Source organism: Limnomicrobium aquaticum, from assembly GCF_040545545.1.
Taxonomy (GTDB): domain Bacteria; phylum Pseudomonadota; class Alphaproteobacteria; order Rhizobiales; family Rhizobiaceae; genus Ensifer_A; species Ensifer_A aquaticum.
On record NZ_JBEPMB010000005.1, the window covers coordinates 115,344 to 173,014 of the forward strand.

A 57,671-nucleotide genomic window follows, 5' to 3' on the forward strand; every position below is an offset into this window, starting at 1 on the left:
CAGGATCGGGACGCCCATACTAACCAGTGCCTCCACGAGCCCCGCGAGAGCCATGCGCGGGTCAAGATGCGCCTCATCCCGGAAAAAGAGCCCGCGGCGAAAGCGTCCCGCCAGCGCGGGTTCGAGCTCGGCGATTCCCGCTTCGTCCATCCATTCGTGTCGACGTGTGCGGCGGGCGAAGCGCTCCAGCTCGCTCTGATCGCGCGCCGGGGTAACGACCAGCGTTCCCTTTCGTTCGACCAGACCGGGCAGCGCATCCTCCCACCAGCTGGCCGCTCCGATCCCGGCCTCGACCACCACCTCCGGCGCGGTCTCGCCCTCGCACCACGGCGCGAGCATCCCCCCGGCATAGTGCGAAGCGCCGGTGCCGGGTTCTTTGGGGTCAAGGACGGTGACAGCGTGGCCCTTGCGGGCCAATGCGAAGGCCGCCGTGAGGCCGGCAACACCGGCCCCTCTGATAAGGATCGTCATCGCCGTTCACTCCGAAAGCGGCATATACAATTCCCCGCCCTCGCGGAATTTCGCCGCCATCGCCTCCATGCCCTCCTTCTGCGCCTCGGCGCGGATATCGTGGGAAATCCGCATGGAGCAGAATTTCGGGCCGCACATGGAGCAGAAATGGGCGACCTTGTGGGCCTCCTTGGGCAGCGTCTCGTCATGCATGGAACGCGCCGTTTCCGGGTCGAGCGAGAGGTTGAACTGGTCCTCCCAACGGAACTCGAATCGGGCGCGGGAGAGCGCGTCGTCGCGCAGCCGTGCACCGGGATGGCCCTTGGCGAGATCGGCGGCGTGGGCGGCAATCTTGTAGGTGATGACGCCGGTCTTCACGTCGTTGCGGTCGGGCAGGCCCAGATGCTCCTTCGGCGTGACGTAGCAAAGCATGGCTGTGCCGAACCAGCCGATCATCGCGGCGCCAATCGCCGAAGTGATGTGGTCATAGCCCGGCGCGATATCGGTCGTCAGCGGCCCGAGCGTGTAGAATGGGGCTTCGCCGCAATGCTCAAGCTGCTTGTCCATGTTCTCCTTGATCTTGTGCATCGGCACATGGCCGGGACCCTCGATCATCACCTGGCAATCCTTCGCCCAGGCGATCTGCGTGAGTTCGCCCAGCGTTTCCAGCTCGGCAAACTGCGCCGCGTCATTGGCATCGGCCAGCGAGCCGGGGCGCAGGCCATCGCCGAGCGAGAAGGAGACATCGTATGCGCGGCAGATGTCGCAGATTTCCTCGAAATGCTCGTAGAGGAAGCTCTCCTTGTGGTGATGCAGACACCACTTGGCCATGATCGAGCCGCCACGCGACACGATCCCGGTGACGCGGTCGACGGTGAGTGGAATATAGGCGAGGCGCACGCCGGCATGGATGGTAAAATAATCCACGCCCTGTTCGGCCTGCTCGATCAGCGTGTCGCGGAAAACCTCCCAGGAAAGGTCTTCGGCAATGCCGCCCACCTTTTCCAGCGCCTGATAGAGCGGCACGGTGCCGATCGGAACGGGCGAATTGCGGATGATCCATTCGCGGATATTGTGGATGTTGCGGCCGGTCGAAAGGTCCATGACCGTGTCGGCGCCCCAGCGCGTCGCCCAGACCATCTTCTCGACCTCTTCGGCCATGGAGGAGGTGACGGCGGAATTGCCGATATTGGCGTTGATCTTGACGAGGAAATTGCGGCCGATGATCATCGGCTCGGCTTCCGGGTGGTTGATGTTGGAGGGAATGATGGCGCGGCCGCGCGCGATCTCTTCGCGGACGAATTCGGGGGTTACGAAGTCGGGGATCGCCGCGCCGAAATTCTCGCCACCATGCGAGGCAATCGTGGCCTTGCGCCCCATATTCTCGCGGATGGCGACGAATTCCATTTCCGGCGTGATGATGCCGGCGCGCGCATAGGCCATCTGCGTGACGGCCTTGCCGTTCAATGCACGGCGCGGGCGGGGCAGGTTCGGGAATTCCGGCGTCAGGCGTTCGCCTTGGGCGAAGCCATTGTCCTCGGGCCTCACGATGCGGCCGTCATAGGCCTCGGTGTCGCCGCGGGCGGCAACCCACTGCTCGCGCAGGCGTGGCAGCCCCTTTTCGATGTCGATGACCTGAGCGGGATCGGTGTAGGGACCCGAGGCGTCGTAGACGGTGACGGGCGGTTCGCCGGCGGTCGGATGGACCGAGATTTCGCGCATCGGGACCATGACGCAGGGGTGGATTTCACCTGCATGGAAGACCTTTTGTGAGGCGGGAAGCGCCCCTTGCGTGACGACGGGGGTGATGTTGGTTGCGGCAATGTTCATTTTGAGGCTCCAAGGTTTGACATTGGAGACCCAGTTCGAAGCCGGAATGATGGAAAGACGCCAAACGGATTCCGGGATGGACTCCGTCTCTCGCAGCGCTCGCACCGTCCCTACGCCAGTATGAACTGGATCAGGTTCAACGGGTCACTGCGCTGCTTTCCCTCGATTGAGGGATTGCCCAGCAGAATCTCAGCCCCTTGCGGGACCCCCCTGGTGAATGCGCTTATGTTAGGGGGATTTGACAGAAGGCGTCAAGCGGTTTGCTTTGCTGCGGCCAGCGGCTGCTGACAGAGGCGCTTGCGTGGCCGGCGCCCGCGTCGTATTTTACGGGTCTTGAGGCCAATAACGGAGCCGTGCCATGAGCATCGTCGTGACAGCCAGCGGGCAGGTGACCATTCCCAAGGACGTTCTGGAGCAGCTTGGTATCGGGCCGGGCAGCAAGGTCGATTTTCGCCGTCATCCGGATGGAACGGTCGAGTTGGTGGGCGAAGAGGAGAAGGGAACTTCGAGTCGCTTTGAAAGATTTCGGGGCCATGCTGGGCCAGGGCCGACTACCGACGAAATCATGGATATGACGCGCGGTGAAGTGTGATCCTCGTCGACACCAATGTTCTGCTTGATATCGTGACCGACGATCCGGTTTGGTTTGGTTTGGATGGTCAAATCTAAAACTGGATGAGTACAGCCGAACAGGGCCGTTGATTATCAAAGATATTGTTTATGCTGAATTGGCCGTTCGTTTTCGAAACATCGAGCTGCTGGACGCCTTCGTTTTTGGTTCAAGGCTTCAGCTTCAACCCATCCCCAGGAGCGCCCTTTTTCTGGCCGCCAAGGCGTTCGGAGCCTATCGCAAGCGTGGCGGGACGCGGACCGGCGTCCTCTCGGACTTCTTCATTGGAGCCCATGCCGCAGCTGAAGGTTTGCAGTTGCTGACCCGCGATTCGCGGCGCTATCGAACCTATTTTCCTGATGTTTCGCTAGCAACGCCAGAGGGGTAGGGGAACTCAGGCTCTTGAGACTGTCCTTGTCCACGCCTGTGTAAAGACTGAAGCCCTTCAATCGCCGCAATGTCGTTTTTACTAAATTCGAGCCTTGATCGAGTTTGTGCACATACATCTGTTGCAATTTCGCTCAACTCTCGTAAACGCTTCGACATATAAGTTAATTCAGATACCCGAAACGCGATTCGATCCCACGCGCCGGAGACGCCTTGATGGATATGAAGTTACGAAGCCGGTCAGCTCGCGCGCTTGCCGCGGCGTTGATCCTTTCCCCCTGTTCCCCCTGTCTGGGCATCACGCCTGCGCTTTCGGCCGAAAAGCCGGAATACACGCTTCAGGTCGTCGTGGAAAAGGCGCATCAATCCGATGTCTCGAAGCCGCTCAACGTGACCGGCACGATCGCCGCGGCCAAAAGCAGCGACCTTGCCTTCCGCGTCGGCGGAACGGTGGTCGAGCGGCTGGTGCAGACCGGCGATGCGGTCAAGGCGGGGCAGTTGCTGGCGCGGCTCGGGACCGCGGAACTTCAGGCCAATATCACCGCGGCGCAGGCGGGTGTTGCCTCGGCCAAGGCGACCTTCGATCTCGCCACCTCCGATCTGGCCCGGCAGAAATCGCTGCTCGACAAGGGCTTTGCGACACGCTCGGCCTATGAACAGTCTACCAAGTCCGTCGATGTCGCGAAGGCGCAACTGGATATCGCGCAAAGCCAGTTGCAGATCGCTGAAGACAATCTCTCCTATGCCGAACTCAAGGCCGGTTCCGATGGTGTGGTCACGGCCGTCAATGTCGAGATCGGACAGGTCGTGCAGGCGGGGCAGGCCGTCATCACGATCGCCAACGGCAATGCCAAGCAGGCCGTCTTCGACGTTTCCGACGCGCTGATTGCGACGGGCGAGATCAGGAAGGCCGAAATCTTCCTCGTCGCCGATCCATCCGTGAAGGCAAAGGTGCAGCTGGCGGAAGTCTCGCCGACGGTGAACGTGCGTACGGGAACGGTGCGCATCAAGGCGGACATCATCGATCCGCCGGCCCGGATGACGCTGGGCGCTGCCGTTGCCGGCACCGGCAGCAGTCAGCCGATCTCCGGCTTCCCGCTGCCCTATAGCGCCCTCTCGCGGCAGGACGGCGCGCCGATCGTCTGGGTGGTGGACCCGGCTGCGAAGAAGGCGACGCCGCGGAAGGTCAAGCTTCTGCAGTATATCGGCCAGACCATGGTTGTCTCCGGCGACCTTAAGGAGGGCGATCTGGTGGTCACGAAGGGCAATGTCTTCCTGAGCCCCGATCTTGTCGTCAATTACACGGAGGCGGCGCGATGATGTCCATGAGATTGTCTGCAACGGCGGCGGCTGCGCTCGCCGCGGCATTCCTTCTCTCCTCCTGCGAGGAAAAGAAAGCCGAGACGCCGCAGGAGGATAGACCGATTCTGACAGCGGTGGTGCAGTCTAGACCGGAGGTCGTGCTGGATTTCCCCGGAACGGTCGAGCCACAGGTTTCGACCCAGAAGGCGTTCCGCGTGCCGGGCCAGATTGTTGCCCGCAACGTCACCGTCGGCGACACAGTGCGAAAGGGCGATGTGCTGGCAGTGCTCGATACCGCGCAGCTGAAGGAAGGCGTGCGTTCGTCCGAGGCGAGCGTCACCGCGGCCCAGTCGCAGCTTGCCAATGCGCAGTCGGTTGACGACCGCGCCAACGCGCTCGCCAAGGAAGGCTTCGCCTCGCCTGCGCAGATCGACAGCGCAAGCCAGAGCCTGGCGGCGGCCGATGCCAACCTCGAAAGCGCCCAGGCCCAGCTCGCCAAGGCGCGCGAACAGCTCGGCTATGCCCAGCTGATTGCCGATTACGACGGGATCGTCACGGCTTCAACGATCGAAGTCGGAGAAACGGTTGCCGCCGGTGCCCCGGCCATCACCATTGCACGTCCCGATCTGCGCGACGCCGTGATCGATGTCCCCGACGACGTCGTCGGCCGCATCGCTGCCGGTGATGTCTTTGAAATAGCGACGCTGCTGCAGCCGGACCGGAAGATCGAGGGCAAGGTGCGCGAGATCGCGCCGAGTGCCGACAAGCTCACGCATACGATCCGCGTCAGGATATCGATCGGCAACGCGCCGGACGTGTTCCGTATCGGCACGACGATCGAGGCATCCGCCCGAAAGACCGGCGGCGAAACCATTCTCGTTCCCTCCGACGCTATCATGTCCGATGACGGCAAGCTGACGGTCTGGAAGTTCGATCGCGCCGGCTCGAAGGTCGTCAGGACCGCGATCGAGGCGGCGGAAGGCCCTGGCACCAGCTATGTCGTCAAGTCCGGTCTGAAGGGCGGCGATCTCGTCGCCGTTGCCGGAATTCATGCTCTCAAGGATGGCCAGCAGGTCAAGCTCGTCGAGGAAGCCGCCCGATGAAAAAGTTCAATCTGTCCGACTGGGCGCTCGAGCATCGTTCGCTTGTCTGGTATTTCATGATCGTGTCGATCATCGCCGGCGCCTTCTCCTTCATCAATCTCGGCCGGGAGGAAGATCCCTCCTTCACCATCAAGACGATGGTCATTCAGGCCCAGTGGCCGGGTGCCACGGCGGCCGAGACGGCCGACCAGGTGACGGACCGCATCGAGAAGAAGCTGCAGGAACTGCCGGAGCTCCATTACACCAAGTCGATGACGGAGCCTGGCAAGGCGACGATTTTCGTTGATCTTCTGGCGACCACCAAGGCGCGTGACGTTCAAAGCGTCTGGTTCCGCGTCCGCAACATGATCAACGACATTGCCTACACCTTCCCGCAAGGCGTCCAGGGGCCGTTCTACCAGGACACTTTTGGCGATGTTTTCGGCAATATCTATGCCTTCACGGGCGATGGCCTGAGTTATCGGCAGTTGCGCGACTATGTCGAAAACGCCCGGTCGAATATCCTGTCGGTGCCTGATATCGGCAAGGTCGATGTCATCGGCGCGCAGGACGAAGTCGTCTATCTCGAATTCTCACCGCGCAAGCTTGCGGCCTTCGGCATCGACCAGCAGGCCATGCTGAATGCTCTGCAGGAGCAGAATGCGATCGCCCCCTCGGGCGTCATCAATAGCGGGCCGGAGCGCATCGCCTTGCGCGTCACGGGTCAGTTCACCTCTGAAGACAGCCTCCGCAACATCAACTTCCACATCAACGATCGTTTCTTCCGCCTTAGCGACGTGGCGAATGTGACGCGGACCTATATCGATCCGCCGTCATCCGTCTTCCGCTTCAACGGCAAGAACGCGATTGCCCTGGCCGTCGGCATGAAGCCGGGGGCGAACCTGCTGAACTTCGGCAAGGCGCTGGACGATCGGTTGGCGCAGATCCAGAAGACGCTTCCCGTGGGTGTCGACATCCATCTGGTCGCCGACCAGCCGAAGATCGTGAAGGAGGCCGTGGGCGGCTTCACCAAGGCGCTGTTCGAAGCCATCATCATTGTTCTGGCCGTCAGCTTCGTCAGCCTCGGCATGCGCGCCGGTGTGGTTGTCGCGATTGCCATCCCGCTGGTGCTCGCGATCACCTTCATGGCGATGGAATATTCCGGCATCACGCTGCAGCGTATTTCGCTCGGTGCCTTGATCATCGCGCTCGGCCTGCTGGTCGATGACGCCATGATCGCTGTGGAAATGATGATCGCGCGGCTGGAAGCGGGCGATCCGCTCAACAAGGCGGCAACGGCCGTCTACACCTCCACCGCATTCCCGATGCTGACCGGCACGCTGGTCACGGTCTCTGGCTTCATCCCGATCGGCCTGAACAGCAGCGCGGCCGGCGAATATACGTTCACGATGTTCGTTGTGATCGCCGTGTCGCTGATTGTCTCTTGGATCGTGGCCGTGCTCTTCACGCCCTTGATCGGCGTGACGATCCTGCCGGAAAAGTGGAAGAAGCATCATGAAGAGGGCCATGAGAGCCGTTCCATGCGTCTCTTCCGTGGAATCCTGACAACCTGCATGCGCAATCGCTGGCTGACGATCGTCGTCACCTTTGCGGCTTTCGGCGTCTCGGTCTACGGCATGAGTTTCGTGCAGCAGCAGTTCTTCCCGTCTTCGGACCGGACCGAACTCGTGATCGACATGTCCCTGCCGAAGAGCGCCTCCATGGCGGAGACGACGACGCAGGTCACCAAGTTCGAAAACGACATGCTGAAAGGCAATGAGGGCGTCGAACACTGGTCGACCTATATCGGCGCCGGTGCCCCGCGCTTCGTCCTTGCCTTCGACGTGAAGCAGCCGTCCTCCTATTTCGGACAGGTCGTCGTGATCACCAAGGACGTGGCGACGCGCGAGAAGCTGCAAAAGCAGTTCCAGGATTACCTGGACAAGACCTTCCCCGGCTCCGACAGCCTCGTGAAGCTGCTGGAACTCGGCCCGCCGGTTGGCCGTCCTGTTCAGTATCGCGTCAGCGGTCCGAATGTTGACCAGGTGCGCGACTATGCCATGAAGCTGAAGACGGAGCTCAGCAAGGATCCGTATCTGGCCAAGATCGTCTACGACTGGATGGAACCGACCCGCGTGGTGAAGGTGGATGTCCTGCAGGACCGTGCGCGCCAGCTCGGTGTCAGCTCGAAGGATATCGCAACTTCGCTGAACGGTATTGTCGGCGGCATGACGGTCACGCAGCTCCGCGACTCGATCTACCTGATCAACGTCATGGTCCGCGCCGACAAGACGGAACGTTCGTCCATCGACGCGCTCGAAAACCTGCAGTTGCCGAACGCGAGCGGCAATTCGATCCCGCTCTCGTCGATCGCCCGCTTCGAATATACCGAAGAGCAGCCGGTGATCTGGCGGCGTGACCGCCTGCCGACCATCACCGTTTCGGCCGCCATCCAGGGCGACCGCGAAGCGCTGAACATCGTAAAGGATCTGGAGCCGGCGGTGGCGAAGTTTGCAGCTTCCCTGCCGCCCGGCTACGAGATCAAGACCGGCGGCGTGGTGGAGAACAGCGAAGAGTCGCAGGCGCCAATCATTGCCGTCATTCCGGTGATGCTGCTTGTCATGTTCACCGTTCTCATGCTGCAGCTGCAAAGCTTCAGCCGGCTCTTCCTCGTCATTGCGGTGGCTCCACTCGGCCTCATCGGTGTAGTCGCAGCGCTTCTGCCCAGCGGCGCGCCGCTCGGCTTCGTGGCGATCCTCGGCGTGCTGGCACTGATCGGCATCCTGATCCGCAACTCGGTCATCTTGATCGTGCAGATCGAGGACTTGCGGAAAGGGGGGATGAATGCCTGGGACGCGGTGCTCGATGCTTCGATCCATCGTCTGCGGCCGATCATGCTCACTGCGCTCGCGGCCAGCCTTGGCCTCATCCCGATCGCCGAGGAAGTGTTCTGGGGGCCGATGGCCTATGCGATGATCGGCGGCATCGTGATCGGCACGGCGCTGACGCTGCTCTTCCTGCCGGCGCTCTATGTCGCGGCCTTCCGTATTCGCGAGCCGAAGCCGGAACAGGCTTGAGGCCGCAGGATCAACCAGCTTCATGCCGCGGCGTTCGAACGAGCGCCGCGGCTTTTCATACTCAATTCAGAATACTTTGAACTGCGTTCGAAAATCTGTAATCTGAAGCAAAACGAAAGGGGAGGCGTTTCGATGATATTCTCGGCACGGCAGGATGAGATTGTAGCGCTCGCCAAGTCGAAGGGCCGTGTTTTTGTCGAAGAGTTGGCCACACTCTTTTCGGTCACCCCCCAAACCATCCGCAAGGACCTGAACGATCTGTGCGATGCGCGGGTGCTGTCCCGCATCCATGGCGGGGCGCTGTTCCCAAGTGGCACCGAGAACCTGAAATATGAGCAGCGCCGCGCCATGGCGGCGACCGAGAAGCAGGATATCGGCCGGGCGGCGGCGGCGCTCATCCCCGACAACGCTTCGCTCTTCATCAATATCGGCACGACGACGGAGGCCGTTGGCGAGGCGCTGAGCGACCATCACGAATTGATGGTCATTACCAATAACATCAATGTCGCCAACCGCTTGAGGGTCTATCCTGCAATCGAGGTGGTGATCGCGGGCGGTGTCGTGCGCGGCTCGGACGGCGGGATCGTCGGCGAGGCGGCCGTGGATTTCATCCGCCAGTTCAAGGTGGATTTCGCCGTCATCGGCGTCTCGGCCATCGACGAGGATGGTGCGCTTCTCGACTTCGACTATCGCGAAGTGAAGGTCGCGCAGGCCATCATCGCCAATGCGCGGCATGTCATCCTTGTGAGCGATTCAGCCAAGTTCGAACGTACCGCGCCGGTCCGGATCGGGCATATCTCGCAGATTAACACGTTCATCACCGATCACTGTCCGATTGCCCGCGTTCGCGAAATCTGCGCGGAGAACGATGTCCGGCTGATCGAAACGCGCGCTGTGGACAACGAAGGTCGATAAAGTTTCGTTTGACATTCGTTTCAATTTCGTTTCCTATACAATGGATTTCGCAAATGCAATAATTTGTTGCGCTGCGAAAGACGAGGTTGAGATGGCAGGCGGTCAGGTTTACGACATCTTTGTTATCGGCGGCGGCATCAACGGCTGCGGCATCGCGCGTGACGCTGTCGGCCGTGGCTATTCCGTGGTGCTTGCCGAAAAGGGCGATTTCGCCTCCGGTACATCCTCCGGTTCGACCAAGCTGATCCATGGCGGCCTGCGCTATCTGGAGCATTATGAATTCCGTCTGGTGCGCGAAGCACTGATGGAGCGTGAAATTCTCTGGGCGATGGCGCCACATGTCATCTGGCCCATGCGCTTCGTGCTGCCGTTCCAGAAGGGCGGCATCCGCCCTGCCTGGCTCATTCGCCTTGGCCTTTTCATCTACGACCACCTCGGCGGCCGCAAATTGCTGCCCGCGACCAAGACGCTCGACCTGCGCCGCGATCCGGCGGGCAAGCCGCTGAAGCCGCTCTTCGCCAAGGCCTTCGAGTATTCCGACGGCTGGGTGGATGACGCGCGCATGGTCGTGCTCAACGCTCGTGACGCTGCGAACCGCGGTGCGCAGATTTTCAATCGCACCGAAGTGGTCAGCGCCCGCCGCGAGGCCGGTCTCTGGACCGTTGAGACACGCGACGTCGATACGGGCGAGCAGCAGACATTCCAGGCTCGCATGCTGGTCAACGCCGCCGGCCCGTGGGTCGACAAGGTGCTCGCTGGTGTCGTTGGACGCAACGACGTCAAGAATGTCCGCCTCGTGCAGGGCAGCCATATCGTGGTGCGCAAGAAGTTCTCCGATCCGCGCGCCTATTTCTTCCAGAACCCGGACAATCGCATCATCTTTGCAATCCCTTACGAGCAGGACTTCACGCTGATCGGCACCACGGATCGCGACTTCACCGGTGATCCGCGCGATGTTGCGATCAGCGAGCAGGAGACGGAATATCTCTGCAACGCGGCCAGCGAATATTTCGCCGAGCCGGTGCGCCGCGAGGATATCGTGTGGACCTATTCCGGCGTACGTCCGCTCTTTGACGATGGCGCCTCGAAGGCGCAGGAAGCCACGCGTGACTACGTCTTGAAGGTTGATGGCGGCGAAGGGACCGCGCCGCTTCTCAACGTGTTCGGCGGCAAGCTGACGACCTATCGCCGTCTGGCCGAACATGCGCTGGAGAAAATCAGCGAGGCCATCGGCGCGAAGGGCAAGCCGTGGACGGCTGGATCGTACCTGCCGGGCGGCAACTTCTCGGCGCAGGGTGCTGCCGCGCAGGCGGATGCCCTGCAGAACACCTATTCGTTCATTTCCCGCGGTCACGCCGAGCGCCTGGTGCGCTGCTACGGCACGCGCGCCGCGGACATTCTTGGCAAGGCCGGCAGCATTGCCGATCTGGGCCAGCACTTCGGAGGAACGCTTTACGAAGCGGAAGTGCGGTTCCTGATCGACCACGAATGGGCGCATACGGCGCAGGATATCCTGTGGCGGCGCACCAAGCAGGGCTTGCATCTGGGGACCGAAGCGGTCGCCGCACTTGAACACTATCTGGAGGGAATTGCGGGCAGCCGCGTTAAGGCTGCCAGCTGATCTTGTCCAGGGAGGGGACCGGATTCAATGCTGGAATTACGCAACGTATCGAAGCGCGTCGGAAAGGATATTCATATCCATCCGACAAGCCTGACGCTTCAGCGGGGGACGCTGAACGTGCTGCTTGGCCCGACGCTTTCGGGCAAGACATCGCTGATGCGGCTGATGGCCGGGCTCGATCGCCCGACTGAAGGCGAAATCCTGTTCGACGGCGCGGATGTCACGGGTGCGCCCGTGCAGAAGCGCAATGTCGCGATGGTCTACCAGCAGTTCATCAACTATCCGCTCCTGACGGTCTATGAGAACATCGCATCGCCGATGCGCATCTCCGGCGCGGATGCCGCAACGATTGACCGCGAAGTCCGCAAGGCTGCGGAAATCCTCAAGCTCACGCCCTATCTGGAGCGCACGCCGCTCAACCTGTCCGGCGGGCAGCAGCAGCGCACGGCGCTGGCCCGCGCCATTGTGAAGAAGGCAAGCCTCGTCCTGCTCGACGAGCCGCTCGCCAACCTGGACTACAAGCTGCGCGAGGAACTGCGCGACGAGTTGCCGAAAATCTTCGCCGAATCCGGCGCGATCTTCGTCTATGCGACGACCGAGCCATCCGAAGCGCTGCTTCTCGGCGGCAACACGGCGACGCTGAGCGAAGGCCGCATCACGCAATTCGGCAGGACGATCGATGTCTATCGCCGCCCGGCTGACCTCCTGACGGCGCGTACCTTTGCCGATCCGCCGCTCAATGTGGCCTCCGTGGTTCGCCGGGGCGGCCAGTTTATGGTGGGGGGCAAGGTGCTGGTGGATGTGCCGGCCCATCTGTCCGCCATCCCGGACGGTCCAGTGACCATCGGCTTCCAGCCGCATCATCTGTTTCCGGCGGCGACCGCACATGCCACGCAGCCTATCGCCGTGCAGACCGCTATCTCTGAGATCGCAGGCTCCGAAAGCTTCATTCATATCGATTTCGATGGCGAACGCTGGGTGATGCTGGCCCGCGGCGTGCACGAATTCGATCCCGGTCTTTCAATGCAGGTCTATCTCGATACACGCCATCTGATGGCGTTCGACGGGCAGGGCCGGGCGATCGGCGCGCCGGCGCCGGTGGAAGGGTGAGGGGGAGAGACGACATGGCACGCATCACGCTCGACCATATCCGCCACGCCTACAGCGCGGAAGCCGAAGCCCGCGGCGAATACGCGCTGAAGGAAGTGCATCACGAATGGGAAGACGGCGGCGCCTATGCGCTGCTCGGCCCTTCCGGCTGCGGCAAGACCACGCTGCTCAACATCATCTCGGGTCTAATCCGCCCCTCGGGTGGCCGCATTGCCTTCAATGGCGCAGACGTCACCGACCTGCCGACCGAGGCGCGCAACATCGCACAGGTCTTCCAGTTCCCCGTCGTCTACGACACGATGACCGTCTACGACAATCTGGCCTTCCCCTTGCGCAACCGGAATGTGCCTGAAGCGCAGGTGGACAAGAGGGTGCGCGAAATCCTCGCCATGACCGATCTTGAAAGCATGGCGAAGCAACGGGCGCGTGGCCTGACGGCCGACCAGAAGCAGAAGATCTCGCTGGCGCGCGGCCTCGTGCGCGCCGACGTCAACGCCATCCTCTTCGACGAACCGCTGACGGTGATCGACCCGCATCTGAAATGGATGCTGCGCTCGCAGCTGAAGCAGCTGCATCGCAGCTCCGGCTTCACCATGGTCTATGTGACGCATGACCAGACGGAGGCGCTGACCTTCGCCGACAAGGTCGTCGTCATGTACGAGGGCGAGATCGTGCAGATCGGCACGCCGACTGAACTCTTCGAGACGCCCAGCCACACATTCGTCGGCTATTTCATCGGCTCGCCGGGCATGAATGTCATGCCGGCTACGGTGCAGGGCGACAAGGCTGTCATTGGTGGGCAGGAGATTGCGCTGGCCGGTGCGCCGAAGGTGGCGGGCGAGGGGCGTATCGAACTTGGAATTCGTCCGGAATTCGTCAGGCTGGAGCGGGGCGGCATGCCGATTGCCATCGACAAGGTGGAAGATATCGGCCGCCAGAAGATCGTGCGGGCACGCTTTGCCGGTCATCCGCTCTCCATCGTTCTCGACGAGGATCAGGACATCCCGGCCGATGCCGGTGCCCGTTTCGAACCGGGTGCCATCGGCATCTATGCCAATTCCTGGCGCGTGGGCATGGAGGCTTGATCATGGAAAAGACCTGGAACAACAAGGCCTGGTTCATGGTGCTGCCGGTTCTGGTTCTGGTCGCCTTCTCGGCCGTGATCCCGCTGATGACGGTGGTCAACTATTCGGTTCAGGACACGTTCGGCAACAACGAGTTCTTCTGGAACGGCACGCAATGGTTCACCGAACTCCTGCGTTCGCAGCGCTTCTGGGACTCGCTCAGCCGAAACCTGATCTTCTCCGGCGTCATTCTGGCCATCGAAATTCCGCTCGGAATTTTCATTGCGCTCAACATGCCGAAGAAGGGCGCCTGGGTTTCCGTCTGCCTCGTGCTGATGGCGCTGCCGCTCCTCATCCCGTGGAACGTGGTCGGCACGATCTGGCAGATTTTCGGTCGCACCGATATCGGTCTCTTCGGTTACGTCGCCAATGCGCTCGGCTTCGACTACAACTATGTGCAGGACCCGGTGGACGCCTGGTTCACCGTCATCATCATGGATGTCTGGCACTGGACGAGCCTGGTCGTGCTGCTGTGCTATGCCAGCCTCGTGTCGATCCCAGATGCCTATTATCAGGCGGCCAAGATCGATGGCGCCTCGCGGCTCGCGGTCTTCCGCTACATCCAGCTGCCGAAGATGCGGCGCGTGCTGACGATCGCCATCCTGCTGCGCTTCATGGACAGTTTCATGATCTATACCGAGCCCTTCGTCGTCACCGGCGGCGGACCCGGCAACTCGACGACCTTCCTGTCCATCGATCTCGTGAAGATGGCGCTCGGTCAGTTCGACCTTGGTCCGGCGGCGGCGATGTCCATCGTCTACTTCCTGATCATCCTGCTGCTGTCATGGATCTTCTACACCGTCATGACAGCCAGCGACGCGCAGAATTGAGGGAGGGCAAGCGATGAGCAAATCCAATACATCCACCGCCGCACGCCTCTCGTGGCTCGTGCCGACGCTCTATATCGTCTTCCTGCTCCTGCCGATCTACTGGCTGGTCAACATGAGCTTCAAGACGAATGAGGAGATCATCTCGACGATGACGATCTATCCTCATGCGCCGACGCTGGCGAATTACAAGACGATCTTCACCGACAGTTCCTGGTATTCGGGTTATATCAACTCGATCATTTATGTGGTTCAGAACACGGCCATTTCCGTCGCGGTTGCTCTGCCTGCGGCCTACGCCTTCTCGCGCTACCGGTTCCTGGGCGACAAGCACCTGTTCTTCTGGCTGTTGACCAACCGCATGGCGCCTCCGGCCGTCTTCGCGCTGCCCTTCTTCCAGCTCTATTCGGCCTTCGGTCTGATCGACACGCATATTGCGGTGGCGCTGGCGCATTGCCTGTTCAACGTGCCGCTGGCAGTCTGGATTTTGGAAGGCTTCATGTCCGGCGTCCCGAAGGAGATCGACGAGACGGCCTATATCGACGGTTATTCGTTCCCGCGTTTCTTCTTCAAGATCTTCATGCCGCTGATCGCCTCCGGTGTCGGGGTGGCCGCCTTCTTCTGCTTCATGTTCTCGTGGGTGGAGCTGCTGATTGCCCGCACGCTGACGACGACGGATGCGAAGCCGATTGCAGCGACGATGACGCGAACGGTGTCTGCGGCGGGCATGGACTGGGGACTGCTGGCGGCGGCAGGGGTGCTCACCCTCGTTCCGGGCGCGCTCGTCATCTATTTCGTCCGCAACTACATCGCCAAGGGCTTCGCACTGGGGAGGGTGTAAGTCATGAATCTCAACTTCACATGGATGGCCTGGACATGGCCGACTGCCGGTTTCTTCCTGACGATCCTCTTCCTCATCGTGTGCATGGGGGTCTGGGAATATGTCTCGCCCGGCGGCAATCCGCGCGTCGGCGTCCTGCGCTTCGAAACCACGCGCGGCGACCGACTCTTCATTTCGCTGCTCGGTGCAGCCTTCATCCATATCGCATGGCTTGGTCTGATGGACGCAAGCCTGTGGTGGGCGCTACTCCTCTCCGCGGGCTACGCAATCTGCGTCTTCCTGTTTGTGTGAGGCCATGCGCTGCGGCGTGAATACGCCGAATACCAGAAAATGTGCCGGCGGCCAGGAGGGGTCGCCGTCGCGGATCATGAATGCAATCGCTGACCAATGGGAGGGTAATTATGCGAAAGCAACTTCTGACAACAACGGCTCTGGCGCTGATGGCGCTGGGCGGCCAGGCCTTCGCGGGCATGGACGACGCCAAGCAGTTCCTCGATAGCGAAATCAAGGACCTGTCGTCGCTGTCGCGCGCGGACCAGGAAAAGGAACTGCAATGGTTCATCGACGCCGCCAAGCCATTCGCCGGCATGGAAATCCGCGTCGTTTCGGAATCTCTGACCACGCATGCCTATGAGTCCAAGACGCTTGCGCCCTGGTTCACCAAGATCACCGGCATCAAGGTCACCCACGACATCATCCAGGAAGGTGACGTCGTCGAGAAGATCCAGACCCAGATGCAGACGGGTCAGAACCTTTACGACGGCTGGGTGAATGACTCGGATCTCATCGGTACGCACTGGCGCTACCAGCAGGTCCGCAACCTCACCGACTTCATGGCCGGCGAGGGCAAGGACGTCACCAATCCTGGTCTCGACCTGAAGGACTTCATCGGCACGTCGTTCACGACCGCTCCGGACAAGAAGCTCTACCAGCTTCCCGACCAGCAGTTCGCCAACCTCTACTGGTTCCGGTACGACTGGTTCAACGATGCCAAGAACAAGGCCGACTTCAAGGCCAAGTATGGCTACGAACTCGGCGTTCCGGTCAACTGGTCGGCCTATGAAGACATTGCCGCCTTCTTCACCGGTCGCGAGATCGACGGCAAGAAGGTCTATGGCCACATGGACTACGGCAAGAAGGACCCGTCGCTCGGCTGGCGCTTCACCGACGCCTGGCTCTCCATGGCCGGCAACGGCGACAAGGGCCTGCCGAACGGTCTGCCGGTTGACGAATGGGGCATCAAGGTCAACGAGAAGTCCCAGCCGGTCGGCTCCTGCGTGGCACGCGGTGGCGACACCAACGGCCCGGCAGGCGTCTACTCGATCCAGAAGTATCTCGACTGGCTGAAGGCCTACGCGCCGGCCGAAGCGCAGGGCATGACCTTCTCTGAATCGGGTCCTGTCCCGGCGCAGGGCGCGATTGCCCAGCAGATCTTCTGGTACACAGCCTTCACCGCCGACATGGTCAAAGACGGCCTGCCGGTTGTCGGAGCCGACGGTCTGCCGAAGTGGCGCATGGCCCCCAGCCCGCATGGCGTCTACTGGAAGGAAGGCATGAAGCTCGGCTATCAGGACGTGGGTTCCTGGACGTTGATGAAGTCGACCCCGCTCGACCGCGCCAAGGCCGCCTGGCTCTACGCGCAGTTCGTGACCTCGAAGACCGTGGACGTGAAGAAGAGCCATGTAGGCCTCACCTTCATCCGCGAGTCCACCATCCAGGACAAGTCCTTCACCGAGCGTGCTCCGAAGCTCGGCGGTCTGGTCGAGTTCTATCGTTCGCCGGCCCGCGTTCAGTGGTCGCCGACGGGCACGAACGTTCCGGACTATCCGAAGCTTGCCCAGCTGTGGTGGCAGGCAATCGGCGATGCGGCGTCGGGCGCCAAGACGGCTCAAGCGGCCATGGACTCGCTCTGCGCAGAGCAGGAAAAGGTCATGGCCCGTATCGAGAAGTCCGGGGTTCAGGGCGATATTGGCCCGAAGCTCGCCGAACAGCATGACATCGCCTACTGGAACAAGGATGCCGTCTCCAAGGGCAACCTCGCTCCGCAGCTGAAGGTCGCCAACGAGAAGGAAAAGCCGATCACCGTCAACTACGACGAACTGGTGAAGAGCTGGCAGAAGAAGTAATCGCGACCATGCGCGCTTGCCGTTCCGGTTCGCCGGTATGGCTTTGAGGCGGACCGGAGGCCGGGGTGTCTTAGGGCACCCCGGCATTTCTTTTGTCACATATCGCCATCTCGATTTGCGATCGTCATGAAAAAGTTTGAAGTCTTCGGTCCCGGCTGCCGGACAATCGCCCCATTGTCATTGTTTGACAAAAAGGACAGAGCAGGCGAATCGCAACGTGAAGGTTTTGTCACACAAGGCTTCGCGCCGATGATTTTGCTTGCATGCCCTTGAAATCGGCGTATTGCAACGCCGATTATCACAAGATTGACGACCGACATGCGCCGGGGCTCACGCTCGTGTGTGCAGAGGGTCCTTTGGCTTAGACATGCCCTTTGGAGTTATGCACCATGACGTCGGCAACCCGATCAAGCGCTGAAAAAAACGAGCGTGGGTGGCTGGGAGACCGGCAGGTTCTTCTCGGTGACAATTATGCCGACGAGGGTCGCCCCGGCGAGCGCCTGGACCGCGTCTTCTCTCAGCGGGCCGAAACGTCGCCTTCGCACCCGGCCGTCATCTCCACAGGCCGCGCCTGGACCTACGGCGAAATCGATCGCCGCGCCAACCAGCTGGCGAGACTGCTGATCGAAAAGGGTGTGCGCGCCGGTGACCGTGTCGCCTTGCTGCTGGACCGTTCTGCCGAAACCTACATTGCCGTTCTCGCCGTGATGAAGGCGGGCGCCGCCTTCGTGCCGCTGGCAACTGCATTTCCGCCGGAGCGCATGTCGCTGATCATCGAGGACGCCGGCATCCGCCTCGTCCTGACCATCGAGGGCTATCTCGAAAAGGCCAGCCAGCTTTCGATCGACAACCTGCTGATCGATCGCGCTGGCGAGGAGGTGGACGCCAAGGACGCCGCGCCGCTCTCGCCGTCGGAGGTTGCCGTATCGACCGACGACACCTGCTATATCCTGTACACCTCCGGCACGACGGGCAAGCCCAAGGGCGTCGTGATCCGTCACCAGAGCATCTGTAATTTCGTCCGCGTCGCGGCCCATTCCTATGGCTACAAGCCGTCGGATCGCGTCTATCAGGGCATGACGATCGCCTTTGACTTCTCGACCGAGGAAATCTGGGTTCCCTTCGCGGCCGGCGCCACCATTGTTCCCGCTGCAGGCCAGATGACGCTGGTTGGTGAGGAGCTGGCCGAGTTCCTGCGCGAGCATGAGATAACCTGCATGGCCTGCAGCCCCACGCTGCTGTCGTCCATGGAGAGCGACGTGCCGAGCCTGCGTCTGATCCTCGTAGGTGGCGAGGCCTGTCCGCAGAACCTCGTGGCGCGCTGGGCGACCGAGAAGCGCAAGATTCTCAACACATACGGTCCGACGGAAGCAACGGTTACCGCAACCATGGCTGTGCTGACGCCAGATAAGCCGGTCACGATCGGCAAGCCGCTGCCGACCTATTCTGCCGTCATCCTCAATCCGGAAAAGCCGGAACTTATGCCTGTCGGCGAAATGGGCGAACTGGGGCTCGCCGGGATCGGCGTCGCTGTCGGCTACCTCAACCGGCCAGATCTGACCGAGGAGAAGTTCATCAACGACTTCCTCTCTCTGCCGAACAATCCTTCGCATCGCATCTACCGCACGGGCGACCTTTGCGTCATCAATGCAGACGGCGATGTCGAGTATCACGGCCGTATCGACACCCAGGTGAAGATCCGCGGCTATCGCATCGAGACAGGCGAAATCGAGGCAATCCTTCTCGACCAGCCGCAGATCGCGCAGGCAGCAGTCACCACGTTTGAAGTCCAGCCTGGGCGCGTCGAACTGGTCGGCTATTATGCTCTCAAGTCTGGAACTGGCGAACTGGATCGGCTGACGCTGACGCGCGAGCTCAAGCGCCGCCTGCCGGACTACATGGTGCCGAAATTCCTGGAGCAGCTTGACGCGATGCCGATGACGGTGTCCGACAAGATCGACACGCGGCGGCTGCCGAAGCCGACGATGTCGCGTGTCTCGGACAATCGCTCGAAGTTCCTGCCGAGCACGGATGATGAGCGGTTCCTGGCTTCGGCGCTGGCCGATGTGCTCAAGGTCGAGGAAGTTTATGTCGAAGACAATTTCTTCGACGATCTGGGCGCAAACTCGCTGCTTCTGGCGCATTTCTGCTCGCGGGTTCGTACCCGCAAGGAATGGGCCGCGACCTCGATGCGCGACATCTATGCCAATCCGAGCATCGGGCAGCTGATCGAACATTTCGGCAGCGCTGCCGCCGACGAGCCGCTTGCGGAAGAAATCGTTCTGCAGCATCGCGCCTCGAATTTCGCCTATTGGGCAACCGGTGCGGCGCAGCTCGCCTTCTATGGTGTCTATGCCTATGTGGGTCTTTGGCTGTTCAACTACGGTCTGATGTGGCTTTACGAAAAGCTCGACGATCCCTTTGCGCTCTATATTCGCTGCGTCATCCTGTCGGGTGCCGTCTTCTTTGCCATGACCGGATTTTCCGTCATTGCCAAATGGGTTCTGGTCGGCCGCTGGAAGGAAGAGATCTTCCCGATCTGGAGCTGGCGCTATTACCGCTTCTGGGTCGTCAAGACGCTCATCCGCAGCGCGCCGGTCGTGCTGTTCCGCGGTAGCCCGCTCTATAGCCTCTATCTGAAGCTTCTGGGTGCCAAGCTTGGGTCGAGCACGGCCATCGAAAGCAAGTCGGTTCCGGTCTGCACCGACCTGATCTCCATTGGCGAAAACACAATTCTGCGCAAGGAAACGCTGATCCCCGGCTTCCGCGCCGAGGCCGGCTATATCCACACCGGCCGCATCACCATCGGCCGCGACGCCTTTGTCGGCGTCGGCAGTGCGCTGGATATCGACACGAAGATGGGTGACGGCGCGCAGCTCGGCCACGGCTCGTCGCTGCAGCGCGGCCAGGTGATCCCGGATGGCGAGCACTGGCATGGTTCTCCGGCGGTCAAGTCGAACGCAAACTATTCGAAAGTGCATGGCGTCAAGCTCTCGCGCGTTCGCCGCATCGTCTACGAAACGGTGCAGCTGATCTTCCTCTTCACGGTGATCACGCCGCTGCCGCTGATCATTCAGACCTATTGGGAAAATGTTGGCGACGGCTATCAGGAAACGATTGGCCTTGTGGCTATCGGAGCGCTTGTCGTGGAGGCGGGCGGTCTTACGCTTGCGCTGTTGCTGGCCGTCGGCGTACCGCGCCTCTTCCGCCGCTTTCTGGAGCCCGGCAAGACCTATTCGCTCTATGGCGTGCACTACTTCATGCAGTCCGTGACCGAAACGGTCAGCAATTCACGCCTGATGAACCTGCTCTTCGGCGACAGTTCGGCTATCGTGCACTACATCCGCGCCGTCGGCTGGAACCTTAACAGCGTGGTGCAGACCGGCTCGAATTTCGGTACGAACACGCAGCACGACAACCCCTTCATGTGCGACCTCGGCAGCAGGACCATGGTGTCCGACGGCCTCTACATGATCAACGTGCACAAGTCGGCCTCGTCCTTCAGCCTCTCGCCCACGCGGATCGGCGACGACAACTACTTCGGCAACAACATCTACTATCCGCCGGATGGCAAGACGGGGAACAACGTTCTTCTCGGCACGAAAGTCATGGTTCCTATCGAAGGGCCGGTTCGCGAAAATATCGGTCTGCTCGGCTCGCCGCCCTTCGAAATTCCGCGCATGGTCAAGCGCGACCTCGATCTGATCCAGGGGGTCAGCGACGAGGATCGCCGCGCCCGCCTGCCGCAGAAGAACCGCTACAATTTCTGGACAGGAGTCCTCTTCCTCGGCGCGCAGTTCCTGGCGCTGTTCATAGCGCTTGCCGTCTGGGACCGCGCCTTGAACTATTACACCGAATGGGGTGGCACGGGTCTCTTCATCGCGACCGTGATCGTGACGACGTTCGAGATCATCATGTATATCCTTATCGAGCGGGCGAGCCTCGGCTTCGGCAAGCTCAAGCCGATGACGACGACGATCTACGAGCGGCGGTTCTGGCGGCATGAACGGCACTGGAAATTGTCCGACTCGCCGATCATGTATCTCTTCGCCGGCACACCGTTCCGCCCGCTCATCCTGCGCGCCGTTGGCGTCAAGGTCGGCAAGCGGGTCTATGATGGCGGGTCCAACCTGACCGAACGCTCGCTGGTCGAGATTGGCGACGATGCGACGCTGAACGAAGGTTCCGTCATTCAGGCGCATTCGCTGGAAGAGGGCGCGTTCAAGTCGGACTATATCCGCATCGGCAAGGGCTGCACGCTCGGCCCTGCGGCCTTCGTCCACTATGGCGTCGTCATGGGCGAGGGTTCTATCGCCGACACAGACAGCTTCGTCATGAAGGGCGAGGCGCTGGAGCCTAATACGATCTGGCGCGGCAATCCGGCCAAGCTCCACAGCGTCATCACGCCGATCCGGGAGGGTGCCGCGCGCACCAAGAGCTGATCGTGATTGCGGGCGCGGATGGGCTTCGAGCAATGGTTCATCTCGCTCCGGTTAGGGCAGCGGACCGTGCCGCGGTTGCGGCGCTGAAGGTGGAGGCGGCGCAGGCGCATTTCGTCGCCGACAATGCCGCCTCGCTCGCCGAGGCGGATCATGATCCCGGCGCATCGCCCCGCGCCATCATGGCCGACGACACGCTCGTCGGCTTTCTGATGTATGACGCAACCGACCGGAATGATGTGCGTCTCTATCGCTTCATGATCGACGCCTCGCAGCAGGGGCGAGGCTACGGGCGCGCCGGGCTCAAGGCCTTTCTGAACGAAATCGCCGCGCTTGGCGATGTGACCCGCATTTCCATCTGCTACGAGCCAGAGAACGAAGCCGCTCGCAGCCTCTACGCCAAGGCCGGCTTTGTCGAGGAAGGGCTGGACGAGGACGACGAGATGATTGCCGCACTCGATCCGCGTGCTGTTCGTTCATGACGGGGCCGAACCGTCGGGCGGATCGGTCAGCCGAAGAGCGTGCTCTTGACGAAGTGCTCGCTGCGATCCTGCCTCCCGGTATTCACGCGGACTGCCGCGTCATCCGGGATGGCGATCAGGCGCTATTGCTCCCCGATGAGGCCGCTTCCATCACCTCGAAGAGAAATCCGATGCGCGATGCCAGTGGCGCGGCGCGGCACGTTGCGCGCGGATTGCTCAATCAGGCGGGGCTCGCTGTTGCGCCGCTCATGAAGTCGCCAGACGGTGCGCCGGTCTGGCCGCTCGGTGTAGTGGGGTCGATGGCGCATGACGATGACTTTGCTGTCGCCGCCGTGGCGTCTGCTGCCTCGTTCTCGGGACTGGGTATCGATGTCGAACCTGGCGAACCGCTGGCCGAAGACGTGGCCGCGATTGTCAGGATGCCGGGCGATGTCCTTGATGGCGTTGAGGAAAGATTGGCCAGCCGCCTCCTCTTCGCTGCCAAGGAGGCGGTGTACAAGGCGGTGTTTCCGCGCGACAACGTCATACTCGACTTTGAAGACGTCGTGATCGATTTCACGCGCGGCGAAGGGCGGACGAGGACGGGGCGAAACGTGAAGCTCGTCTACATCCTGAAGCCCCGCATCGTCGTTCTGGCTTTCGAGCCGGTGTGAGAGAGCCTAGCCCGCAATCGTCAAACTGGCATCCGCTGCTCGGACCGCCTCGGCAATCTCTGTCGGTGGCGCGGCATCTGTCACGAGTTCAGAGATGTCACCGAAACCGCAGACATGGATGAGGCCAGCGCGGGCAAACTTCGAACTGTCCGTCACGACCACCCTGCGCCGCCCGCGCGACAGCACGGTGCGGGCAAACTCCGCCTCGTCCAGCGCATAGTCGAGAATGCCGGACAGATCGACGGCACCCGCCGAGATGATGGCATGGTCGACCGAGAAACGGGCGATGAACTCGATGGCTGAAAGGCCGAAAACCGCGCCGCTGTCCGGCCGGATTTCGCCGCCCGCCATATAGACGCGGTTGCCGTTGACGCTCGCCAGAACGCGGGCGATGTCGGATGAGTTGGTGATCACCGTCAGCCGCCGGTGGCCCAGCAACTCGCGGGCGAGAAAGCTGGTCGTCGTGCCGGTATCCAGCATCAGGCTTTCGCCATCGGCAATGGTGCGGGCAACGCATTCGGCAATCTTCTTCTTGGCCGCGCTCATCTCGCGCATGCGCCTCTCGAACGGTGCTTCGCCGAGTGCCGAGGGCAGGGCGACCGCGCCATGCATGCGCAGCACGGCGCCGCTTTCGGCCAAGGGCTTGATGTCGCGGCGGATCGTTTCAAGCGACACGCCGAGGCGCTCGGCCAGATCCGATACGGCCATCGAGCCGTCTATCTCCAGCAGTTTCAGGATGTCGGCATGGCGTTTCGAAGCCAGCATGGGCCTGTCCGTTCAAATGTCACTTGCCGGAAAGCTAGACGAAATCGGGCTTTTTCGCAATCCATACACAATTCAAACGGTCATAATCGGGCATTAAAACGCACAAAGCCACAAATTCGGATTGACTCGCGCTAAGATCCTGGTTGAACTTATGGGCAGACGAGGCACGGAAAAGATCAAGGGAACCGGTCTCGTGAGAACTGGAGGCGCTGGTGCAGGAAGGCGTTGAGGACAGGATCGCGGCCTTAAGCTGCTGGGCCGGGCCGATCGAGATCGAGCCGCTGAAGGGCGGCATTTCCAATGAGAGCTATCTGGTCAGCGACGTGGCCGGACGGCATGTGGTGCGCTTCGGCAAGGACTATCCGTTTCATCATGTGCTGCGCGACCGCGAGGTGATGACGGCGCGGGCCGCTCACGCCGCCGGTTTCGGGCCGAAGGTGGAGCATTCCGCACCAGGCGTCATGGTCTCCGCTTTTCTCCTGGCCCGTACCTTTGCGGCCGACGACGTGCGCGCGAATGCGGCGCGCGTTGCGGCTCTTCTGCGCCGGTTCCACGAGACGATGTCCGCACACATTGTCGGACCCGGATTCATGTTCTGGCCCTTCCATGTCGTCCGCGACTATGCGCGTACGCTGGAAGCGGGTAGGAGCCGGATGACCGGCGAATTGCCCCGCTATCTCGAACTCTGCCGGACGCTGGAGGCGATCCAGACGCCGCTGCCGATCGTCTTCGGTCATAACGATCTTCTGCCGGCCAATATCCTCGATGATGGCGAACGGCTCTGGCTGATCGATTTCGAATATGCCGGTTTCTCGACCGCGATGTTCGATTTGGCCGGTGCGACTTCGAATGCGGGCTTCCCGGCGGAAGAGGCGGACGAATTTCTGGCCGCCTATTTCGGCGGAACGTTGCCCGTCGAAATCAGACGCTCCCATTCGGCCATGCAATGCGCCTCGCTTTTGCGCGAAGCCATGTGGAGCATGGTTTCGGAAATTCATCTCTCCGCGCCCGGTGCGGATTACGAGAGCTACACGAACGACAATCTGGCGCGTCTTGAGGCCGCGCTTCAACGACACCAGTCAACCTACGGAAAGCTTTGACCATGACGCTTCCTTCCCACGCCCAGATTGTCATCATCGGCGGCGGTATCATCGGCTGCTCGACGGCCTACCATCTGGCGAAAGACCACAAGGCCGATGTCGTGCTGCTGGAAATGGGCCAGCTGACGTCAGGGTCTACATGGCATGCCGCCGGCCTCGTCGGGCAGCTGCGCTCCTCGGCCTCGATCACCCGCGTCCTCAAATATTCCGTCGAGCTTTACAAGGGGCTGGAGGCCGAGACGGGGCTGGCAACGGGCTGGAAGATGACGGGCTGCCTGCGGCTTGCGACCAACGAGGACCGCTGGACGGAGTTCAAGCGCACCGCGACGACGGCGAAGAGCTTCGGCATGGACATGCATCTGATCTCGCCTGAAGAGGTGAAGAAGATGTGGCCGTTGATGGAGACGAGCGATCTCGTCGGCGCAAGCTGGCTGCCCACGGACGGACAGGCGAGCCCTTCCGACATCACGCAGTCGCTCGCCCGCGGCGCGCGCATGCATGGCGCGAAGCTCTTCGAAAATGTCCGCGTTACTGGCTTCGACATCAAGGATGGCATGATCACCGCCGTGAAGACGGATCAGGGCGATATCCAATGTGAAAAGGTCGTCAACTGCGCTGGCCAATGGGCGCGGCAGATCGGCGCGATGGCCGGCATCAACGTACCGCTCCAGCCGGTGAAGCATCAATATATCATCACCGAGAAGGTGCCGGGTCTGGCGCTCGACGCGCCGACCATCCGCGATCCGGATCGCCGAACCTATTTCAAGGAAGAGGTCGGCGGTCTTGTCATGGGCGGCTATGAGCCGAACCCGCAGGCATGGACGACCGGCGATGTGCCGAACGACTGGGGCTTCCGCCTGTTCGACGACGATTTCGATCATTTCGAACAGCACATGGTGCAGGCGATCGAGCGCGTGCCGGCGCTGGAAAATGTCGGCGTCAAGCAGATGATCAACGGGCCGGAAAGCTTCACGCCGGACGGCAATTTCATTCTGGGTGCGGCGCCGGAATGCAAGAACATGTTTGTCGGCGCGGGCTTTAATGCCTTCGGCATTGCGTCGGGCGGCGGGGCCGGCTGGGTGCTGGCGCAATGGGCGGTCGATGGCGAAGCGCCGCTCGACCTCTGGGTGGTGGATATCCGCCGCTTCTCCGGGCTGCATCGCGACCGCCAATGGGTCTGCGACCGGACGCTGGAGGCCTATGGCAAGCATTACACGGTGGCCTTCCCGCATGAGGAATACGAAAGCGGCCGCCCGCGCCTCGTCTCGCCGCTTTATGAGCGGCTGAAAAGTCACGGCGCCGTCTTCGGTTCCAAGCTCGGCTGGGAGCGGCCGAACTGGTTTGCGGGCGAGGGGCAGGTTGGCCATGACGTCTATTCCATGGGCCGGCAGAACTGGTTCGAGCCGGTGGGCGCGGAGCACAGGCATGTGCGCGAGGCGGTTGGCCTCTTCGACCAGTCGTCCTTCGCCAAGTTCGAGCTTTCCGGGCCGGATGCCGCCCGCGCGCTGGACTGGATCTGCGCCAACGATGTTTCCAAGCCCGCCGGGCGGCTGACCTATACGCAGTTTCTCAACACGCGCGGCGGCATAGAGGCTGATCTGACGGTGGCGCGGCTGGCGGAAGACAAATTCTATATCGTCACCGGCACGGGTTTCCGTACCCACGATCATGGGTGGATCGAGGATCACCTGCCCAAGGGCAGCCGCGTGACCTTCACCGATGTGACCGAGGATTTCGGCACGCTGTCGCTGATGGGGCCGAAGGCTCGCGAGGTGCTCGACAAGGTGACGGAAGCGGATGTCTCCAATGCTGCCTTCCCCTTCGGCCATGTGCGCGAACTGACAATTGCCGGGCATGTGGTCCGCGCATTGCGTGTCACCTATGTCGGCGAACTCGGTTGGGAGTTGCATGTGCCGATTGGCGCGACCGGCGATGTCTTCGATGCGCTGATGGCCGCTGGCAAGCCCTTTGGCATCCGCCCGACCGGCTATCGCGCCATCGAATCCCTGCGTCTGGAAAAGGGCTATCGCGCCTGGGGTTCTGACATCACGCCGAATGATACGCCCTTCGAAGCGGGGCTCGGCTGGGCGGTGAAGCTGAAGAAGGACGTCGATTTCGTCGGGCGTGCCGCGCTTCAGGCGAGGCAGGGGCAGGCGCTCGTGAAGTCACTCGCCGGCTTCACGGTGGACGATCCTTCGGTCGTGTTGCTGGGCCGTGAGACGATCCTGCGCAATGGCGAGCCGGTCGGCTATCTGACCAGCGGCGGCTATGGCTACACGGTCGGAAAGAATATAGGCTACGGCTATATCCGCAATGCTGCCGGCCTCGATGAGGCCTGGCTGAAGGCCGGGCGTTACGAGTTGGTCGTTGCCATGCAGACGGTCGCCGCGGACTTGCATCTCGGCCCGCTCTACGATCCTGGAATGCAGCGCATCAAGGCCTGATGATCTCGCCATGCTTCTCCTGGCAGGGTGGCGTGGCAAATTTGTCAGCTTTCCGAACGATCGTTCGTATGAAAGCCGATTGTTAACGTAATTTTACTTTTCACATTCGTCAGGCATGATTATCTGCAGGTTGTCTCTGGTTTCAGAAAGGGGCGGGCGCGGTTGCGATCTGGTAATCGTGTGTGGTTTTCCGCATTTTTATGCGGAGAAGCGCGAGTCCGCCGATTTTGGGGCTTTTCTGAACCGTAGACCATATAGTAAGTGAGCGTTATTAATTTTTCGGTAACCGTAACCCGAGTGTGCCCCATCCCATGAAACCAACTCTTTACACTGCCGCGCCGCTGGCGATGATGTTGATCCTGTCGGGCTGCATGGTCGGCCCGGACATGCAGGCGCCGGAAACGCCGCTGCCCACGAAATTCTCCGAGGGTGGGAAGGTCACGGACGGCGACGTCACCGCCGCCGCCTGGTGGAATGCCTTTTCCGATCCGCGGCTGAACCACCTCATCACCGAGGGCATGTCGAAGAACTTGACGGTTCTCCAGGCGCTGGAAGCCATAGAACAGGCACGCCAGGGCGTCGATATCGCCGGTGCCGGTTCCCTGCCCAGTATTACCGGGAGTGCTTCCGAAAATCTGAGCAAGTCGAACGGCGTCAACGCGACTGCCCAGAGATCAACGACCAACGGTGGCCTTTCCGCCGCCTGGATCCTCGATCTGTTTGGCCAGTATCGCCGGGCGAAGGAAAGCGCGAATGCAACGCTCGATGCCTCCTATGCCGGAGCCGATGTGGCACGTCTGACGGTGATCTCGAACGTTGCAACCTATTACGTCAACGCGCGCTACTATCAGCAGCTCCTGGCCATTGCCCGTGAAAACCTCAAGTCCCGCCGCGATACGCTGGCGCTGACCCAGGCGCAGCTCGATGCCGGTGCTGCGTCGCGTCTCAACGTCGTGCAGGCCGACGGTCTGGTCAATTCGACGCTGTCGACGATCCCTGGGCTGGAAACGAATTTTCGTCAGCAGGTCAATCATCTTTCAACGCTCCTCGGCGTGCCGGCTCCGACGCTCCTTGCCGACATGCAGCGTAGCGGACCCCAGCCGGTTGCGCGCGACCGGATCAAGGCCGGCATTCCTGCCGATCTTCTGCGTAACCGCCCGGATGTGCGCAAGGCGGAGCGCCAGCTTGCCGCTGCGGTGGCCAACATTGGGGTTGCCAAGGCGAAGCTCTATCCGAGCATTCAGCTGAGCGGTTCCGTGTCCGTGCTGCATCTCGCTTCGTCCCCGCTGACGGGCAACGGTGCCTCGTGGTCCTTCGGGCCGTCGCTGCAGCTTCCGATCTTCGATGGAGGCGCACTTCAGGCGAACGTCAAGAGCTCGGAAGCCGCCGCGCGCGCTGCGTATCTGGCCTGGAAGGCATCGGTCCTGCAGGCTGTCGAAGATACTGAAAACGCTCTCGTGGCCTATAATCGCGACCGTGCCACCGTTTCGGCGCTCCGTGCTTCGGTCAAGAATTATCAGGAGGCTCTGAACCTCTCGATGACCAACTACAAGAACGGCGCGTCGTCGCTGCTCGACGTTCTGGATGCTCAGCGCTCGGTCGATACGGCCCAGCAGAGCCTTGCTGCAGCGATCCGGCAGTCGGCGCTCGACTATATCGCCCTGAATGTCGCCGTTGGCGGCGGCTATGCTGTCGGTCAGGACAAGGCGGGCGAATAATCGTCATCGCCCGTTACGCTATAAAGCCCGCCAACGATGGGATCGTCGGCGGGCTTTCTGTTTGGTTGCCGTTGTTTCGGATTTATCCGAACCGCTTGAGCGCCCAGGCGCTGATCGTGCTTGCGGCGGCCGTGATGAACGCACCCCACGCAAGATCTGCCAGCGTGACCGAAAGTGGCCAGTCGCGCATCGTCGCCATGTTGGTGAGGTCATAGGTGGCATAGGCAACGAAGCCGAAGAGCGCGCCCTGTCTCGTTGCCTTCAGCACGCTTCCTTCTGCAACGGCCGGAAGCACCACGAAGTGCACCACGCCGCACAGATAGATGACATAGAAGAATGCCGCCGCGACGAAATCCGGCTTCGGCGCCAGAAGATGCCCGATCGTCGCCTTGTAGAATTCAACGGCGATGATCCCGAGCCAGATGGAGTCAATAACGAGAAAGGCGATCGCCAGAACGGCGAACGCAATCAATGGCTTGCGCATGGTCTTGGACCTTTTGATTCAGAGTTCGGTCAGATGCCCAGCAGCGGCTGGATCATTCTCACGATGCGGCTCTTGAACTTCAGCGGTGCGTCGGTGACGGCGAGACAGATGCAGTCCTCGCCCGGATCGGCGACCGGCTGATGGTCCACCGACTCGTCGGTCTCCTCGAAATCACCCGGACCGAAACGACCGCTGATATCGCTGAAACTACCCTTCAGCACCAGCGTCAGCTCGCGGCCCCCATGTGTGTGTTCCGGCACCGGCTTGCCGGCGGGAATGCGCAGCAGGCGCACGGAAATATCCTGATCAGACGTCTTGATCGGATAGTGATAGGCGCCAAGCCCGAGCGGTTTCCACTTCACCGCATCGACGTCGCCGCCAATATAGGACCTGAGCGGCTCTGGCAGCGATGCAGCCCTGCCGGTCGAATGTTTCGGCCGCGCGGGAACCGGAGCGGCAGGTGCCACATTATCGATACGGGCGCGCATGGCTTCCCAGGAAAACTCTTCCGTGGAAGCGTTAGCCGGTTCGATCTCAATCGCTTCGAGCGCCATGCCCCCGGCCGCTTCCATGGTGGCAAGCCGCTTGCGGCACGACGGGCAGAGCGCAAGGTGCGTCGCGACTGCGATGCTCCAGCCTTCTTCGAGCGCGCCGTTGGCATAGTCGAACAGCAGTTCGTCGCTGATGTGATGGGTGATGTTCATGCTGCATCTCCCAGGATTTCGCGGAGACGGGAGAAGGCAAGGCGGATGCGAGACTTGACTGTTCCAAGCGGCAGATTCATGCGCTCGGCGATCGCGCTATGAGAAATCTCTTCATAGAAAGAAAGTCGAAGAAGGTCAGCCTGTTCGGGCGGCAGCTTCACCAGCGCCCCACGAAGCCGGTCGGCTTCCTGACCCGCTTCATACACGTCGTCAGCCGCGGGTTCAGGATCAGGCACGAAGGCGGGATCGTTGGGATCGAATTCCGGACGGTTCGTCTTTCTGAACGCGTCGATGCGCACGTTGCGCGCCACTGTAAATATCCAGCTGGAGACCGATCCACGCGCCGGATCGAACAAAGCCGCCTTGTTCCAGATCATCATCATCGTTTCTTGCATCAATTCCTCGGCCTGCTGGCGATTGCCACCACGCTTCAGCATGAAAGCCCTGATCTTGGGCCCAAAATGCCGGAAGAGCACCTCGAACGCCTGAATATCTTTTCCGGCGCCCACGGCTAGCAGGCATGCTGAGAGTTCGTCCTTGTCCGGTTCTTTCACAGTCTTTTCCAACTTGCGGACGCGACTTTTATTAGAAATCACGCCAGTCTTATCCGCCGGCCAGGATGGCTGAGGGCGGAATTCTCTCGAAGCAATGGTCGAAGCAACTGTGTCCATGCCGATCTGTACGCGGACGCATCGCTAGCGGATCACACCATCAAAGAATTTTAGCATCATTTCAATCCGGTTTTGACTATCAGGCGTAGTACTTACAAACGGAAGGAACAATTGATGCTCAATACCATGAAACCTCAAAAGCCGCAGGGAAACCGTCACGTTGCCGTTATCGGCAGCGGAATTTCCGGTCTCAGCGCCGCCTGGCTGATGAGCAAAGATTGCCGTGTGACGCTGATCGAGGCGGATGGCCGGCTCGGGGGGCATTCCAATACCGTGGACGTGATGACGGCAAATGGCCCGGTCCCGGTCGACACAGGTTTCATCGTCTATAATGAGTGGAATTATCCGAATCTTGTTCGTCTCTTCCAGACCATCGGTGTGAAGACCGAGGCATCCGACATGTCCTTTTCGGCATCGATCAACAACGGCTCTTTCGAATATTCCGGCACCAGCCTCATGTCGATGATCGGCCAGAAGACCAATCTCGTGCGCTTGCGGTTCTGGCAGATGGTTGGCGATATCCTGCGCTTCTATCGCGAGGCTCCGGTTGCCGCAAAGCGCGCCGAGGCGCGGGAAATGACGCTTGGCGAATTTCTCGATCGTGAGGGATATTCCAAAAGCTTCGTCGATAATCACATCCTGCCGATGGGCGCTGCAATCTGGTCGACCACCGCAAAGGAGATGCGTTCCTATCCCCTCGTCGCCTTCATTCGCTTCTTCGAGAGCCATGGCCTTCTCTCCATCCTCAACCGTCCGGTCTGGCGCACGGTCAGCGGCGGCAGCCGGCAGTATGTCCAGCGTATTCTCGCGGACTTCGACGGCGAGGTTCGGTTGAACTCCCCGGTTAGTTCGGTTCGCCGCTCAGCCGATGGCGTGCTGGTCGACTGCGGGCAGGGCGATGAACTGTTTGACGACGTCGTGATTGCCACGCATGGCGATCAGGCGCTGGCGATGCGGGTCGATGCAAGCGAGCGGGAGCGCGCGCTTCTGAGCGCCTTCAAATACACGCATAACACCGCTGTGCTGCACAGCGACCCGGGCCTGATGCCGAAGCGCAAGCGCGTCTGGTCGAGCTGGAACTATATCGGCGAGCGCAACGGCACCGGCGACGAGCAGCTTTGCGTGACCTACTGGATGAACATGCTGCAGAACCTGCCGACGAAGGAACCGGTTTTCGTCACGCTCAATCCGTGCCGCCCGGTGAAGGCAGAGAAGGTTCATGCGACCTTCGACTACACTCATCCGCTCTTCGATACGGCAGCACTGGACGCGCAGAAGCGCCTGTGGTCGATCCAAGGGCAGGGCGGCATATGGTATTGCGGCGCCCATTTCGGCAGCGGCTTCCATGAGGATGGCCTGCAGTCCGGTCTGGCTGTCGCCGAGAGCCTGACGGGCGGCAAGCGTCCGTGGCAGGTGGCCGGCGAATCCGCGCGTATCCACCTGCCGGAGACCCTGGCGGCGGCAGAATGATTTTTCGATCCGCCATATATGAAGGTCACGTCGTGCATCGGCGCTTCGCGCCGAAGACGCACACGCTGAACTATCGGGTCTTCTCTCTGCTCATCGATCTGGATGAGTTGGACGCGCTGAATGCCAAACTGCGTTTCTTTGGTGTGGACCGCTTCGCGCTGTTCAGTTTCTTCAACAGGGATCATGGCAACCTGAAGCCGAGTGAAAGCCTCAAGGAGTGGGCGCTGGCGCATGTGGCTGAGACCGGCTTCGACACTACGGGCATGCGGGTCGAGATGCTTTGCTATCCGCGCATCTTCGGTTACACCTTCAATCCGCTGACGGTCTATTACTGCTACGCGCCGGACGGTGCGCTGAAAACGGTGCTTTACGAAGTTTGCAACACCTTCCACGAGCGCCACACCTACATTATCCCGACTTCCGGTCAGGACGGACCGGTCAAGCATAGCTGTGCGAAGACTTTCTACGTTTCGCCCTTCATGCCGATGGACTGCGAATATCATTTCGATATACTCAAACCGGAAGACAGAGCCGCGATCAGGATCACGGAAACGGGACCTGACGGGAAGATGCTGTTCGCGTCTTTCGCGGGGGAGAGACGGCCAATGAGCGACCGCACTCTGCTTCGCGCATTCCTGAAATATCCGCTCATGACCATGAAGGTCACGGCTGCCATTCACATCGAAGCCGTTCGCCTCTGGATCAAGGGCCTGAAAATCTATCGGCACAGTCCTGCGGAGAAGGTGGTCGACAGCTCTCTCGTAGGTGCCGTAAAGCCGGGGGAGTAGAGCATGGCTGAATTCGTATCATCCTCAACAGAAGCGAAGTCTCGCCGCCTGAAGCTCTGGGAGCGTGCCGTCTGCCGCATGGCCGACCGCATCGAGACCGGCAGCCTCACGCTGACCTTTCCGAAGGGCGGCTTTTATCGCGTCGACCGCCTGAACGGCGGCACTCAGGCGCAGCTTTTCCTGAAAAACCCGCGCCCCATCTGGCGGCTCGCGACCTCCGGCGATCTCGGCTTTGCCCGTTCCTATATCGATGGCGACTGGGACAGCCCCGATATCGGTGCGCTGATGACGCTGGCGCTGGAAAACGAACATGCACTGTCGCCGGTGACGCGGACATCGACCCTCTGGGGCAAGCTCGCCTATCTGAAGCATCGTTTCCGGGCGAACACCAAGCGCGGCAGCCGCAAGAACATCGCCTATCACTACGATCTCGGCAACGAGTTCTACAGCCTGTGGCTGGACGAGACGATGACCTATTCATCCGCCTTCTATCAGCATCCGGATGCCTCGCTCGCCGAAGCGCAGAATGCGAAATATGACCGCATCATCAAGGAGCTGGAGATCGGCCCGAACGATCGCGTGCTGGAAATCGGTTGCGGCTGGGGCGGGTTCGCCGAATACGCGGCTTCCACGACCGGCTGCCATGTGACAGGCATTACGCTTTCCGCCGAGCAGGCGAAATTCGCGACCGAACGGCTTGCGAAGGCAGGCCTTGCTGACCGCACGGAAATCCGCATCGAGGACTATCGCGACACCAAGGGCAGCTATGACCGTATCGTCTCTATCGAGATGTTCGAAGCCGTGGGACAGGAGAACTGGCCGCGCTACTTCGAAACCGTCCGCGACCGGCTGAAGTCCGGCGGCCGCGCCATGATCCAGACGATCACCATCGAGGATCACCGCTTCGAGGGCTATAGCCGCAACGCTGACTATATCCAGACGTACATCTTCCCCGGCGGCATGCTGCCGTCCTTCTCGACCTTCCGGGAAGCGGCGCATAATGCGGGGCTTGCGGTCAAGGACTGGGCGGCCTTCGGCACGCATTACGCAAAGACGCTGAGGATTTGGGACAATGATTTCTCGGCGAACTGGGACCGCATCCGCGACATGGGCTTCGATGAGCGCTTCAAGCGCATGTGGCGCTATTACCTGCACTATTGTGCCGCCGGCTTCAGCACTGGCTGCATTGACGTGATGCAGGTGAAGATCGCCAAGAGTTGAGCGGCCGAAGGGCCGCCCATTCCCTCATCAAAGTCCTCGCGCGATCACCAGCCGCTGCACTTCGCTTGTGCCCTCATAGATCTGGCAGATGCGGACATCGCGATAGATGCGCTCGACCGGATAATCCGACAGATAGCCGTAACCGCCGTGGATCTGGATGGCGTCCGAGCAGACCTTCTCGGCCATTTCCGAGGCGAAGAGCTTGGCCATGGAGGCTTCCGTCAGGCAGGGCTTGCCGGCATCTTTCAGCGTGGCAGCATGCAGCACCATGTGCCGCGCTGCTTCGATCTGGGTGGCCATGTCGGCGAGCTTGAAGGCTATCGCCTGCTGTTCGATGATCGGCTTGCCGAAGGCCTTGCGCTCATGCGCATAGGCGCGGGCGGACTCGAAGGCGGCGCGGGCCATGCCCACGGCCTGCGAGGCGATGCCGATGCGGCCGCCTTCCAGATTGGCGAGCGCTATTCTGTAGCCTTCGCCTTCTTCGCCGAGCCTGTTTTCGACCGGCACACGCATGCCGTCGAATGCGAGCGCGCAGGTGTCGGAGGAATGCAGGCCGAGCTTCTTCTCGACCGTCACCACCTTGTAGCCGGGCGTGTCGGACGGCACGATGAAAGCGGAAATGCCCTTCTTGCCGGCAGATGGATCGGTGACGGCGAAGACGATGATTATGTTGCCGTTCTTGCCGGAGGTGATGAACTGCTTCGCGCCGTCGATGACATAATGGTCGCCCTCGCGCCGCGCCTTGGTGCGGATGGCCGAGGCGTCCGAGCCCGCCTGCGGCTCGGTCAGCGCAAAGCCGCCGATCCATTCGCCGCTTGCCAGCTTTGGCAGGAAGCGCTGCTTCTGTTCGACCGTGCCGAAACGCAGGATCGGCACGCAGCCGACCGAGGAGTGCACCGACATGATGGTCGAGCAGGCGCCATCTGCTGCCGCAATCTCTTCGAGCGCCAGCGCATAGGCAAGCGTGCCGAGATCCGAGCCGCCATACGCTTCCGGCACCAGCATGCCGAGAAAACCGAGCGCGCCCATTTCGGTCAGCTCTTCGCGCGGGAAGCGTGAGGTCACGTCGCGTTCCGCGGCGCCCGGAGCAAGCCGCTCCTGAGCAAAGTCACGGACCGCGTCCCGGATCTGTTCTGTCGTTTCGTCGAGGATCATCAGGACATCCTTTCAATCGCCACGGCAGTGGCTTCGCCGCCGCCGATGCAGATGGAGGCGATGCCACGTTTCAGACCGTGGGTCTGAAGTGCGGCCAGTAGCGTGACCATGATGCGTGCGCCGGAGGCGCCGATCGGGTGGCCGAGCGCGCAGGCCCCGCCATGGATATTGACCTTGTCATGCGGCAGGCCGAGTTCGCGCATGGAGGCCATGGCAACGACGGCAAATGCCTCGTTGATCTCGAAGAGATCGACATCGGCAAGCGCCCAGCCGGTCTTGTCGGACAGTTTGCGCATGGCGTGGATTGGTGCGGTCGGGAAGAGGTTAGGTTCATGCGCATGGCTGGCATGGCCGATGATGGTGGCGAGCGGGGTGAGGCCACGCTTTTCCGCTTCCGAGCGACGCATCAGCACCAGGGCCGCCGCACCATCGGAGATGGAAGAAGAGTTGGCCGCCGTCACCGTACCATCCTTGCGGAAGGCGGGTTTGAGCGTCGGGATCTTGTCGATCTGCGCCTTGCCGGGCTGTTCGTCGATGGCGACCTGAACGTCGCCTTTGCGGCCCTTGACCGTCACGGCGGCGATCTCCCCGGCGAAATGGCCATTGGCAATCGCCTTCTGCGCCCGCTCCAGCGAGGCGATCGCATAGGCGTCCTGCTCAGCCCGTGTAAACTGGAAGGCCTCTGCGCAATCCTCGGCAAAGGTCCCCATCAGGCGCCCCTTGTCATAGGCGTCTTCCAAACCGTCCATGAACATGTGGTCGATGATCTGGCCATGGCCCATGCGATAGCCGCCGCGCGCCTTGGGCAGCAGATAGGGCGCATTGGTCATGCTCTCCATGCCGCCGGCAATGACGATATCGACATTGCCCGACAGGATCGTGTCATGCGCCATCATCGCGGCCTTCATGCCCGACCCACACATCTTGTTGACTGTGGTCGCGCAGGTGGAGAGCGGCAGGCCCGCGCCAAGGGCTGCCTGCCGCGCCGGAGCCTGCCCCTGACCGGCGGGCAGGACGCAGCCGAAAATCACCTCTTCGATCTGGTCGGCGCTGAGGCCGGAGCGCGCAAGTGCGGCGGATATGGCCGCCGCGCCAAGTTCGCTGGCAGTGGCACCGGACAGATCGCCCTGGAATCCGCCCATGGGCGTGCGGGCCATGCCGGCGATGACGATGGGATCGGACTGCGTCATAGGGTGTTCCTCTCTCAGAGCAATTCCAGGAAAAGTGGGAACCGGTTTTCCGTGCGGAATTGCGGTAGACAAAAAGGCCGGGCGTTTCCGGCGGAAACGCTCAGCGCGGGGCCATGCGGATGGCGCCGTCGAGGCGGATGACCTCGCCGTTCAGCATCTGGTTTTCGATGATGTGGCGCACCAGCGAGGCGAACTCGTCGGCACGGCCGAGGCGCGAGGGGAAGGGAACCGAGGCGCCGAGCGAATCCTGCACGTCCTGCGGCATGGCAAACAGCATCGGCGTGCCGAAAATCCCCGGAGCGATGGCAAGAACGCGAATGCCGGTGCGGGCGAGTTCGCGCGCGGCCGGCAGCGTCATGGCGGCCACGCCACCCTTGGAGGCTGAATAGGCAGCCTGGCCGATCTGTCCGTCGAAGGCGGCAACGGAGGCGGTGTTGATGATCACGCCGCGCTCGCCGCTCTCGCCCGGTTCGTTGATCGCCATGGCCTCGGCGGCCAGACGCAGCATGTTGAATGTTCCGATGAGGTTGATCGAGACAGTTCGCGCAAAGCTTTCAAGCTTGTGCGGGCCGTCGCGACCGACAATGCGCTCGCCCGGCGCGACGCCGGCGCAATTGACGAGACCGTCAACGCGGCCGAAAGCGGCCTTCGCGTTGGCAACTGCAGCCTTGCCATCGTCCTCGCTGGTGACATCGGTGCGCAAATAGCGCGCCGCGTCACCGAGTTCGGTCGCGAGCGTCTTCAACGCATCGGCATTGACATCGAGCAGCATCGCCTTGCCGCCGGCTTCGACGATCATCTTTGCGACGCCGGCGCCAAGCCCGGAGGCGGCCCCCGTGATCAGAAATACGCGGTCCTTGATGTGCATCTCTTTGTCCTCAGTTCTTGGCCTGTTTTTCGACTTCCGCCTTGCGCAGGATGAAGCGCTGGATCTTGCCGCTCGGCGTCTTGGGCAGTTCCTTCACGAATTCCACGAGGCGGGGATAGGCATGGGCCGAAAGCTGCTTGCGCACATGCTGCTGCAGTTCTTCAGCCAATTGCTGCGTGCCCTCATAGCCCTTGGCCAGAATGACGAAAGCCTTCACGAGTTCCGTCCGCTCCGGGTCCGGTACGCCCACCACGGCGGCCTCAATGACGGCGGGGTGTTCAATAAGCGCACTCTCGACGTCGAAGGGGCCGATGCGGTAGCCCGAGGAGGTGATGACATCGTCAGAGCGGCCAATGAAGCTGATCGACCCATCTGGCTCGAATTCCACGCTGTCGCCGGTGCTGTAATAGCCATTGGCGATCGAGGGCGTGTCCTTCTTGTAATAGCCCGTGAACCACATGAGGGGCGAGTGTTTGATATCGACCGCCAGCATGCCGGGCTGGTTCGGCCCGAGTTCCCTGCCGGCATCGTCCAGCACGACGACGCGATAGCCGGGCATGGCGAAGCCTGCCGAGCCGTGACGAACGGGATGCTCCAGGCCGTGATGGTTGTTGACCACCATGCCGAGTTCCGTCTGACCGTAATGGTCGTGGATCGGTGCGGCGAGATGCGCCTCGAACCACCGGATGATTTCCGGGTTGAGCGGCTCGCCGGCACTGCTGACGACGCGAAGCTTGCCCTTGAGTGGCTTGGCGGCATCTTCTCCTGCAGCGATCAGCATGCGATAGGCCGTCGGCGACCCGGCAAGGCTGGTCACGCCGAGGCGCTCGATGATCTGGTAGGTACTTTCCGCGGTGAAGCCGCCTTCGTAGAAAGTTGTCGCCTGGCCGAGCAGAAGAGGGCCCGTGACGGCATAGTAGAGCCCATAGGCCCAGCCCGGATCGGCTATGTTCCAGAAGACATCCGTTTCCTTCAGCTCGACGGCGTCGCTCATATAGGCGGCGAAGGACAGCAGCGCGCGGATCGGCACCGGCACGCCTTTGGGCAGGCCGGTCGTGCCGGAGGTCGACATCATCATCATGAGGTCGTCGCCGTGGCGCATCACGGGTTCGAATTGATCGGAGCTTTCGCTCAGCATCTTGCGAAGATCGATGTCGCCGGCCGGCAGGGTCTCGCCTTCAGCAACCAGCGTTGCGACCCTGGGGCAATTCGTGATCTCTGCAAGCTTGGAGCGGTTGGCGCTGTTCGTGACAACCAGTTTGGTCGAACCGGTGTCGAAACGTTGCTCTATGGCCTTGGGGCCGAAGGCCGTGAAGAGCGGCTGGTAGACCGCACCGATGCGCCATGCGCCGAGGATGAAGCCGATGAGTTCCGGCACGCGTGGCAGAAGTCCCGCGACCACATCGCCGGCGACGATGCCCTCAGCCTTCAGCATGGTAGCGACCCGGGCAGATAGCGCGCGCAACTCTTCAAAGGTGAAGGTCTCCAGCCGGCCGTCTGCGCCGATCCAGCGCAGCGCCAGCCGGTTTTCACCGCAATGGCGGTCGCAGCATTCGACACAGGCATTGACCTTGCCCATGAGATCGCCTTCGAGGCGCGCAATCGCGTCTTCGATCCGGAAATTGGCAACGGCCTCGGCATAGCGCGGCCGCGCCGCTCGAACGTTTGTCTCTGACATCTGGCTTGCTCCTCACATCAACTCCACGCCAGCGGCGTCTCCTCGGAGTATCGGTCCATGATAATGGATAGGGACTTGCAAACAATGACAATGCTTTGCAGAATTCCTGATTGGAAATGTCAATTCGGGACAGGAATATGAAAAGCCGGATGATTGCGCCGGGCTTTGTTGAAGACGCGCTGGATAGCCTGCGCCTCAAGGGCATCGATCCCGCGCCGGTGCTGAGAAGCGTGGGGATCGATCCCCAGTCGTTCGGGCCGGTGACGAACGAGCAATATGGCGCACTTTGGCTGACGATTGCGACACTGTCGGGCGACGAGTTCTTTGGGCTTGCCGCCCACCCGATGCGGCCGGGCGCGTTTCGTCTGCTTTGCTACACTGTGATCCATGCCGGCACGCTGGAGCGAGCGCTCAAGAGGGCGCTGACCTTTCTGAACATCGTTCTGGATGATCCGAATGGCGAATTGCGGCAGGCAGGCGGGCTCGCCGAGATCGTGTTGACGGACCAGTCCGGCCCGCGATCGGCCTTCACCTATCGCACCTATTGGCTCATCCTGCTCGGCATCGCCTGCTGGTTGATCGGCCGGCGCATTCCCTTGAACCGCGTCGATTTTTCCTGTCAGCCGCCGCCAAATCGGCTGGAATATCTCCAGTTTTTTGGCGCACCCGTGCATTTCGGCGAGACGCGGAGCCGTATTGCATTTCGGGCTGATTATCTGAAGCTGCCGATCATCCGCGACGAGAAGGCGCTGAAGCATTTCCTGCGTGCGGCTCCCGCCAATATCCTGCTGCGCTATCGCCACGACCAGGGTTTTACGGCCGGGGTTCGGCATCGGCTGCGCGGGACGAGCCCTGACAACTGGCCGGATTTTGAGGCGGTCGCGGCGCACATGAAGCTCTCGCCCGCAACCTTGCGGCGGAGGCTCAAGGCGGAGGGGCAGAGCTTCGCCGCCATTCGCGACGACATACGTCAGGCGGAGGCGCAGCGCCTGCTCCGCGGCAGTACCAATACCGTAAGTCAGATTGCAACGGCGCTCGGTTACACCGAGCCGAGCGCCTTTCACCGTGCATTCGTCAAATGGACGGGCATGACGCCGCTCGCCTTCAGGAAAGGCGAGGGCGGGTTCTGAAAGGCCCGCCCAGACCGAGCCAAGATCAGAACGACATCTTCGCCTTCAGACCGAGCCGGGTATCTGCATAGCCGGATGCGTAGTGGCCTTCATATTCGAAGCGGATGCCAGCGCCACCGGCCGTCAGCAGGTCGAAACCGGCTGCAACATCGGCGGTGGTGCGCGGGAAGCGCATCGTTGTGGTGAAGGACTGCGGGGCAGCGACAAAGCTTGCCGTCTGGCTGAAGCTGTCCTTGTCGTGCCAGGAGAAGCCGGCGCGGACGTATGGACGCAGCCAGGATCCCGCCATCAGCCAGTCGGACGGACCGTTGGTGCCGACCTCGATGGCAGGGCTGATGGTAAAGAGGTTCTGGCTGGCACCTGCGAAGGTGAGGGCAGCGTTGCCGCCGGTTTCGCTGTAGCGGCCGAAGTTGATCCGGGTCAGCGTGAAATCTGCCATCGGCTTGACGTAACCAGTGTCGAGATCAAAGACATAGGAGGCACGCAGAAGGGCTGTGTAAACGTCCGAATTGCTCTTGCCAATCAGCGTCGAATTCAAGCCGGCCGCATTGACCACGCGGGTCGTATCCGCATTGCCCCAGCCGCCGGAGACTGCGCCGGCGAACTGCAGCGGGCCATTCGTGTATTTCAGCACCGCACCGGCATTGAAGCGTCCGCCGATGGCCTTGCCATTGCCCGAGGTCGTGGTGCTCCAGTCGTAGTCGATTGCCGCACCTGCGGTCCAGTAGTTGTCGAGCGCGAACTGCGCGCCGGACGAAATGGACGTGGTCTGGTCGGAAAAGCCCTGGTCGTTGCTGTTGCTTGCAACATTGAGGAAGCGCTGCTGGCCCTTGAGCCAGATGCACTGGCCTTCGCGCGCAATGGCAGCCGCACCCGAGCCGGGCATGCGGCAGCTGAGCATGTTGCCGGTGAACTGCTGGCTCGATTGAACGCCGGCAGCCTGCTGTGCCATCTGCGTCTGCGGCGTCAGCTGGTTGAGGCCATTCGCCAGCGGTGTGCCGGTGAGGTTGTAGATCGTCGCGAGGTCGCCCGGCAGCGAGCCATTGTTGTTGAAGGCGCCGTTTAGCGCACCAGAAACGGCTTGCTGGTTCGGATTGAGCCCCGAGCCAAGGCTAGCGACCAGGTCGAGCAGGACGGAAGTGGGCGTATAGGAGAGGCTCGTGGAGAAGCCGACCGGAATATTGGTGTTGGTGAGGCTCGCAAACTTGCCGTTCACCGTGCCGCCGCTGATCAGCGTGTACTGCTTGGCGATATAGCTGCCGGCCTGATAGGTTGCCTGCACCGTACCACCATTGATGGTCGCGGTCGCATTGTTGGTGAGCGCAACCTTGCTGTTGGCATTGGGAGCGATATTGACGGCGAAGATGGAGCCGGCATTAAAAACCAGCGGCTCGGCAATCGTCATCGTGCCATAGGGATTGGCGCTGTTGCCGGGCGACAGCGTGCCGCCGGAATTGATGACCGGATCGCCGATCTTGCCGATACCCGAAAGGATGCCACCGGCGTTGACAGCGATCGCGCTTGCCTGGACGGCGCCATCCACCTGCAACGTGCCGCCGTTGACATTCGTGGCGCCCTGATAGGTGTTCGTGCCCGTCAGGATCAGCGTACCGGCACCCGTCTTGGTCAGACCACCAGCGCCGCTGATGTTGTTCGAGAAGGTCGAGGTCGCACCCTTCGTATCAAGCGTGGTGTTCGCGACGAACTGGCCGTAGCCGCGAACGGCCTTACCGGCGTTCACGAGGCCCCATCCGTAGACAGCGTCCACACCCTGCGCGCCGAGGTCTGTCGCCGTGGTCAGAAGCGTCTGCTGAAGGTCCTTCGGCGTGTACCAGGTGAATGCCTGACTAACGAGTGCGGCGACACCGCTGACACCCGGCGCGGCATATGAAGTCCCGCTTCCGTCCTTGTAGTTGTTCCCGGGCTGCCCATTGACCTGACCGCCAACGTTGCCCGTTCCGACGACCACAGCGCCGCGAAGCTGATCGCCGGGGGCAACCAGACACCATTGCGCAGCATCACCGCAACGGTTGCTGAAATTTGTGATATCGTTATTGCCGTCCACCGCGCCGACGGCCAGAAAACCCTGCTGAAGCCCGGTGTTGTATTTTGCAAGGCCTGCAAGCACGTCGGCGTGCGGCTGACCTTCGTTGCCGGTAGCAAACACGAGGAGCGAGCCATTGTTGATCGCCTGCTGTGCGGCATCCTTGAACTGCCCATACTTGGCGTTTGCCGTCGCCTGCGTATAGTCGTTCATGTTACAGGGGACGCCGTTGTTCTGGGCAGAGTTCGTTCCAACGTTACAATTGTCGGTACCGAGGCTGAAGTTGATGACCTTAGCGCCGGCGTTGGAGAGATTCTGTACAGCGAGGCTCAACTGCGTGTCGAAATCGTTGGTGCCTTGCGCGGGTGCGGTGTTGATGGCGGCGACATAGAGCCCGGCATTATAGGCGACACCCTGGATACCGGACCCGTTAAGCGCACCGGCGGCAATGCTCGATACGAACGTACCATGGCTTGTGCCCGGATCGGAATCATTGTTTGCGCCCGGCGTCATCTGCGTGAACGCGGTCGGGTCTTGTGCGGCTTGGTTGAACGCGTTGGTGAATTTGATGCCGCCGACGAACTTGCCGTTGGTGGAGAGATCGGGATGGCGCAGGTCAATACCTGTGTCGACAACACCGATGGTGACCCCTTGGCCGGTAAAGCCCAGCGCATAAGCATCAGCAGCCTTAACCTGATCGAGAGCCTTCGATTCGTTGTATTCCGGCGTCTGGCCGTTCGGCGCCTGCTGTGCCTCAGCAAGATTTATGATCGAAAGCGAACACAGCAATGCGATCGCGGCCGTGAATGTACCCCTGAAATTCATTTAGCGTAAATCCATAATCTGCAATTGAGTCGTCCCAGATTAGGTTTCTATCCGGTTATGTGACGAAAGGCAATAACACATAGAGTATCGTTGATGTTATCTAGATTCCTAATATTATGTAATAATAATATTTAAATCTTGTCTTGCCGGTGGCGGCAGAGTGCCGACGTGTCGGATATGTCTGTGACTCCGAGGCCCGCCGTCTTGGGGATGGTGGCGGCCGAACATGACAGTCGGCCGTCGGGGGAAAGCCGCTGCTATTTCAGGCAGCGTATTCCGTCGCAGTTCGGTCCCGCGAGCCCTTACCCGTGCGCGATCATCACATGGCGCACAACGGTGTAGTCTTCGAGCGCGTAGATCGACAGGTCCTTGCCGTAGCCGGATTGCTTCAGACCGCCATGGGGCATTTCGTTGCAGAGCATGAAATGCGTGTTGACCCACGTGCAGCCGTAGCGCAGGCCGGCTGTGGCGGCCATGGCCGTGGAAATGTCCTTCGTCCAGACGGAGGAGGCGAGGCCGTAGTCGGAATCATTCGCCCAACCGACCACGTCGTCATCATCGCCGAAGGGCGTGACGGAGACGACGGGGCCGAAGACTTCGCGGCGGACGATTTCATCCGATTGAAGCGAGCCGGCGACCACGGTCGGTTGGTAATAGAAGCCGGAACCGTCGGGGATCGCGCCGCCGGCGGTGACTTCGACATGACCTGTTTCCGCCGCGCGCTGCACGAAGCTTGCCACGCGGTCGCGCTGGCGGCGCGAGATCAGCGGGCCGATTTCGTTCTCGCTGTCATCGGCGAGGTTGTAGCGGATGGAGGAGACGGCGCTGCTCAAGTCCGCAACGAAGCGGTCATAGACCGATTTATGCGCATAGATACGGCAGGCGGCGGTGCAGTCCTGGCCAGCATTGTAGAAGCCGAAGGCGCGGATGCCGGCGACCGCCGCGTCGATATCGGCATCGCCATAGACGATGACCGGGGCCTTGCCGCCGAGTTCCAGATGCGTGCGCTTGACCGACTTCGAGGCGGCCTGCAACACCTTCTTGCCCGTGGCGATATCGCCGGTGATCGACACCATATCGATGCCCGGATGGTTGATCAGCGTGTTGCCGACGCTTTCGCCACGGCCGAGAATGACGTTGACGACGCCTTCCGGCAGGATGCCGGCGAGGAGCTTGGCCATTTTCAGCGCGGTGAGCGGCGTCTGTTCCGATGGCTTGAAGACGACCGTGTTGCCGCCGGCAATCGCCGGTGCGAGCTTCCAGGCCATCATCATCAGCGGATAGTTCCACGGCGCAATCGAGCCGATGACGCCGACCGCATCGCGGCGAACCATCGAGGTGAAGCCGGGCAGATATTCGCCCGCAATCGTGCCGTGCTGGTTGCGGATAGCGCCCGCAAAAAAGCGGAAACAATCGACCACGGCCGGAATTTCGTCGTTGCGCACGGCATTGATGGGCTTGCCGCAGTTGAGCGATTCCAGCGCCGCGAAGGCGTCGCCATCGGCCTCGATGGCGTCGGCGATCTTGAGGAGGTAAGCAGAGCGCTCGGCGGGCGTCGTGCGCGACCAGGTGGTGAAGGCTCCGCGTGCGGCGGCAACGGCGGCCTCGATCTGCGCGGGCGAGGCCTCGGGCAGGTTGAGGATGGTTTCGGCGCTGCGCGGGTTGAGGATCGTTTCTTCCTGCTCCTCACCCTTGATGAAGGAGGCGCCGATGAGCATTTGCGTTTCCATGATCGTTCCCTTTCCGTCTTTCATTTGCCGCTGCCGGCGGTCTCTGCGCCGTCACGGGTGAGATAATAGGCCCCGAGAATGGGGATGAGCGTGACCAGCACGACCGCCATGGCGACCACATTGGTCACCGGGCGTTCATGCGGGCGGATGAGTTCTTCCAGCATCCAGATCGGCAGCGTCTGCTGCTGGCCGGCGGTAAACGTCGTCACGATCACCTCGTCGAAGGAGAGCGCGAAGGCGAGCATGCCGCCGGCGAGAAGGGCGGTGCCGATATTCGGCAGGATGACATGCCGAAAGGTCTGGAAGCCATTGGCGCCGAGGTCATAGGACGCCTCGACCAGCGAGGGCGACATGCGCCGGAAGCGGGCGACCGCGTTGTTATAGACCACGACGATGCAGAAGGTCGCGTGGCCGAGCACGATCGTCCAGAAGGAGAAGGGGATGTTCATCATCCCGAAGGCCGAGCGCAGCGCAATGCCGGTGACGATGCCCGGAAGCGCGATCGGCAGGATGACGAGCAGCGTGATTGCCTCCTGCCCGAAGAAGCGGGCGCGGGACAGGGCTGCGGCGCAGAGCGTACCGAGAACGAGGGCGAAGGCGGTGGCAATCGAGGCGACCTGAAGCGAGAGCGTCAGCGCCTGCCAGACATCCGGCCGCGCCCAGGTGACGGCGAGCCAGCGCGTGGTGAAGCCCGGCGGCGGCCACTGGAAGCTCTTGTCTTCGGTGGTGAACGCATAGGCGAAGATGAGCAGCAGCGGCAGATGCAGGAAGAGCAGGCCACCGGTGGCTGCCAGCGTCAGCGGGAAGGGCGCGCGGTTGTGCTTGTCAGAGCGCATCGAAGGCTCCCTGTTTCTTGGCGCCCCAGAGATAGAAGGCCATGATGACGACGGGGACGACGGAGAAGGCGGCGGCGAGCGGAATATTGCCGGCCGTGCCCTGCTGCGTATAGACCGCCTGCCCGATGAAGAGGCGCGAGGTGCCGATGATGCCGGGAATGATATAGTCGCCCAGCGTCAGCGAGAATGTGAAGATCGATCCGGCGGCGACGCCCGGCATGGCCAGCGGCAGCAGGACATGGCGCAGAGTCTTGCCCGGCGAGCCACCAAGATCGTAGGAGGCCTCGATTAGGTTCGACGGCACGCGTTCCAGCGAGGCCTGGATCGGCAGGATCATGTAAGGCAGCCAGATATAGACGAAGACGAGGAAGGTGCCGGTGGCGCTGACCGAGAGCGAATTGCCGCCGACCACGGGCAGCGACAGCCAGGCATCCAGCAGCCAGCCGAGATGCAGCTTGTCCGCCGTCCAGCTAATGATGCCTTCCTTGGAGAGGATCATCTTCCAGGCATAGATCTTCACCAGATAGCTCGACCAGAGCGGCAGCATGACGCCGAGATAGAAGAAGGCCTTCCAGCGGCCCTTGGCGTAGCGCGCGGCATAATAGGCGATGGGGAAGGCGAGGATGGCCGAGGCAATCGTCACCAGTGCCGCCATGGTGACGGTGCGCTTGATGATGTCGAAATTGGCGGGGCTCAGGAGTTCCGCATAGGTGGAGAGCGTCAGCTCATAAGTCACCTGCGCGGTGAAGTCATCGAAGGAGAAGAAGCTTTGTGCGAGAAGCGCTGCAAGCGAGCCGACATAGACCACTCCGAGCCAGAGCAGCGGGGGCGCGAGCAGCAACAGCAGCAGCAGGCGCGGCGAGCGCCAGAGGGCGCCGGAGATGCGCGAGGCGAGGCCGTCAGGAGCGTTTGCCGGGGAGGCACTGGCTGTCATGCCGCATCCTCCAGCGGGTTCAGCGCGTCCGGCGCGAAATGCAGTGTAAGCGTTTGGCCGTCGTCGGGAATGGCGGCTCCCGCGGGCAGGTTCGCGTGGATGGTGCTGTCGCCGACTTTCAAGGCGATGCGGCGGACGGCGCCCATGAAGCTCGAGGCTTCGACCATGCCGGTGAGCGACAGGCGGCCGTTGCCGGGTTCCAGGGTCAAAGCCTCCGGGCGGAGACTCGTCCAGCGCCTGACACCTGACAGGTTTTCGCTTAACGAGGGTGACAGGATGTTGGAAGAGCCGACGAAATCTGCGACGAAGCGGGTCTTGGGTCGGTTGTAGATATCTTCCGGCGCGCCGGACTGCACGATGCGGCCTTCGTTGAAGACAGCCACGCGGTCTGCCATGGAGAGCGCTTCGGCCTGATCGTGCGTGACGAGGACGAAGGTGATGCCCAGGCGCTTTTGCAGGCCCTTCAACTCTTCCTGCATGGCCTCGCGGAGCTTGAGGTCGAGTGCGCCGAGCGGTTCGTCGAGAAGTAGAACGCTCGGCTTGTTGACGAGCGCACGGGCCAGCGCCACGCGCTGCCGCTGGCCGCCTGACAGCTGACCGGTTCGCCGCGCGCCATAGCCGCCGAGCTTGACGAGGTCGAGTGCTTCTTCAGCCGCCTTGTGGCGCGTTGCCTTGTCGATGCCGCGCACCATCAGCCCATAGGCGACATTGTCGAGGATCGTCATATGCGGGAAGAGGGCATAGTCCTGGAACACCGTGTTGACGTTCCGCTTCCATGGCGGAATGCCGTTGGCGCTGGTGCCGAGGATCGCGATCTCGCCGCCATCGGGCTGCTCGAAGCCGGCGATCAGCCGCAGGCATGTCGTCTTGCCTGAACCCGAGGGCCCGAGCATGGCAAAGAACTCGCCCTCGGCGATTTCAAGATCGACACTGTCCACCGCCTTCACGGCGCCGAAATGGCGCGACACTGAGCGGAAGGTTACGGCTGCGGTCATGGGGTGGGTCTCCGGAATGCTGGGAAGCGCAACCCCTCACCTGCAAAATCTAGCACTTAGCTAAAGCTAAGATGCTGATTTTGCTTCCTCTCCCACAGGGGAAGAGGTGGCGCGAGGGGCTGCCACGTCGTCCTCTCCCCGTGTGGGAGAGGAAGCAATTTCATCGAGTTAGCTGTCGCGGCCGCGGCTGTGCCAAATGGTCGTAACGGTGCGCGCGACAGCTAAACGATGAAAATTGCAGGTGAGGGGTTCTTGAGGGTGCTGTGATGCCGCCGCTTACTGCCCGCCCATCACCGCAATATAATCGCTGACCCACTTGGAATAGGGGACGCAGGTGCCCTGTTCGCACTTGGCGGTCGGGGTTTTCCAGAAGGAGATCTTCTCGAAATTGTCGAAGCCGTTGGTGGCGCAGCCGCCTTCGCCCAGCAGTTCATTGCCCTTGCAGGCGGCGGGAACGGCCGGTACCGAGCCGAACCATGCGGCGACATCGCCCTGCACCTTGGCGTCGAGCGAATGGTTCAGCCACATATAGGCGCAGTTCGGATGCTTGGCATCGGCATGCAGCATGGTCGTGTCGGCCCAGCCGGTTGCGCCTTCCTTCGGAATGGTGGAGGCGATCGGCTGCTTGGCGGCCTGCAGCAGGTTCACCTGGAAGGGCCAGGAGCCGGAGGCGACGACGCCTTCGTTCTTGAAGTCATCCGTCTGCACGGTCGCGTCATGCCAGTAACGGCCGACGAGCGAGCGCTGGCCCTTCAGGAGGTCGATGGCAGCGGCATATTGCTTTTCGTTGAGCTGGTAGGGGTCCTTGATCCCGAGTTCCGGCTTCGTCGATTTCAGGAAAAGAGCGGCGTCCGCGATATAGATCGGGCCGTCATAGGCCTGCACGCGGCCCTTGTTGGACTTGCCGTCGGGCAAGGTCATTTCCTTGAAGACGACGTCCCAGCTTTCCGGCGCCTTATCGCCGAAAGCCTTGGTATTGTACATCAGCACGTTAGGACCCCACTGATAGGGCGTGCCGTAATGCTTGCCATCAACGGTAAACCAGGGTGCATCCTGCAGGCGCTTGTCGACGGCCGACCAGTTCTTGATCAGGCTGATATTGATCGGCTGCACCTTCTTGCCGGCAACGAGACGGAGCGAGGCATCGCCCGAAGCGGTCACGAGGTCGAAACCGCCCTGGTTCATCAGCGTTACCATTTCATCGGAGGTGGCGGCGGTCTTCACATTGACCTTGCAGCCGGTTTCCTTCTCGAAGCCGGTGACCCAGTCGTAAGCCTTGTCGCTCTCGCCGCGCTCGATATAGCCGGCCCAGGCGACGATGTTCACTTCGCCTTCTCCCTTGCCGATTTCCTTCATCTCCGCCGAAAAGGCGGGCAGGGTGGAGCCGAGAACGAGGGTAAGCGCAGTCGTGATGTTCAGAATGGACTTCATGATGTTCCCCTTTGCGGTGAGTGGCTCGAATATTTCCGTTATGCCTTGTGGGGATGATATGCGGGACCATCGGTTTCGCAATTTCTTTTATCAGAAAGGCACTATCGGAAATTCCGATAGCTTGGCGCTTAGCGAAGGCGAGGCGTCCTCTGTGCCTGCGCCAGCGCGATGAAGTTCTTGAGGGGCGCGGAGAGGCTGAGGCCCCGGCGCCAGACGAGACCGACATGAATGGCCGGTAGCGAGGCGGAAACATCGCGCGCCTCGATGCGGTCGCCTTCCAGCGACCACGGGCGATAGATCATATCGGGGAGGATCGCGACGCCGGCACCGGTCGCCACGAGAGAGCGCACGGCCTCCACCGAACGGGTTCGGAACGCGACGCGCGGGCGTGCGCCGAAGACGCCGAGCAGCTTGCGCGTCGCCTCCTCGATCTCGTCCGTCGTCAGCATGATCAGCGGCTGGCCGGCAATGTCTTCCACCGTGATGGATTCCCGCGAGGCGAGATCGTGGCCAGCCGGAAGCCAGAGGCTGAAGGGCGACATTTCGAGCGTTTCGACCTGCAGCGCCTGCCGGTCGCGCAGGTTGTTGAGAAGCACGACGGCGACGTCGAGTTCGCCGCCGATCAGCAGATGTTCGAGATAATTGCCGTCATCCTCGATCGTGCTCACCTCGACGCCCGGAAAGGCGCGGCGGTAGCGGGCGAGAAGATCGGAAAGCACATAGCCGGCGACCAGCGAGGTAACGCCGAGCTGCAACGTGCCTTTGAGCATTTCCGGATCGGCATCGAAGACCTGCCGGGCTTCCGAAACGCTGGCGAGAATTTTCGTGGCGTGGCGCAGGAACTGATGCCCCTGCTGGGTGATGGCCAGACCGCGCGGGTGGCGGTCGAACAGGAGGACGCCGAGATCCTGTTCCAGTTCCTTGACCGCTTCGGTGATCGAGGATTGCGAGATCGACATGACATGCGCAGCACCGGAAACGGTGCCTTGCTCCGCCACTGCAACGAAATACTGCAACTGTCTCAAAGTGAAGGCCAAATGCGATCTCCGGCAAACTTCGCCCTGCGGTCATAGCGCGTTGGGCGACGCGGTGACAAGCGATCGCTTGGCTCGCAATGTTTTATTGCCCATGCCGTGCCATAATCGACCGATATCGGATCAGGATCGATTCGCGGAGGTTCCCCCGTGCGCATGTCACGCATTCTTTCTCATTCGCTGCTTCTGGCTCTGGGCCTTGCTGCGTCGCCTGCTTTCTCTGCCGAAACCCCCGCGTGGCTCATGGCCCATGTGGGTGAGGGTGATGGGCAGATCGCAGCGCCCGTTCTCTCCAAGGCCCGCGCGCTCTATTTCGCGAAGGTGAAGGAAGGCAAGGTCCACAATGGCTGCTACTTTGCCATGGATGCGACGCGCCCGAATACGCCGGCAGGACGTTTCTACATCATCTGCGAAGGCCAGCAGGTGTTCAGGGTCATCGCCTCGGGTCACGGCAGCGGCCGCAACCTGCCGGGCGTCGCCAATTTCCAGAACGGCCGCGAATGCGTGAAGAATTTCGGCAATGCGGCCGATTCCGATCTGACGATGGGCGGCTCCTATATCACCAGCGAACAGAAGACCTCGTTCAAGGGCTATTATCGCGCTTCGGCGAGCCAGGTCGGGATGTTGACGCGCACATTCGTGCAGTTTGACGGCGAGGGCGAGACGGCCAATGCGCGCAAGCGTGCCATCGGCGGCCATGCGGCCGTGACGATCAAGGGTGTGTGCATGCGCAAGGCCCCCGGCGACAGCCATGCCAACAAGGACGGCTACGTCCCCTTCGGCAATCTGGTCGATTATGCCGGCGGGCGCAGCAATGGCTGCACGAGCTGGAGCCGAGCCGATGCGGCTACGATCATGAACATGATCAAGGATCAGCCGACGACGGTTTACATCTATCCGGAAGCATCGGTGGTGAAGGCGGTCGAGCAGGCGTCGAAGGCAGGCAAGAGCCCGGCTCAGGCGGGTATCTACTGGAATTCTTCCTGCATCAAGGCCATTGGCAGCCCGCATTACTGGTCGAAGGATGTGCTGGAGCCGTTGATCGTGCAGTATCGCCACGACCATCCCGGTCCGCCACCGAAGCCGACGCCGCTTTGCACCGGCGCGGATGCCGCTCCGTTGCAGAGCAGGATGGTGCAGCGCTGAGGCTTTTCGCGGTCTGATCCTTTACTCGCAGATCTGGCGAAGCTTTTCAGGCCGCAGGATTTCAACAGAACGCAGGCTGTGCAGCTTGAGAATGCCGGCGGCTTTCAGCTTGGAAATGCTGCGGGAGACCGTTTCGATGGTCATGCCCAGATAGTCACCGATATCGAGCCGCGTCATCGGCACGTCGATACGGTCCGGATCGCCCTGGCGTTCGGCCAGATCGAGCAGGAAGGCGCCAAGCTTTTCGGTCGCGCACTGGCGGCCGACCACGAGAAGATGCTGCTGCGCGCGGACCATGCCGCGGAGCGCCAGCGCCAGCATTTCCGGGTTGATGTTGCTGTTGGCGTGGGTCACGACCTTGCGCAGACCGGTCTCGACGATGGCTTCCGCGAAGAAGCTGTGCACGCCTTCCGCCTCGAAGCCGAAGGTCTCGCCGGCAAAGTGGAAGGCCACGACCTGACGGCGGCCGTCCGAAAGAAGGCGATAGAGGCGAACCGCGCCGTAGCGGACTTCATAGAGCGTCCCCGCCCGTTCGCCCTGGCCATAGATTTCCTCGTCAGCGGAATAGGTGGTCAGCGCGCCGGGGCCGTTCAGGATGCTCGCAGCATGGATATGCGAGGCAGGAACCGTCTGAAAGGCTTGAGTGTGTGCGAGAGCCTGCATGGCGAACCACCTCTGTCTTGCGTTGCTGCGTTTGACTGTGAGGTGACTATGCGGGAACGGATCGAGTTGCGAAATTCGGTTGTACCACTACGTATTCATACGTAGGCGGGGTCGGACAGGCTCGCAGGGGGAATGAACCGGGCGACGGCGGCCAGTACATCGGCGCCGCTGAGCGGCTTGGTCAGCACGGTCATCGCGTCGTGGCGGGGATTGGCGCCATGCTCCCGCAGAAGCAAGGTTCGTCCAGCAAAGCCGGAGAGATCGTTCGGTGCGCCAGCCGCCTTCAGCACGCCGTCATCAGCGATAATGCAAAGGGCCTCCGGCAACGCCTTGGTCGCCGATGCAATGGACGAAAAGCTCGACACGCGATAGCCGTCAGCCTCCAGCGCAAAGGCGAGAGACCTGTTGAGTGCCTGATCTGGCACGATAACGACAATGGCGCGTGACTTGGGCATGGGTTGGCACAATGATTTTGCCGAAAATCCGGCTTCAATGCGCCATTTTGCTGAAAGCCTTCCGCATGCGCTTTGTCATATGTCAAAAATCATGCAGCATGAAAGCCGGCCGCGAGCGCCATGCGCACCAGTTCCGGCAGGCTCTTGGCCGCCATTTTCGCCATGACGTTCGCCCGGTGCACCTCGACGGTGCGGGGGCTGATGTCCAGATCGTAGGCGATCGCCTTATTGGGAAGCCCGGCGACGACGGCGGAGAGGACCTGCCGTTCCCGCTCGCTGAGACTGTCGATCCGAGTCCGGACCAAACTGATGTCTTCGGCATCGTCTGCGGCAGGTTTCAGGCCGTCTGCTGCCCGGTGGATCGCCTCGATGATCAGCGTGTCGTCGAAAGGCTTTTCGATAAAGTCCACTGCGCCGGCGCGCATGGCTTCCACCGCCATCGGCACGTCGCCATGGCCGGTGATGACCACCGGCCGGATGGCACCGTTGACGGTGGCGAGCTTGCGGATGAGGTCCACGCCGCTCATGTCGGGCATACGCAAATCGGTGATCAGGACGGCGTCGCGGGCGCTGGGCGCGAAGTCGAGGAATTCCGTGGCCGACTGATGCACGCGCACGGCAAAACCGTTCATGGTCAGCATGAAAGCGAGCGATTTGCGCACCGCCTCCTCGTCATCGACGATATGGACCGTGAAGTCAGGTTTCGACATCGGTGGCTTCCTCGTATTCCGGCAATGTAAATTCGAACGTCGCGCCGCCGCGCTCGTTGGAGATGACCGCCATTCGCCCGCCATGGGCTTCGACGATGCGCTTGGAGATCGAAAGCCCGATCCCCATACCGCCAGGCTTTGTCGTCGTGAAGGGCTTGAAGAGCTGGGCGGATATTTCCTCCGCGATCCCGGGGCCCGTATCGGCGACCGTGATGCTGATCTCTCCCGGTGCCGAACGCGTCGTGCGCACGACCAGTTCCTTGGTCGGCGAATCTTTCATCGCCTCGATTGCGTTGCGCATCAGGTTGATCAGTACCTGCTGGATCTGGACGTGGTCCACCATGACCAGTTCGGCCTCGGAGGCGAAGTCGAAGACGGCGCGAACACCCTTTTCGCGTGAGCCGACCAGCGCCAGCGCGCCGGCCTCCTCGATCAGCTTGCGGATATTGTAGGCGTTCTTCTCCGTCTCGCCCTTGGTGACGAATTCCCGGAGATGCCGGATGATCTGGCCGGCGCGAAGCGACTGCCGGCCGGCCTCTTCCAGCGCATCGCGCATGCGGCTGGCGAGATCGTCGTCCATGTCGCGAAGCAGTCGTGAGCACCCGTGAACATAGTTGGAGATGGCGGAAAGCGGCTGATTGAGTTCGTGGGCCAGCGTCGAGGCCATTTCGCCCATTTCGTTGAGGCGCGCGAGGCGGGCAAGTTCGCCCTGGATGGCCTGGAGCCGCGCTTCCGATTCCTCGTGCTCCGTCAGGTCGCGGATGAAGCCGGTGAAATAGCGCTTGCCCTCGGTATGCGTTTCGCCGACGGCGAGTTTCATCGGGAAGGTGGAGCCGTCCTTGCGCTTGCCGACGACCACGCGGTCGATACCGATGATGCGGCGTTCGCCGGTATTGCGATAGCGGGCGATGTAACCGTCATGTTCGGCCCTGTAGGGCTCCGGCATGAGAACCCGCAGGTTCTGGCCGATCGCTTCCTGCTCGCTATAGCCGAACTGCCGGACGGCGGCGGCATTGAAGGAGACGATGAGGCCGTCCGGGTTGGCGACCACGGCGGCATCCGGGGCGGTGTCGAGAACCGATTTCAGATGCGCAGCCTGCGCGGTCATGTCTGCGAGCGATTGCCGCCCGGCGTCGCGCGTGCGCTGCAAAACCTCTGCCAGTAACGCTACGGCGAAGACCAGCAGCGCAAAAGCAAGAGCCGGCCCGAGCGAGAATGCGATGTCGACCCGGTCATCCAGCGCGACGAGAGCGGCCAGCGACAGGAGGCCGGCGATCAGCACCGGGCCGAAGCCGCCTATGGCGGCGGAAGCAACCACAGGCATGGCAAGAATCATGGCTGCGAGCGAGTCGCTCATGCGTGCCTTGAAGAACAGACAGATCACGATGGCTGAAATGGCGGCCAGAGTAGCCACCACATATGCGCGCTGTCGGCGCGTCAAAAACGACAAGCCGCGTCCTGACCCGTACGCCGCACGTTCGTTGGGCTTGGCCTGCATGATCCCCACCAGATGCGTCTGACAATGGAAGAACAATCCAAAATTGATCTTCGTCATTTATCGTGTTTTAGCATCTGATTTCAAAGGCTGTCCACGTATGTTCGTAAGCCAAACGAATTTTGTCTTGGAAACTGTTTCACGCGGGATCACTTCGGCAGCGTTTTCCAAACCGCCGATCATCATGGCTGCCATGTCTCAGCGGGCTGAGGGATAGCGCAGCCCTATGAAAGCGAGAAGCGCCGCGGCTCCGAAAGCGTTCAGCTTGAAGAGCGTCGTGACACTATCGGCCGAAAACGCGCCCGCAAGCCCCACCGGAAATCGGCCAAAGGTGAGCCCGAAAAGCACAAAGACGCCGGCGACCGCAATCCGCCTCGTCCAGACTTCCGTCGCCTCAAAGGACATGGCTGCCAGCATGAGGGCAGCAAACAGGAAGAGCCAGGCGCCCGTTCCGTCGCCCAGCGCAAATCCGATGGCGGCCGTGTCGATGGCGCCGACAGCAACCAGCGCGACCCTTGCCACGTAAGGATTGCGCCGGGCCAGAAAGGGCAGCGCGACCCAGATCGGCAAGGACACGGCGGTCCAGAGCGATGCCTTCAGCGCGTCGGGTGCCAACCACCAAACGTAGAGCGGGTAGATCGGCTTGTTGAGCGCGATCACCATCGACACTGACATGGCGGCCGACGTCAACGGATCAAGGGCGCGGGGTTCGCTTCTGTCCATGGCGAGCGTCATGCCGGCGACAGCCGGTAATGCGACACGCCCCAGGTCTCGCCGTTGTTGTGGCCGAAGAGGCCCGCAGTCGCGAGGAAGAAGAGCCGCCAGCGACGATGCCAGACCTGCGCATCCTTGCCGTAGCATTCGCTCAAAATCCGACGCACGGCTTCGTCGTTCCGGTCGAAGTTCTCCAGCCAGTGCTTCGCTGTCTTCTCATAATGCTGGCCGTTCCACTTCCACTCGGCCTCCACCTTGTAGATGTCGGAGAAGCGATGGATCAGCTCATGCGAGGGCATGATGCCGCCGGTAAAGAAATGCTGGGCGATCCAGTCGGCCTGGTCGCGATGATCGAAGCGGTAGGACCTGTCGCGATGGGTAAAGATATGCATGAAGAGGCGGCCGTCCGGCTTCAGCCAGGAGCGGGTCCGGGTGAGAAGTTCATGCCAGTTCGACATATGCTCGAACATTTCGACCGAAACGATGCGGTCGAACTGCGCCTGCGGGTCGAATTCCGTCATGTTGGCGGTGCGTATGGCGAGGTTCCTGAAGCCGCGCGCCTTGGCGACACCCTCGATATAGGCGCGCTGCGATGCGGAGTTTGAAACAGCCACGATGCTGGAATTGGGGAAGTGCTCGGCCATGTAGAGCGAAAGCGAACCCCAGCCGCAGCCAAGTTCAAGGATCGTCTGGCCGTCTACGAGACCGGCATTTTCGACCGTGCGCTTCAGGGCCGCGATTTCCGCCTGATCGAGTGTAGCGCCCGCATCTTCATAGAAGCAGCAGGAATATTTGCGGCGTGCGCCAAGCGCCAGGCCGAAGAAATCTGCCGGAACTTCGTAATGCTGCTCGTTCGCCTCGTCCGTGTGAATGGCGATCGGATAGGCCTTCATCGTCTCGAAGAACATGGCCTCTTCGGTTTCGGCAACGGTTTGCAGGCGGCGTCCCGTGCGTCCGACCAGAAACTCCACGCCGGCGGAGGTCAGCCAGTCCGGAAGGTTCACCCGCTCGGCGGCGTTGATGACATTGGCGATCATGGTCATTTCGCGGTCTCCTTGAAATTGAGCGGACGGGGCGGGCCGGGGAAGAATGCGTTGACGCGCATCTGATACTGACGGAAGCGCTCGCCGCGCGAAGCCAGCATGTGCTTTTCGAGCGGCGGAATACCGGATACATGTACGAGCAGGTAATACATGAGAGCGGGCGCCAGCAGCGAAGCTGCGATCACCAGCGGGCTGCCGGTGGACAGTGCCATCACCGGCCATGCGCACCAGTAAAGCCATTCGAAGAAATAGTTGGGATGGCGCGACCAGCGCCAGAGCCCCACATCACAAATTCCCTTGAAGCCTTTGTTTTCGCGCCGGAAGTCCGACAGCTGGCGGTCTGACAGCGCCTCGCCAAGGACTGCGATCACGGCAATCGCCAAGGCCGTAAAGTGGAAGTGCGTTAGGGTGTCCGTAGCGGTTGTTGGCGCCAGAACCGAAAGCGCGAGAATGAAGGATACTGCCGCCTGGATCTGCAGGAACTTGAAGAGCTGCTGAGGGGCCTTGTCGCCCCATTCCTCGATGAGCGCGGCATAGCGCGGATCTTCGCCCGCAAGGCGGCTGCGGCCCCCGATATGGATCGCCAGCCGGCCGGCCCAGAGCGCCAGTATGACCGCCGCGAGCATACCGGGACCCGTCGCCAGCTTGCCGGACAGTGCGAGGCCGATGATGGCCGCAAGTCCGGTGAGAGCCGACCAGGCCATATCGACCCAGCCGCTATTGCCGGTCTTGCGCTGTACGGCCCAGGCTGCGGCCATCCCCAGCGAGAGGAATACAAGGGGCACTATGAGTGAGAGCGCGTTCATCGCCGTTTCCATTTCTGTCTATGGAAACCAATACGGGTGCTCGCGCGTTCCGGATTACGAATTTCGCGTGCCGGCAATCCGCCGCGTTTTTCCGTCCGTACTTTGCATCAAAGGGTCCTTTGAGGAGATATTTGTGATGTTGAACCGCACGATTGCTTGCACCGCCCTCGTTCTTCTTGGAAGCAGCGCTGCCTTTGCTGCTGACGACGCGTCCATGAAGGGCGTCTGGTCACGCGGTGATGGGAATGCGCGCGTCAAGATCGACAGCTGCGGCTCAGCGCTTTGCGCGACCAATCTCTGGATCAAGCCGGGCACCCCAAGCGAAAAGGTCGGCGACAAGCTGATCATGAATGTCACATCATCCGGCAATGGCAAGTATGAAGGCAAGGCTGAGGACCCGCAGCGCGGCCTGACCTATAACCTGCAGGTCGACGTCAAGGGCTCCAGCATGACGACGCGCGGATGCGTGCTGGCCAAGATCGTCTGCAAGTCGGTAAGCTGGTCGCGCGCGCAGTAAGCGCGGGGCCGATCCCAACTTGTCCGGCCGA

Annotated in this window: 48 protein-coding genes, 1 pseudogene and 1 riboswitch (1 of these 50 only partly in view); of the genes and pseudogenes, 25 read left to right on the forward strand and 24 right to left on the reverse strand. The window is 61.5% G+C overall.

The window, feature by feature from the left end; genetic code table 11:
- Both thiO and thiC read right to left on the reverse strand, forming a co-directional pair.
- Positions 1-471 carry the start of a glycine oxidase ThiO gene (thiO, locus tag ABID16_RS15990; RefSeq protein WP_354557353.1) on the reverse strand. The gene continues 498 nt to the left of window position 1, outside the view, so the window shows 471 of its 969 coding nt (coding positions 1-471); its start codon is at positions 469-471; its stop codon lies beyond the left edge, outside the window.
- Positions 472-477: 6 nt separating this feature from the next.
- Positions 478-2,280, reverse strand: coding sequence for a phosphomethylpyrimidine synthase ThiC (thiC, locus tag ABID16_RS15995; protein ID WP_354557354.1), 1,803 nt, complete (start codon positions 2,278-2,280; stop codon positions 478-480).
- An 89-nt stretch (positions 2,281-2,369) separates the two neighbouring features.
- Positions 2,370-2,502, reverse strand: a riboswitch (TPP riboswitch).
- A gap of 136 nt (positions 2,503-2,638) precedes the next feature.
- On the opposite strand from thiC, the gene ABID16_RS16000 reads away from it, so the two are divergent.
- The 16 genes and pseudogenes from ABID16_RS16000 to ABID16_RS16075 all read left to right on the forward strand — a co-directional run bounded on the left by ABID16_RS16000 (position 2,639) and on the right by ABID16_RS16075 (position 22,876).
- Entirely contained in the window at positions 2,639-2,872 is a 234-nt protein-coding gene (locus ABID16_RS16000; protein ID WP_354557355.1) for an AbrB/MazE/SpoVT family DNA-binding domain-containing protein, read from the forward strand.
- Positions 2,869-3,278 (forward strand): annotated as a pseudogene (locus tag ABID16_RS16005) (type II toxin-antitoxin system VapC family toxin). The gene ABID16_RS16000 and the pseudogene ABID16_RS16005 overlap by 4 nt, the downstream one beginning before the upstream one ends.
- 215 nt (positions 3,279-3,493) lie before the next feature.
- Positions 3,494-4,597, forward strand: coding sequence for an efflux RND transporter periplasmic adaptor subunit (locus ABID16_RS16010; protein ID WP_354557356.1), 1,104 nt, complete (start codon positions 3,494-3,496; stop codon positions 4,595-4,597).
- On the forward strand, positions 4,594-5,682 hold the full coding sequence (locus ABID16_RS16015; RefSeq protein WP_354557357.1) for an efflux RND transporter periplasmic adaptor subunit: 1,089 nt from the start codon (positions 4,594-4,596) through the stop codon (positions 5,680-5,682). The genes ABID16_RS16010 and ABID16_RS16015 overlap by 4 nt, the downstream gene beginning before the upstream one ends.
- Positions 5,679-8,738: an efflux RND transporter permease subunit gene (locus ABID16_RS16020; RefSeq protein ID WP_354557358.1), complete on the forward strand. Its 3,060-nt coding sequence runs from the start codon at positions 5,679-5,681 to the stop codon at positions 8,736-8,738. Before ABID16_RS16015 ends, ABID16_RS16020 begins: the two co-directional genes overlap by 4 nt.
- 132 nt (positions 8,739-8,870) lie before the next feature.
- On the forward strand, positions 8,871-9,653 hold the full coding sequence (locus ABID16_RS16025) for a DeoR/GlpR family DNA-binding transcription regulator (RefSeq protein WP_354557359.1): 783 nt from the start codon (positions 8,871-8,873) through the stop codon (positions 9,651-9,653).
- A gap of 91 nt (positions 9,654-9,744) precedes the next feature.
- Positions 9,745-11,274, forward strand: coding sequence for a glycerol-3-phosphate dehydrogenase (gene glpD / locus ABID16_RS16030; protein ID WP_354557360.1), 1,530 nt, complete (start codon positions 9,745-9,747; stop codon positions 11,272-11,274).
- 27 nt (positions 11,275-11,301) lie between these two features.
- On the forward strand, positions 11,302-12,384 hold the full coding sequence (locus tag ABID16_RS16035; RefSeq protein WP_354557361.1) for an ABC transporter ATP-binding protein: 1,083 nt from the start codon (positions 11,302-11,304) through the stop codon (positions 12,382-12,384).
- A gap of 14 nt (positions 12,385-12,398) precedes the next feature.
- Positions 12,399-13,469, forward strand: coding sequence for an ABC transporter ATP-binding protein (locus ABID16_RS16040; protein ID WP_354557362.1), 1,071 nt, complete (start codon positions 12,399-12,401; stop codon positions 13,467-13,469).
- A 2-nt stretch (positions 13,470-13,471) separates the two neighbouring features.
- Complete coding sequence (locus tag ABID16_RS16045) at positions 13,472-14,338, forward strand: carbohydrate ABC transporter permease (RefSeq protein WP_354557363.1); 867 nt, start codon at positions 13,472-13,474, stop codon at positions 14,336-14,338.
- Between the two features lie 13 nt (positions 14,339-14,351).
- Positions 14,352-15,176 carry a carbohydrate ABC transporter permease gene (locus ABID16_RS16050; RefSeq protein WP_354557364.1) on the forward strand — a complete coding sequence of 275 codons (825 nt, stop codon included), beginning with the start codon at positions 14,352-14,354 and terminating at the stop codon, positions 15,174-15,176.
- Between the two features lie 3 nt (positions 15,177-15,179).
- Positions 15,180-15,467, forward strand: coding sequence for a DUF2160 domain-containing protein (locus ABID16_RS16055; RefSeq protein WP_354557365.1), 288 nt, complete (start codon positions 15,180-15,182; stop codon positions 15,465-15,467).
- Positions 15,468-15,577: 110 nt separating this feature from the next.
- Entirely contained in the window at positions 15,578-17,302 is a 1,725-nt protein-coding gene (locus ABID16_RS16060; protein ID WP_354557366.1) for an ABC transporter substrate-binding protein, read from the forward strand.
- 389 nt (positions 17,303-17,691) lie between these two features.
- Positions 17,692-21,744, forward strand: a complete 4,053-nt coding sequence (locus ABID16_RS16065; protein WP_354557367.1) for a Pls/PosA family non-ribosomal peptide synthetase — start codon at positions 17,692-17,694, stop codon at positions 21,742-21,744.
- Positions 21,745-21,776: 32 nt separating this feature from the next.
- Positions 21,777-22,223 (forward strand): GNAT family N-acetyltransferase, encoded by a 447-nt coding sequence (locus ABID16_RS16070; protein WP_354557368.1) that lies wholly within the window; start codon positions 21,777-21,779, stop codon positions 22,221-22,223.
- The gene (locus tag ABID16_RS16075) at positions 22,220-22,876 is read left to right on the forward strand and encodes a 4'-phosphopantetheinyl transferase family protein (protein WP_354557369.1); all 657 of its coding nucleotides are present in this window, start codon (positions 22,220-22,222) and stop codon (positions 22,874-22,876) included. Before ABID16_RS16070 ends, ABID16_RS16075 begins: the two co-directional genes overlap by 4 nt.
- Positions 22,877-22,882: 6 nt before the next feature.
- Here the strand turns inward: ABID16_RS16075 and ABID16_RS16080 are convergent, their stop codons facing one another.
- On the reverse strand, positions 22,883-23,641 hold the full coding sequence (locus ABID16_RS16080; protein WP_354557370.1) for a DeoR/GlpR family DNA-binding transcription regulator: 759 nt from the start codon (positions 23,639-23,641) through the stop codon (positions 22,883-22,885).
- Positions 23,642-23,853: 212 nt separating this feature from the next.
- Between ABID16_RS16080 and ABID16_RS16085 the strand changes: the two genes are divergently transcribed.
- The 3 genes from ABID16_RS16085 (at position 23,854) to ABID16_RS16095 (ending at position 28,903) form a co-directional block, all read left to right on the forward strand.
- On the forward strand, positions 23,854-24,741 hold the full coding sequence (locus ABID16_RS16085) for a phosphotransferase (protein ID WP_354557371.1): 888 nt from the start codon (positions 23,854-23,856) through the stop codon (positions 24,739-24,741).
- Between the two features lie 2 nt (positions 24,742-24,743).
- On the forward strand, positions 24,744-27,185 hold the full coding sequence (locus ABID16_RS16090) for a GcvT family protein (RefSeq protein WP_354557372.1): 2,442 nt from the start codon (positions 24,744-24,746) through the stop codon (positions 27,183-27,185).
- A 311-nt stretch (positions 27,186-27,496) separates the two neighbouring features.
- Positions 27,497-28,903 carry an efflux transporter outer membrane subunit gene (locus ABID16_RS16095; protein ID WP_354557373.1) on the forward strand — a complete coding sequence of 469 codons (1,407 nt, stop codon included), beginning with the start codon at positions 27,497-27,499 and terminating at the stop codon, positions 28,901-28,903.
- An 82-nt stretch (positions 28,904-28,985) separates the two neighbouring features.
- On the opposite strand, the gene ABID16_RS16100 is transcribed toward ABID16_RS16095, so the two are convergent.
- The 3 genes from ABID16_RS16100 to ABID16_RS16110 are packed head-to-tail and all read right to left on the reverse strand — an operon-like array spanning position 28,986 to position 30,762.
- On the reverse strand, positions 28,986-29,387 hold the full coding sequence (locus tag ABID16_RS16100) for a DUF2177 family protein (RefSeq protein WP_354557374.1): 402 nt from the start codon (positions 29,385-29,387) through the stop codon (positions 28,986-28,988).
- Between the two features lie 29 nt (positions 29,388-29,416).
- Complete coding sequence (locus ABID16_RS16105) at positions 29,417-30,091, reverse strand: ChrR family anti-sigma-E factor (protein WP_354557375.1); 675 nt, start codon at positions 30,089-30,091, stop codon at positions 29,417-29,419.
- The gene (locus tag ABID16_RS16110; RefSeq protein ID WP_354557376.1) at positions 30,088-30,762 is read right to left on the reverse strand and encodes a sigma-70 family RNA polymerase sigma factor; all 675 of its coding nucleotides are present in this window, start codon (positions 30,760-30,762) and stop codon (positions 30,088-30,090) included. The genes ABID16_RS16105 and ABID16_RS16110 overlap by 4 nt, the downstream gene beginning before the upstream one ends.
- 114 nt (positions 30,763-30,876) lie before the next feature.
- Here ABID16_RS16110 and ABID16_RS16115 point away from each other — a divergent pair, with 114 nt between their 5' ends.
- The 3 genes from ABID16_RS16115 to ABID16_RS16125 are packed head-to-tail and all read left to right on the forward strand — an operon-like array spanning position 30,877 to position 34,241.
- Positions 30,877-32,232, forward strand: a complete 1,356-nt coding sequence (locus tag ABID16_RS16115) for an NAD(P)/FAD-dependent oxidoreductase (RefSeq protein ID WP_354557377.1) — start codon at positions 30,877-30,879, stop codon at positions 32,230-32,232.
- Positions 32,229-33,020, forward strand: coding sequence for a DUF1365 domain-containing protein (locus ABID16_RS16120; RefSeq protein WP_354557378.1), 792 nt, complete (start codon positions 32,229-32,231; stop codon positions 33,018-33,020). Before ABID16_RS16115 ends, ABID16_RS16120 begins: the two co-directional genes overlap by 4 nt.
- A gap of 3 nt (positions 33,021-33,023) precedes the next feature.
- Positions 33,024-34,241 (forward strand): class I SAM-dependent methyltransferase, encoded by a 1,218-nt coding sequence (locus ABID16_RS16125; RefSeq protein ID WP_354557379.1) that lies wholly within the window; start codon positions 33,024-33,026, stop codon positions 34,239-34,241.
- Between the two features lie 27 nt (positions 34,242-34,268).
- Here the strand turns inward: ABID16_RS16125 and ABID16_RS16130 are convergent, their stop codons facing one another.
- The 4 genes from ABID16_RS16130 to ABID16_RS16145 form a co-directional block, all read right to left on the reverse strand.
- Positions 34,269-35,396, reverse strand: coding sequence for an acyl-CoA dehydrogenase family protein (locus ABID16_RS16130; protein ID WP_354557380.1), 1,128 nt, complete (start codon positions 35,394-35,396; stop codon positions 34,269-34,271).
- Entirely contained in the window at positions 35,396-36,586 is a 1,191-nt protein-coding gene (locus tag ABID16_RS16135) for an acetyl-CoA C-acyltransferase (RefSeq protein WP_354557381.1), read from the reverse strand. The genes ABID16_RS16130 and ABID16_RS16135 overlap by 1 nt, the downstream gene beginning before the upstream one ends.
- Positions 36,587-36,686: 100 nt before the next feature.
- Positions 36,687-37,454 (reverse strand): 3-hydroxyacyl-CoA dehydrogenase, encoded by a 768-nt coding sequence (locus ABID16_RS16140; RefSeq protein WP_354557382.1) that lies wholly within the window; start codon positions 37,452-37,454, stop codon positions 36,687-36,689.
- Positions 37,455-37,464: 10 nt separating this feature from the next.
- Complete coding sequence (locus ABID16_RS16145; RefSeq protein ID WP_354557383.1) at positions 37,465-39,132, reverse strand: acyl-CoA synthetase; 1,668 nt, start codon at positions 39,130-39,132, stop codon at positions 37,465-37,467.
- Positions 39,133-39,269: 137 nt separating this feature from the next.
- Between ABID16_RS16145 and ABID16_RS16150 the strand changes: the two genes are divergently transcribed.
- Positions 39,270-40,262 (forward strand): AraC family transcriptional regulator, encoded by a 993-nt coding sequence (locus ABID16_RS16150; protein WP_354557384.1) that lies wholly within the window; start codon positions 39,270-39,272, stop codon positions 40,260-40,262.
- A gap of 25 nt (positions 40,263-40,287) precedes the next feature.
- Here the strand turns inward: ABID16_RS16150 and ABID16_RS16155 are convergent, their stop codons facing one another.
- The 7 genes from ABID16_RS16155 to ABID16_RS16185 all read right to left on the reverse strand — a co-directional run bounded on the left by ABID16_RS16155 (position 40,288) and on the right by ABID16_RS16185 (position 50,094).
- Complete coding sequence (locus ABID16_RS16155) at positions 40,288-43,131, reverse strand: S8 family serine peptidase (RefSeq protein ID WP_354557385.1); 2,844 nt, start codon at positions 43,129-43,131, stop codon at positions 40,288-40,290.
- A 302-nt stretch (positions 43,132-43,433) separates the two neighbouring features.
- A complete protein-coding gene (locus ABID16_RS16160; RefSeq protein ID WP_354557386.1) occupies positions 43,434-44,861 on the reverse strand; it encodes a gamma-aminobutyraldehyde dehydrogenase in 1,428 nt (475 codons plus the stop codon).
- Between the two features lie 20 nt (positions 44,862-44,881).
- Complete coding sequence (locus ABID16_RS16165; protein WP_354557387.1) at positions 44,882-45,697, reverse strand: ABC transporter permease; 816 nt, start codon at positions 45,695-45,697, stop codon at positions 44,882-44,884.
- The gene (locus ABID16_RS16170) at positions 45,687-46,631 is read right to left on the reverse strand and encodes an ABC transporter permease (RefSeq protein WP_354557388.1); all 945 of its coding nucleotides are present in this window, start codon (positions 46,629-46,631) and stop codon (positions 45,687-45,689) included. The genes ABID16_RS16165 and ABID16_RS16170 overlap by 11 nt, the downstream gene beginning before the upstream one ends.
- Positions 46,628-47,626: an ABC transporter ATP-binding protein gene (locus ABID16_RS16175; protein ID WP_354557389.1), complete on the reverse strand. Its 999-nt coding sequence runs from the start codon at positions 47,624-47,626 to the stop codon at positions 46,628-46,630. The genes ABID16_RS16170 and ABID16_RS16175 overlap by 4 nt, the downstream gene beginning before the upstream one ends.
- Positions 47,627-47,902: 276 nt before the next feature.
- Entirely contained in the window at positions 47,903-49,057 is a 1,155-nt protein-coding gene (locus ABID16_RS16180) for an ABC transporter substrate-binding protein (RefSeq protein ID WP_354557390.1), read from the reverse strand.
- Between the two features lie 128 nt (positions 49,058-49,185).
- Entirely contained in the window at positions 49,186-50,094 is a 909-nt protein-coding gene (locus tag ABID16_RS16185; RefSeq protein WP_354557391.1) for a LysR substrate-binding domain-containing protein, read from the reverse strand.
- A gap of 153 nt (positions 50,095-50,247) precedes the next feature.
- Here ABID16_RS16185 and ABID16_RS16190 point away from each other — a divergent pair, with 153 nt between their 5' ends.
- Complete coding sequence (locus tag ABID16_RS16190) at positions 50,248-51,237, forward strand: hypothetical protein (protein WP_354557531.1); 990 nt, start codon at positions 50,248-50,250, stop codon at positions 51,235-51,237.
- A 21-nt stretch (positions 51,238-51,258) separates the two neighbouring features.
- On the opposite strand, the gene ABID16_RS16195 is transcribed toward ABID16_RS16190, so the two are convergent.
- The 7 genes from ABID16_RS16195 to ABID16_RS16225 all read right to left on the reverse strand — a co-directional run bounded on the left by ABID16_RS16195 (position 51,259) and on the right by ABID16_RS16225 (position 57,123).
- Positions 51,259-51,900, reverse strand: coding sequence for a helix-turn-helix domain-containing protein (locus ABID16_RS16195; RefSeq protein WP_354557392.1), 642 nt, complete (start codon positions 51,898-51,900; stop codon positions 51,259-51,261).
- A 95-nt stretch (positions 51,901-51,995) separates the two neighbouring features.
- On the reverse strand, positions 51,996-52,355 hold the full coding sequence (locus ABID16_RS16200) for a response regulator transcription factor (RefSeq protein ID WP_354557393.1): 360 nt from the start codon (positions 52,353-52,355) through the stop codon (positions 51,996-51,998).
- An 89-nt stretch (positions 52,356-52,444) separates the two neighbouring features.
- Complete coding sequence (gene fixJ, locus ABID16_RS16205) at positions 52,445-53,065, reverse strand: response regulator FixJ (RefSeq protein ID WP_354557394.1); 621 nt, start codon at positions 53,063-53,065, stop codon at positions 52,445-52,447.
- Positions 53,052-54,620, reverse strand: coding sequence for a PAS domain S-box protein (locus tag ABID16_RS16210; protein WP_435532433.1), 1,569 nt, complete (start codon positions 54,618-54,620; stop codon positions 53,052-53,054). The genes fixJ and ABID16_RS16210 overlap by 14 nt, the downstream gene beginning before the upstream one ends.
- 138 nt (positions 54,621-54,758) lie before the next feature.
- Complete coding sequence (locus tag ABID16_RS16215) at positions 54,759-55,283, reverse strand: hypothetical protein (RefSeq protein ID WP_354557395.1); 525 nt, start codon at positions 55,281-55,283, stop codon at positions 54,759-54,761.
- 8 nt (positions 55,284-55,291) lie between these two features.
- Positions 55,292-56,317, reverse strand: a complete 1,026-nt coding sequence (locus ABID16_RS16220) for an SAM-dependent methyltransferase (protein WP_354557396.1) — start codon at positions 56,315-56,317, stop codon at positions 55,292-55,294.
- Positions 56,314-57,123, reverse strand: coding sequence for a DUF1295 domain-containing protein (locus ABID16_RS16225; RefSeq protein ID WP_354557397.1), 810 nt, complete (start codon positions 57,121-57,123; stop codon positions 56,314-56,316). Before ABID16_RS16225 ends, ABID16_RS16220 begins: the two co-directional genes overlap by 4 nt.
- A gap of 136 nt (positions 57,124-57,259) precedes the next feature.
- Between ABID16_RS16225 and ABID16_RS16230 the strand changes: the two genes are divergently transcribed.
- Positions 57,260-57,640, forward strand: coding sequence for a DUF2147 domain-containing protein (locus ABID16_RS16230; protein WP_354557398.1), 381 nt, complete (start codon positions 57,260-57,262; stop codon positions 57,638-57,640).
- Positions 57,641-57,671: the final 31 nt, after the last annotated feature.

Excerpts from the sequence above, each read along its gene's own strand:
- thiC (WP_354557354.1), bottom strand. The coding sequence starts at position 2,280 with ATGAACATTGCCGCAACCAACATCACCCCCGTCGTCACGCAAGGGGCG.
- ABID16_RS16000 (WP_354557355.1), top strand. The coding sequence starts at position 2,639 with ATGAGCATCGTCGTGACAGCCAGCGGGCAGGTGACCATTCCCAAGGAC.
- ABID16_RS16010 (WP_354557356.1), top strand. The coding sequence starts at position 3,494 with ATGGATATGAAGTTACGAAGCCGGTCAGCTCGCGCGCTTGCCGCGGCG.
- ABID16_RS16015 (WP_354557357.1), top strand. The coding sequence starts at position 4,594 with ATGATGTCCATGAGATTGTCTGCAACGGCGGCGGCTGCGCTCGCCGCG.
- ABID16_RS16020 (WP_354557358.1), top strand. The coding sequence starts at position 5,679 with ATGAAAAAGTTCAATCTGTCCGACTGGGCGCTCGAGCATCGTTCGCTT.
- ABID16_RS16025 (WP_354557359.1), top strand. The coding sequence starts at position 8,871 with ATGATATTCTCGGCACGGCAGGATGAGATTGTAGCGCTCGCCAAGTCG.
- glpD (WP_354557360.1), top strand. The coding sequence starts at position 9,745 with ATGGCAGGCGGTCAGGTTTACGACATCTTTGTTATCGGCGGCGGCATC.
- ABID16_RS16035 (WP_354557361.1), top strand. The coding sequence starts at position 11,302 with ATGCTGGAATTACGCAACGTATCGAAGCGCGTCGGAAAGGATATTCAT.
- ABID16_RS16040 (WP_354557362.1), top strand. The coding sequence starts at position 12,399 with ATGGCACGCATCACGCTCGACCATATCCGCCACGCCTACAGCGCGGAA.
- ABID16_RS16045 (WP_354557363.1), top strand. The coding sequence starts at position 13,472 with ATGGAAAAGACCTGGAACAACAAGGCCTGGTTCATGGTGCTGCCGGTT.
- ABID16_RS16050 (WP_354557364.1), top strand. The coding sequence starts at position 14,352 with ATGAGCAAATCCAATACATCCACCGCCGCACGCCTCTCGTGGCTCGTG.
- ABID16_RS16055 (WP_354557365.1), top strand. The coding sequence starts at position 15,180 with ATGAATCTCAACTTCACATGGATGGCCTGGACATGGCCGACTGCCGGT.
- ABID16_RS16060 (WP_354557366.1), top strand. The coding sequence starts at position 15,578 with ATGCGAAAGCAACTTCTGACAACAACGGCTCTGGCGCTGATGGCGCTG.
- ABID16_RS16065 (WP_354557367.1), top strand. The coding sequence starts at position 17,692 with ATGACGTCGGCAACCCGATCAAGCGCTGAAAAAAACGAGCGTGGGTGG.
- ABID16_RS16070 (WP_354557368.1), top strand. The coding sequence starts at position 21,777 with ATGGTTCATCTCGCTCCGGTTAGGGCAGCGGACCGTGCCGCGGTTGCG.
- ABID16_RS16075 (WP_354557369.1), top strand. The coding sequence starts at position 22,220 with ATGACGGGGCCGAACCGTCGGGCGGATCGGTCAGCCGAAGAGCGTGCT.
- ABID16_RS16080 (WP_354557370.1), bottom strand. The coding sequence starts at position 23,641 with ATGCTGGCTTCGAAACGCCATGCCGACATCCTGAAACTGCTGGAGATA.
- ABID16_RS16090 (WP_354557372.1), top strand. The coding sequence starts at position 24,744 with ATGACGCTTCCTTCCCACGCCCAGATTGTCATCATCGGCGGCGGTATC.
- ABID16_RS16095 (WP_354557373.1), top strand. The coding sequence starts at position 27,497 with ATGAAACCAACTCTTTACACTGCCGCGCCGCTGGCGATGATGTTGATC.
- ABID16_RS16100 (WP_354557374.1), bottom strand. The coding sequence starts at position 29,387 with ATGCGCAAGCCATTGATTGCGTTCGCCGTTCTGGCGATCGCCTTTCTC.
- ABID16_RS16105 (WP_354557375.1), bottom strand. The coding sequence starts at position 30,091 with ATGAACATCACCCATCACATCAGCGACGAACTGCTGTTCGACTATGCC.
- ABID16_RS16110 (WP_354557376.1), bottom strand. The coding sequence starts at position 30,762 with ATGGACACAGTTGCTTCGACCATTGCTTCGAGAGAATTCCGCCCTCAG.
- ABID16_RS16115 (WP_354557377.1), top strand. The coding sequence starts at position 30,877 with ATGCTCAATACCATGAAACCTCAAAAGCCGCAGGGAAACCGTCACGTT.
- ABID16_RS16120 (WP_354557378.1), top strand. The coding sequence starts at position 32,229 with ATGATTTTTCGATCCGCCATATATGAAGGTCACGTCGTGCATCGGCGC.
- ABID16_RS16125 (WP_354557379.1), top strand. The coding sequence starts at position 33,024 with ATGGCTGAATTCGTATCATCCTCAACAGAAGCGAAGTCTCGCCGCCTG.
- ABID16_RS16130 (WP_354557380.1), bottom strand. The coding sequence starts at position 35,396 with ATGATCCTCGACGAAACGACAGAACAGATCCGGGACGCGGTCCGTGAC.
- ABID16_RS16135 (WP_354557381.1), bottom strand. The coding sequence starts at position 36,586 with ATGACGCAGTCCGATCCCATCGTCATCGCCGGCATGGCCCGCACGCCC.
- ABID16_RS16140 (WP_354557382.1), bottom strand. The coding sequence starts at position 37,454 with ATGCACATCAAGGACCGCGTATTTCTGATCACGGGGGCCGCCTCCGGG.
- ABID16_RS16145 (WP_354557383.1), bottom strand. The coding sequence starts at position 39,132 with ATGTCAGAGACAAACGTTCGAGCGGCGCGGCCGCGCTATGCCGAGGCC.
- ABID16_RS16150 (WP_354557384.1), top strand. The coding sequence starts at position 39,270 with ATGAAAAGCCGGATGATTGCGCCGGGCTTTGTTGAAGACGCGCTGGAT.
- ABID16_RS16155 (WP_354557385.1), bottom strand. The coding sequence starts at position 43,131 with ATGAATTTCAGGGGTACATTCACGGCCGCGATCGCATTGCTGTGTTCG.
- ABID16_RS16160 (WP_354557386.1), bottom strand. The coding sequence starts at position 44,861 with ATGGAAACGCAAATGCTCATCGGCGCCTCCTTCATCAAGGGTGAGGAG.
- ABID16_RS16165 (WP_354557387.1), bottom strand. The coding sequence starts at position 45,697 with ATGCGCTCTGACAAGCACAACCGCGCGCCCTTCCCGCTGACGCTGGCA.
- ABID16_RS16170 (WP_354557388.1), bottom strand. The coding sequence starts at position 46,631 with ATGACAGCCAGTGCCTCCCCGGCAAACGCTCCTGACGGCCTCGCCTCG.
- ABID16_RS16175 (WP_354557389.1), bottom strand. The coding sequence starts at position 47,626 with ATGACCGCAGCCGTAACCTTCCGCTCAGTGTCGCGCCATTTCGGCGCC.
- ABID16_RS16180 (WP_354557390.1), bottom strand. The coding sequence starts at position 49,057 with ATGAAGTCCATTCTGAACATCACGACTGCGCTTACCCTCGTTCTCGGC.
- ABID16_RS16190 (WP_354557531.1), top strand. The coding sequence starts at position 50,248 with ATGTCACGCATTCTTTCTCATTCGCTGCTTCTGGCTCTGGGCCTTGCT.
- ABID16_RS16195 (WP_354557392.1), bottom strand. The coding sequence starts at position 51,900 with ATGCAGGCTCTCGCACACACTCAAGCCTTTCAGACGGTTCCTGCCTCG.
- ABID16_RS16200 (WP_354557393.1), bottom strand. The coding sequence starts at position 52,355 with ATGCCCAAGTCACGCGCCATTGTCGTTATCGTGCCAGATCAGGCACTC.
- fixJ (WP_354557394.1), bottom strand. The coding sequence starts at position 53,065 with ATGTCGAAACCTGACTTCACGGTCCATATCGTCGATGACGAGGAGGCG.
- ABID16_RS16210 (WP_435532433.1), bottom strand. The coding sequence starts at position 54,620 with ATGACGAAGATCAATTTTGGATTGTTCTTCCATTGTCAGACGCATCTG.
- ABID16_RS16215 (WP_354557395.1), bottom strand. The coding sequence starts at position 55,283 with ATGGACAGAAGCGAACCCCGCGCCCTTGATCCGTTGACGTCGGCCGCC.
- ABID16_RS16220 (WP_354557396.1), bottom strand. The coding sequence starts at position 56,317 with ATGACCATGATCGCCAATGTCATCAACGCCGCCGAGCGGGTGAACCTT.
- ABID16_RS16225 (WP_354557397.1), bottom strand. The coding sequence starts at position 57,123 with ATGAACGCGCTCTCACTCATAGTGCCCCTTGTATTCCTCTCGCTGGGG.
- ABID16_RS16230 (WP_354557398.1), top strand. The coding sequence starts at position 57,260 with ATGTTGAACCGCACGATTGCTTGCACCGCCCTCGTTCTTCTTGGAAGC.